General features: G+C 66.1%; 55 protein-coding genes (2 of these 55 only partly in view). 30 read left to right on the plus strand and 25 right to left on the minus strand.

What is annotated here, in order from left to right:
• Nucleotides 1-937: the 5' portion of an NADP-dependent oxidoreductase gene (locus M9952_05200; GenBank protein MCO5312318.1), read on the minus strand. The gene continues 80 nt to the left of window position 1, outside the view; the window shows 937 of its 1,017 coding nt (coding positions 1-937); its start codon is at nt 935-937; its stop codon lies beyond the left edge, outside the window.
• 63 nt (nt 938-1,000) lie between these two features.
• Nucleotides 1,001-2,062 (minus strand): endonuclease/exonuclease/phosphatase family protein, encoded by a 1,062-nt coding sequence (locus M9952_05205; GenBank protein MCO5312319.1) that lies wholly within the window; start codon nt 2,060-2,062, stop codon nt 1,001-1,003.
• 180 nt (nt 2,063-2,242) lie between these two features.
• On the opposite strand from M9952_05205, the gene M9952_05210 reads away from it, so the two are divergent.
• The 5 genes from M9952_05210 to M9952_05230 are packed head-to-tail and all read left to right on the plus strand — an operon-like array spanning nt 2,243 to nt 7,254.
• Complete coding sequence (locus M9952_05210) at nt 2,243-3,115, plus strand: acyl CoA--acetate/3-ketoacid CoA transferase subunit alpha (protein MCO5312320.1); 873 nt, start codon at nt 2,243-2,245, stop codon at nt 3,113-3,115.
• Complete coding sequence (locus M9952_05215) at nt 3,112-3,915, plus strand: CoA-transferase (GenBank protein ID MCO5312321.1); 804 nt, start codon at nt 3,112-3,114, stop codon at nt 3,913-3,915. The genes M9952_05210 and M9952_05215 overlap by 4 nt, the downstream gene beginning before the upstream one ends.
• Nucleotides 3,912-5,000, plus strand: a complete 1,089-nt coding sequence (locus M9952_05220) for a nitronate monooxygenase family protein (protein MCO5312322.1) — start codon at nt 3,912-3,914, stop codon at nt 4,998-5,000. Before M9952_05215 ends, M9952_05220 begins: the two co-directional genes overlap by 4 nt.
• A 34-nt stretch (nt 5,001-5,034) precedes the next feature.
• Nucleotides 5,035-6,237: an acyl-CoA dehydrogenase family protein gene (locus M9952_05225; GenBank protein MCO5312323.1), complete on the plus strand. Its 1,203-nt coding sequence runs from the start codon at nt 5,035-5,037 to the stop codon at nt 6,235-6,237.
• A 9-nt stretch (nt 6,238-6,246) separates the two neighbouring features.
• Entirely contained in the window at nt 6,247-7,254 is a 1,008-nt protein-coding gene (locus M9952_05230) for an acyl-CoA/acyl-ACP dehydrogenase (protein MCO5312324.1), read from the plus strand.
• Between the two features lie 159 nt (nt 7,255-7,413).
• On the opposite strand, the gene M9952_05235 is transcribed toward M9952_05230, so the two are convergent.
• Nucleotides 7,414-8,310 (minus strand): class I SAM-dependent methyltransferase, encoded by an 897-nt coding sequence (locus M9952_05235; protein MCO5312325.1) that lies wholly within the window; start codon nt 8,308-8,310, stop codon nt 7,414-7,416.
• Between the two features lie 103 nt (nt 8,311-8,413).
• Between M9952_05235 and M9952_05240 the strand changes: the two genes are divergently transcribed.
• From M9952_05240 to M9952_05250, 3 genes are all read left to right on the plus strand, one after another.
• A complete protein-coding gene (locus tag M9952_05240) occupies nt 8,414-9,562 on the plus strand; it encodes an acetyl-CoA C-acetyltransferase (protein ID MCO5312326.1) in 1,149 nt (382 codons plus the stop codon).
• Between the two features lie 19 nt (nt 9,563-9,581).
• Nucleotides 9,582-10,814: an acyl-CoA dehydrogenase family protein gene (locus M9952_05245; GenBank protein ID MCO5312327.1), complete on the plus strand. Its 1,233-nt coding sequence runs from the start codon at nt 9,582-9,584 to the stop codon at nt 10,812-10,814.
• Nucleotides 10,815-10,938: 124 nt separating this feature from the next.
• Nucleotides 10,939-12,882 carry an EAL domain-containing protein gene (locus tag M9952_05250; protein ID MCO5312328.1) on the plus strand — a complete coding sequence of 648 codons (1,944 nt, stop codon included), beginning with the start codon at nt 10,939-10,941 and terminating at the stop codon, nt 12,880-12,882.
• Between the two features lie 3 nt (nt 12,883-12,885).
• Here the strand turns inward: M9952_05250 and M9952_05255 are convergent, their stop codons facing one another.
• Nucleotides 12,886-13,719 carry a TIGR03619 family F420-dependent LLM class oxidoreductase gene (locus M9952_05255; GenBank protein ID MCO5312329.1) on the minus strand — a complete coding sequence of 278 codons (834 nt, stop codon included), beginning with the start codon at nt 13,717-13,719 and terminating at the stop codon, nt 12,886-12,888.
• Nucleotides 13,720-13,880: 161 nt separating this feature from the next.
• Here M9952_05255 and M9952_05260 point away from each other — a divergent pair, with 161 nt between their 5' ends.
• Genes M9952_05260 through M9952_05270 form a run of 3 tightly spaced genes read left to right on the plus strand, consistent with a single transcriptional unit; the run spans nt 13,881 to nt 16,457 of the window.
• On the plus strand, nt 13,881-14,789 hold the full coding sequence (locus M9952_05260; protein ID MCO5312330.1) for an SDR family oxidoreductase: 909 nt from the start codon (nt 13,881-13,883) through the stop codon (nt 14,787-14,789).
• A 59-nt stretch (nt 14,790-14,848) separates the two neighbouring features.
• On the plus strand, nt 14,849-15,814 hold the full coding sequence (locus tag M9952_05265) for a hypothetical protein (protein MCO5312331.1): 966 nt from the start codon (nt 14,849-14,851) through the stop codon (nt 15,812-15,814).
• A 7-nt stretch (nt 15,815-15,821) separates the two neighbouring features.
• Nucleotides 15,822-16,457, plus strand: a complete 636-nt coding sequence (locus M9952_05270; protein ID MCO5312332.1) for a hypothetical protein — start codon at nt 15,822-15,824, stop codon at nt 16,455-16,457.
• Between the two features lie 31 nt (nt 16,458-16,488).
• On the opposite strand, the gene M9952_05275 is transcribed toward M9952_05270, so the two are convergent.
• Nucleotides 16,489-17,637, minus strand: coding sequence for an acyl-CoA dehydrogenase family protein (locus M9952_05275; GenBank protein MCO5312333.1), 1,149 nt, complete (start codon nt 17,635-17,637; stop codon nt 16,489-16,491).
• A 157-nt stretch (nt 17,638-17,794) separates the two neighbouring features.
• Here M9952_05275 and M9952_05280 point away from each other — a divergent pair, with 157 nt between their 5' ends.
• Nucleotides 17,795-18,976, plus strand: coding sequence for an acyl-CoA dehydrogenase family protein (locus tag M9952_05280; protein ID MCO5312334.1), 1,182 nt, complete (start codon nt 17,795-17,797; stop codon nt 18,974-18,976).
• A gap of 46 nt (nt 18,977-19,022) precedes the next feature.
• Nucleotides 19,023-19,427, plus strand: a complete 405-nt coding sequence (locus M9952_05285; protein ID MCO5312335.1) for a DUF2237 domain-containing protein — start codon at nt 19,023-19,025, stop codon at nt 19,425-19,427.
• 34 nt (nt 19,428-19,461) lie between these two features.
• Here M9952_05285 and M9952_05290 read toward each other — a convergent pair whose 3' ends face one another.
• From M9952_05290 to M9952_05315, 6 genes are all read right to left on the minus strand, one after another.
• Nucleotides 19,462-20,640 carry an MFS transporter gene (locus tag M9952_05290; protein MCO5312336.1) on the minus strand — a complete coding sequence of 393 codons (1,179 nt, stop codon included), beginning with the start codon at nt 20,638-20,640 and terminating at the stop codon, nt 19,462-19,464.
• 104 nt (nt 20,641-20,744) lie between these two features.
• On the minus strand, nt 20,745-21,950 hold the full coding sequence (locus M9952_05295) for an acetyl-CoA C-acetyltransferase (protein MCO5312337.1): 1,206 nt from the start codon (nt 21,948-21,950) through the stop codon (nt 20,745-20,747).
• Nucleotides 21,951-22,068: 118 nt separating this feature from the next.
• Entirely contained in the window at nt 22,069-22,527 is a 459-nt protein-coding gene (locus tag M9952_05300; GenBank protein ID MCO5312338.1) for a MaoC family dehydratase, read from the minus strand.
• Nucleotides 22,524-22,913 carry a hypothetical protein gene (locus tag M9952_05305; protein ID MCO5312339.1) on the minus strand — a complete coding sequence of 130 codons (390 nt, stop codon included), beginning with the start codon at nt 22,911-22,913 and terminating at the stop codon, nt 22,524-22,526. The genes M9952_05300 and M9952_05305 overlap by 4 nt, the downstream gene beginning before the upstream one ends.
• 64 nt (nt 22,914-22,977) lie before the next feature.
• Entirely contained in the window at nt 22,978-23,760 is a 783-nt protein-coding gene (locus M9952_05310) for an SDR family oxidoreductase (GenBank protein MCO5312340.1), read from the minus strand.
• An 84-nt stretch (nt 23,761-23,844) separates the two neighbouring features.
• Nucleotides 23,845-25,029 (minus strand): acyl-CoA dehydrogenase family protein, encoded by a 1,185-nt coding sequence (locus tag M9952_05315; protein ID MCO5312341.1) that lies wholly within the window; start codon nt 25,027-25,029, stop codon nt 23,845-23,847.
• A gap of 83 nt (nt 25,030-25,112) precedes the next feature.
• On the opposite strand from M9952_05315, the gene M9952_05320 reads away from it, so the two are divergent.
• From M9952_05320 to M9952_05330, 3 genes are all read left to right on the plus strand, one after another.
• Nucleotides 25,113-26,165: an alpha/beta fold hydrolase gene (locus M9952_05320; GenBank protein ID MCO5312342.1), complete on the plus strand. Its 1,053-nt coding sequence runs from the start codon at nt 25,113-25,115 to the stop codon at nt 26,163-26,165.
• 43 nt (nt 26,166-26,208) lie between these two features.
• Nucleotides 26,209-27,141: an aldo/keto reductase gene (locus M9952_05325; protein ID MCO5312343.1), complete on the plus strand. Its 933-nt coding sequence runs from the start codon at nt 26,209-26,211 to the stop codon at nt 27,139-27,141.
• A 128-nt stretch (nt 27,142-27,269) separates the two neighbouring features.
• A complete protein-coding gene (locus M9952_05330; protein ID MCO5312344.1) occupies nt 27,270-28,775 on the plus strand; it encodes a diguanylate cyclase in 1,506 nt (501 codons plus the stop codon).
• Nucleotides 28,776-28,815: 40 nt separating this feature from the next.
• On the opposite strand, the gene M9952_05335 is transcribed toward M9952_05330, so the two are convergent.
• The gene (locus M9952_05335) at nt 28,816-30,099 is read right to left on the minus strand and encodes a M15 family metallopeptidase (GenBank protein ID MCO5312345.1); all 1,284 of its coding nucleotides are present in this window, start codon (nt 30,097-30,099) and stop codon (nt 28,816-28,818) included.
• A gap of 155 nt (nt 30,100-30,254) precedes the next feature.
• Nucleotides 30,255-31,124, minus strand: coding sequence for a bifunctional DNA-formamidopyrimidine glycosylase/DNA-(apurinic or apyrimidinic site) lyase (mutM, locus tag M9952_05340; GenBank protein ID MCO5312346.1), 870 nt, complete (start codon nt 31,122-31,124; stop codon nt 30,255-30,257).
• 107 nt (nt 31,125-31,231) lie between these two features.
• Here mutM and M9952_05345 point away from each other — a divergent pair, with 107 nt between their 5' ends.
• Nucleotides 31,232-32,221: a transglycosylase family protein gene (locus M9952_05345; protein ID MCO5312347.1), complete on the plus strand. Its 990-nt coding sequence runs from the start codon at nt 31,232-31,234 to the stop codon at nt 32,219-32,221.
• A 98-nt stretch (nt 32,222-32,319) separates the two neighbouring features.
• Nucleotides 32,320-34,473, plus strand: coding sequence for a hypothetical protein (locus M9952_05350; protein ID MCO5312348.1), 2,154 nt, complete (start codon nt 32,320-32,322; stop codon nt 34,471-34,473).
• Nucleotides 34,474-34,488: 15 nt separating this feature from the next.
• Here M9952_05350 and M9952_05355 read toward each other — a convergent pair whose 3' ends face one another.
• Nucleotides 34,489-35,196, minus strand: a complete 708-nt coding sequence (locus M9952_05355) for a crotonase/enoyl-CoA hydratase family protein (GenBank protein MCO5312349.1) — start codon at nt 35,194-35,196, stop codon at nt 34,489-34,491.
• 91 nt (nt 35,197-35,287) lie between these two features.
• Between M9952_05355 and M9952_05360 the strand changes: the two genes are divergently transcribed.
• The gene (locus tag M9952_05360) at nt 35,288-37,135 is read left to right on the plus strand and encodes a hypothetical protein (GenBank protein ID MCO5312350.1); all 1,848 of its coding nucleotides are present in this window, start codon (nt 35,288-35,290) and stop codon (nt 37,133-37,135) included.
• A gap of 163 nt (nt 37,136-37,298) precedes the next feature.
• Nucleotides 37,299-37,976, plus strand: coding sequence for a NifU family protein (locus M9952_05365; GenBank protein MCO5312351.1), 678 nt, complete (start codon nt 37,299-37,301; stop codon nt 37,974-37,976).
• 9 nt (nt 37,977-37,985) lie between these two features.
• On the opposite strand, the gene dxs is transcribed toward M9952_05365, so the two are convergent.
• Entirely contained in the window at nt 37,986-39,836 is a 1,851-nt protein-coding gene (gene dxs / locus M9952_05370) for a 1-deoxy-D-xylulose-5-phosphate synthase (GenBank protein ID MCO5312352.1), read from the minus strand.
• Between the two features lie 39 nt (nt 39,837-39,875).
• Nucleotides 39,876-40,955 (minus strand): flippase-like domain-containing protein, encoded by a 1,080-nt coding sequence (locus M9952_05375; protein MCO5312353.1) that lies wholly within the window; start codon nt 40,953-40,955, stop codon nt 39,876-39,878.
• A gap of 74 nt (nt 40,956-41,029) precedes the next feature.
• Here M9952_05375 and M9952_05380 point away from each other — a divergent pair, with 74 nt between their 5' ends.
• Nucleotides 41,030-41,887: an alpha/beta hydrolase gene (locus tag M9952_05380; protein MCO5312354.1), complete on the plus strand. Its 858-nt coding sequence runs from the start codon at nt 41,030-41,032 to the stop codon at nt 41,885-41,887.
• Between the two features lie 6 nt (nt 41,888-41,893).
• Here the strand turns inward: M9952_05380 and M9952_05385 are convergent, their stop codons facing one another.
• Nucleotides 41,894-42,214 (minus strand): hypothetical protein, encoded by a 321-nt coding sequence (locus M9952_05385; GenBank protein ID MCO5312355.1) that lies wholly within the window; start codon nt 42,212-42,214, stop codon nt 41,894-41,896.
• Nucleotides 42,215-42,349: 135 nt separating this feature from the next.
• On the minus strand, nt 42,350-42,727 hold the full coding sequence (locus M9952_05390; GenBank protein MCO5312356.1) for a thioesterase: 378 nt from the start codon (nt 42,725-42,727) through the stop codon (nt 42,350-42,352).
• 71 nt (nt 42,728-42,798) lie between these two features.
• Here M9952_05390 and M9952_05395 point away from each other — a divergent pair, with 71 nt between their 5' ends.
• Complete coding sequence (locus tag M9952_05395) at nt 42,799-44,190, plus strand: TldD/PmbA family protein (GenBank protein MCO5312357.1); 1,392 nt, start codon at nt 42,799-42,801, stop codon at nt 44,188-44,190.
• 86 nt (nt 44,191-44,276) lie between these two features.
• On the opposite strand, the gene M9952_05400 is transcribed toward M9952_05395, so the two are convergent.
• The gene (locus M9952_05400) at nt 44,277-45,080 is read right to left on the minus strand and encodes a YwiC-like family protein (protein MCO5312358.1); all 804 of its coding nucleotides are present in this window, start codon (nt 45,078-45,080) and stop codon (nt 44,277-44,279) included.
• Between the two features lie 5 nt (nt 45,081-45,085).
• The gene (locus M9952_05405; protein ID MCO5312359.1) at nt 45,086-45,406 is read right to left on the minus strand and encodes a ferredoxin; all 321 of its coding nucleotides are present in this window, start codon (nt 45,404-45,406) and stop codon (nt 45,086-45,088) included.
• 85 nt (nt 45,407-45,491) lie between these two features.
• Here M9952_05405 and M9952_05410 point away from each other — a divergent pair, with 85 nt between their 5' ends.
• The 5 genes from M9952_05410 to M9952_05430 all read left to right on the plus strand — a co-directional run bounded on the left by M9952_05410 (nt 45,492) and on the right by M9952_05430 (nt 49,402).
• Nucleotides 45,492-45,977, plus strand: coding sequence for a MarR family winged helix-turn-helix transcriptional regulator (locus tag M9952_05410; protein ID MCO5312360.1), 486 nt, complete (start codon nt 45,492-45,494; stop codon nt 45,975-45,977).
• Nucleotide 45,978: 1 nt separating this feature from the next.
• Nucleotides 45,979-46,305 carry a hypothetical protein gene (locus M9952_05415; protein ID MCO5312361.1) on the plus strand — a complete coding sequence of 109 codons (327 nt, stop codon included), beginning with the start codon at nt 45,979-45,981 and terminating at the stop codon, nt 46,303-46,305.
• A gap of 108 nt (nt 46,306-46,413) precedes the next feature.
• Nucleotides 46,414-47,646: an amidohydrolase gene (locus M9952_05420; protein ID MCO5312362.1), complete on the plus strand. Its 1,233-nt coding sequence runs from the start codon at nt 46,414-46,416 to the stop codon at nt 47,644-47,646.
• A 284-nt stretch (nt 47,647-47,930) separates the two neighbouring features.
• On the plus strand, nt 47,931-48,770 hold the full coding sequence (locus M9952_05425; GenBank protein MCO5312363.1) for an IS5 family transposase: 840 nt from the start codon (nt 47,931-47,933) through the stop codon (nt 48,768-48,770).
• A gap of 77 nt (nt 48,771-48,847) precedes the next feature.
• Complete coding sequence (locus tag M9952_05430; GenBank protein MCO5312364.1) at nt 48,848-49,402, plus strand: hypothetical protein; 555 nt, start codon at nt 48,848-48,850, stop codon at nt 49,400-49,402.
• 28 nt (nt 49,403-49,430) lie between these two features.
• On the opposite strand, the gene M9952_05435 is transcribed toward M9952_05430, so the two are convergent.
• Together M9952_05435 and M9952_05440 are read right to left on the minus strand one after the other, a co-directional pair.
• The gene (locus M9952_05435; protein ID MCO5312365.1) at nt 49,431-50,435 is read right to left on the minus strand and encodes a polysaccharide deacetylase family protein; all 1,005 of its coding nucleotides are present in this window, start codon (nt 50,433-50,435) and stop codon (nt 49,431-49,433) included.
• Nucleotides 50,432-51,421 (minus strand): LLM class flavin-dependent oxidoreductase, encoded by a 990-nt coding sequence (locus tag M9952_05440; GenBank protein ID MCO5312366.1) that lies wholly within the window; start codon nt 51,419-51,421, stop codon nt 50,432-50,434. The genes M9952_05435 and M9952_05440 overlap by 4 nt, the downstream gene beginning before the upstream one ends.
• Here M9952_05440 and M9952_05445 point away from each other — a divergent pair.
• Together M9952_05445 and M9952_05450 are read left to right on the plus strand one after the other, a co-directional pair.
• Nucleotides 51,420-52,811 (plus strand): TldD/PmbA family protein, encoded by a 1,392-nt coding sequence (locus tag M9952_05445; protein ID MCO5312367.1) that lies wholly within the window; start codon nt 51,420-51,422, stop codon nt 52,809-52,811. The genes M9952_05440 and M9952_05445 overlap by 2 nt on opposite strands.
• An 18-nt stretch (nt 52,812-52,829) precedes the next feature.
• The gene (locus M9952_05450; GenBank protein ID MCO5312368.1) at nt 52,830-54,182 is read left to right on the plus strand and encodes a TldD/PmbA family protein; all 1,353 of its coding nucleotides are present in this window, start codon (nt 52,830-52,832) and stop codon (nt 54,180-54,182) included.
• Between the two features lie 17 nt (nt 54,183-54,199).
• On the opposite strand, the gene M9952_05455 is transcribed toward M9952_05450, so the two are convergent.
• The 3 genes from M9952_05455 to M9952_05465 all read right to left on the minus strand — a co-directional run bounded on the left by M9952_05455 (nt 54,200) and on the right by M9952_05465 (nt 56,203).
• A complete protein-coding gene (locus tag M9952_05455) occupies nt 54,200-54,841 on the minus strand; it encodes a hypothetical protein (GenBank protein MCO5312369.1) in 642 nt (213 codons plus the stop codon).
• Between the two features lie 91 nt (nt 54,842-54,932).
• A complete protein-coding gene (gene map, locus M9952_05460) occupies nt 54,933-55,862 on the minus strand; it encodes a type I methionyl aminopeptidase (protein MCO5312370.1) in 930 nt (309 codons plus the stop codon).
• A gap of 26 nt (nt 55,863-55,888) precedes the next feature.
• Nucleotides 55,889-56,203, minus strand: a complete 315-nt coding sequence (locus tag M9952_05465; protein MCO5312371.1) for an FmdB family transcriptional regulator — start codon at nt 56,201-56,203, stop codon at nt 55,889-55,891.
• 319 nt (nt 56,204-56,522) lie between these two features.
• On the opposite strand from M9952_05465, the gene galU reads away from it, so the two are divergent.
• Nucleotides 56,523-56,804 carry the start of a UTP--glucose-1-phosphate uridylyltransferase GalU gene (galU, locus tag M9952_05470; GenBank protein ID MCO5312372.1) on the plus strand. It continues 609 nt past the right edge of the window, so only the first 282 of its 891 coding nucleotides appear in the window; its start codon is at nt 56,523-56,525; its stop codon lies off the right edge, out of view.

The following is a 56,804-nucleotide window of genomic DNA, read 5'->3' on the forward strand; positions in this document are numbered from 1 at the left end:
AATGCTCGAGACCGTCGAAGATCTGTGCTCGGTAGGTGAGCCGTCCGGCGGCGTGCAGGTCGTTGAGCGCGGCGAACGCCTCGTCGAAGCGATGCCACTGGTGCAGCGTGTTGAACCCCTGCATCGATGCCGTGCGCGACAGCAGGTTCGTGTAGTTCGCGGGTCCGGCGTGTTCGCCGGTCAGGTAGGACGAGATGACCCCGCACAGGGCGATGCGCCCGTTGTCGTTGATCCGCCCGAGCACGGCATCGAGGACCGGACCTCCAACGTTGTCGAAGAATCCGTCGACTCGGCCGGGGCACGCTTCGCGCAGCGCCGCTGCGAGGTCATCGCCGCGGTAGTCGACGCACTCGTCGAAGCCGAACTCGTCAACGACGACGCGGCACTTCTCCGGGCCTCCAGCGATGCCGACGACCCGCGCCCCGGAGGCCTTGGCGATCTGTCCGGCGAGCGAGCCGGTCGCGCCCGCCGCTGCGGACACGACGATCGTTTCACCGGGCTGGGGTTTCACGATGTCGGTCATGCCGAAGTAGGCGGTTGCCCCGGTCGACCCGAAGACCGCCAACATGGCGAGCTGGTCGACGACTCCGGGGATGACCGTGGTGTAGAGGTCGTCGCGGACCACGACGTAGTCCTGGAACCCCGACAGTGTCGTGACGACGTCGCCGACCTTGTAGGCGTCACATCGAGTGGCGACGACTTCGCCGACCCCGGCCGCCCGGATCGCCTCACCGATCTGCACCGGCGGCAGGTAGCCCGGGCGGTCGTCCAACCAGGTGCGCACCGCGGCGTCGATGCCGACATAGGTGGTTCGCGCGAGCGCCTCGCCGTCGGCGAGCTCGGGTGCCGGGGCGGTGATCAGCTCGGTGTCGTCGGGGCCGACCATGCCCACGGGGCGGCGGCGCAGCACGATCTGGCGGTTGTCGCGGGGTTCCATTCGGCCGACGCTATCGGCCGCGCCGAGTCCGAGGGGCGGCCTCGTGCGCGTGGGCGACAGTCGTCAGCGTGGGCGAATGTCGAGGGTCACCGACAGGCAAAGGTGGTCCGACAGCGATCCGGCGGGACCGCCCCGTGCGTCGCGTCCGCCGAAGGCCCAACGTCGTGGTCGTTCAGCGGTGATGACGGCGCCGGGCCGGGCTGAACCGGGCGGGGCGAACCACAGGTAGTCGATCCGTTCGCCGGCGGTCGGCGACCGGTCGCCGTCGAGGTCCAGGACGCGATCGCGATCCTCGGGGTCGGGCGGAAGACCTGACGGGTGGTCGAAGGTGCACGTGTGGCCCGGCCCGACGCCGGCGTTGGCCCAGAGGTCGCTCACGCCGAGCGGCTCCAGGATCTTGCACATGTCGACATAGCGCTCGGTCGGATCGCCGAGCCGGGGATCGCGGTCGTGCGCCGAGACGTTGAAGTCGCCGGCGAGCACGAGGGCGGCGTCGTCACGGCGGTGTTCGTCGATGAACTCGACCAGCTCGCGAAGCTGGCCGAGGCGAACCCGGTGGTGCCGGGCGGTGTTGTTGGCTCCCGGGATCGGGAACAGGTCGCCACCCGCGAACAGATGGGTCGACACGACGTCGATGGATGCCGAGATTTCGGTGGCCGACGTCGCGGCCGTGACGCCTTCGGGTGTGTCCCGAACGACGTCGAGTTGAACCATCAGCGCTCCCTTCGTCGCGAACGTGTCGGAGTCTCGAAGATCACCACCCGAGCGGTAGACGAGTTGGGAACTCCCAGCGACGCGCAGTCGGCGTTCGTCGACGAGCGTGGCGAGACCGCTGCCGGTGAAGCGACGCCGGGCCCGTCGCGGACCCGCCATGAGCCGCATCCCACCCAGCCGTGCGGCAACCGCCGCCTGTTCGCTGTCCTCGAACGCCTCGGCGAGTGCGATCACATCAAACCGGTCGCGCAGCGCCTCGCCGGTGAGCTCCGCACGCCGTTCGACGTCGGGAGCGAAGACCCGGTCGCTCCAGGGCAGGTGTGGTCCGCCGGGCCACACGCGAGGTGCCAACAGCCACGTGTTCCAGAAGGCCAGCCGCAGCTGCACAGAGGTCGTATGCGCTTGGGCCATCACGCAGCAGGGTACCGCTCGTGGCCGGCCGAGCAGCCGGCAACGCCCCACGTCGCCTCGCGTATCGACGCCAAGTGAGGAGGTGCCCTACGGTGGCGGGCGCTTGATGCGCTCGACGCGCTGGTTCGCGCGGGACACCATCGGGCGCCCGACCATGACCAACGATCCACGAGGATGCCAATGGCCATTCCCGACAAGCGCCTGACCGAGGCGGACGTGGTGAGCGAACTTCGAGATGGCATGACCATCGGTATCGGAGGATGGGGTTCGCGCCGCAAGCCGATGTCGCTCGTGCGCGAGATTCTGCGCAGCGACCTGAAGGACCTCACCGTCGTCTCCTACGGCGGACCCGATCTCGGCATGTTGTGCCGCGAGGGCAAGGTCGCCAAGGCGATCTACGGCTTCGTCTCGCTCGACTCCATTCCGCTCGAGCCACATTTCCGCAACGCCCGCCAGAACGGCACGGTCGAGGTGGAAGAGCTCGACGAGGGAATGCTGTTGCTGGGTCTGCAGGCGGCGGCGTGGCGGGTACCGTTCCTGCCCACCCGCGCGGGCATGGGGTCGGACCTTCCCCGCGTGATGCCGCGGTTCAAGACGGTGCGTTCGCCGTACCCCCAGGCCGATGGCAGCGAAGGCGAGGAGCTGTTGGCCATGCCGGCGCTCGAACTCGACGTCGCGCTGATCCACATGAACCGGGGCGATCAGGGCGGCAACGGCCAGTTCCTGAACCAGGACCTGTTCATGGACGACTGGATGGCGCTGGCAGCGGACAAGACCTTCATGTCGGTGGAACAGATCGTGCCGACCGAGGACTTCCCGAAGTACGGCTCGATCCACACCCAGCGAATCAACCGTCTCATGACGACCGGTGTCGTCGAGCGGGCCGGTGCAGCGCACTTCACCGAATGCCCGCCGGACTACGCGCGCGACGAGGCGTTCCAGAAGGAGTACGCGGCATCCGCCAAGTCCGATGAGGCGTGGGCCGACTTCAAGACCAAGTATCTGGATGTCTCCGAAGCGGAGTACCAGCAACTCGTGGGGGTGGCCCGATGAGCACGACGAGCACGACGACGAGTTCCGAGATTCTCGACGGCCCGCCCACCCGCGCCGAGGTCTGCGTGGTCGCGGTCGCCGAGGCGTTCCGTGGTGACGGCGAGCGGCTGTGCAACCCGATCGGCACCATTCCGATGGTGGGCGGGCGCCTCGCTCGCGAGACCTTCGAGCCCGACCTGGTCATGACCGATGGCTTCGGTGCGTTCGCCGCGAACCCGCTTCCGCCCGGGGCCGACCCGGCAGACGCGGTCGTCGAGGCGTACAACCCGTACGCCAACATGTTCACGGTGTTGTGGAACGGCAAGCGCCACGTGATGATGGGCGCGACGCAGGTCGACATCTGGGGCAACCAGAACATCGCCTGCATCGGCGATTGGCACAAGCCCCGCAATCAGCTCCTCGGGTTCCGAGGGGCGCCGGGCAACACGATTCATCACACGACGAGCTATTGGGTGCCGAACCACAATCCGAAGGTGTTCGTGCCTGCCGTCGACGTCGTGTGCGGCATCGGCTACGACCGAGCCCGCGAACTCGGTCCGGTGGCGTCCCGTTTCCACGAGATCCGCCGCGTCGTGTCGAACCTCGGCGTGTTCGACTTCGAGACCCCCGACAACCGCATGCGGCTGCGTTCCTTGCACCCCGGCGTCACCGTCGACGAGGTCGTGGCGGCCACGGGATTCGAGCTGGTCATTCCGGACGACGTCGCGGAGTCGCGCATGCCGACCGACGAGGAGATCCGCCTGATTCGCGAGGTCATCGACCCGCGCGGGCTTCGTGAGAAGGAAGTGCCGAACCCGTGAGCGAGCCGCAGGGTTCCGCTCGGCCGGCAGCGCTGTCGACCGCGGTCTGTGAGCTATTCGGGACGCGGTACCCGATCGTGCAGACCGGTATGGGCTGGGTGTCGGGCGCCAGGTTGACCGCAGCGACGTGCGCAGCGGGCGGGTTGGGCATCCTGGCCTCGGCCACGATGACGTTGCCCGAACTGCGCACCGCGATCGCGAAGGTCAAGGAGCGCACGTCGAACCCGTTCGGCGTGAACATGTTGCCGAACCAGTCCGATCTGTCCGAGCGCATCGACCTGCTCGTCGCCGAGGGCGCCCGGGTCGCGTCGTTCGCCGGCGCCCCCTCGGCCGATGTCGTGGCTCGGCTCAATGACGCCGGCATCGTGTCGATCGTGACGGTCGGGGCGAAGCGTCATGCCGAAAAGATGGTCAAGATCGGCGTCAGCGTGTTGATCGCACAGGGAGGCGAGGGCGGCGGACACACCGGCTCGACCCCGACGTCGCTGTTGTTGCCGGCCGTGGTCGACGCGACCGAGCGGTCCGGGGTTCCGGTGCTCGGCGCCGGCGGTTATTACGACGGCCGCGGCCTGGTGGCGGCGCTCGCCTATGGCGCCCAGGGCATCGCCATGGGAACCCGGTTCCTGTTGACCCGGGAATCGCATGTGCCCGACCACGTGAAGTCGATCTACGTCGACACCCCCGTGACCGGCACCGTGGTGACCGAGGCGATCGACGGTGCCCCGCAGCGGGTCATTCGCACCGAGATGATCGACCGCATCGAACGCAAGCCGGGCTTTGCTCAGTTCCCGGTGGCGGCGAAGAACGCGTTGGCGTTCGCCAAGCTGTCGGGAACGCCGCTGAAGGACCTGCTCAAGTCGGGCCTCGAGATGCGCAAGACGCAGGATCTGACGTGGGCTCAGATGGCGCTCGCCGCGAATGCGCCGATGATGACCCGCGCTGGAGTGGTCGACGGCAAGGTCGAGGCCGGTATCTTGCCGACCGGTCAGGTCGTCGGAGCGATCGACGAGTTGCCGAGTGTCGAGGAGTTGCTTGAGCGCATCATGGACGAGGCGGCGGCGACACTGCGTCGTCTAGGGGCCTGACTCCATTTCCTGACGATCCGTCAGAAATGTCATGATGGCGGGCGTGGATCTGACCTGGACTTCCGACGAGCAGGCCTTCCGGGACGAAGCCCGCGCCTGGCTCGAAGCAAACGTTCCCAACCCGCCGTTGCCGAGCGGCGATACCGCTGAGGGGTTCGCTCTCCATCTGGAATGGGAGACGAAGCTCTTCGAGAGCCGCTGGGCCGCGGTGTCGTGGCCGACCGAATACGGCGGGCGCGCGGCGAGCCTGTGGGAGTGGCTGATCTTCGAGGAGGAGTACTACCGCGTCGGAGCTCCCCAGCGGGTCACCCAGAACGGCATCTTCCTGCTGGCGCCCACCATCTTCGAGTTCGGCACCCAGGCCCAGCAGGACTATTACCTGCCGCGCATGGCAGCCGGGATCGACCTGTGGGCCCAGGGATGGTCCGAGCCCAACGCAGGTTCCGACCTCGCGGGTCTCACCTCCAAGGCGGTGCGCGACGAAGAGAACGGCGGCTGGCGGCTGTACGGCCAAAAGACCTGGACCACCCGCGGAGCATTCTGTAACTACCTGTTCGGGCTGTTCCGCACCGATCCCGACTCCGAGCGCCACAAGGGCCTCACCTACCTGCTCGTGCCGCTCGACGCCGAGGGTGTGACCGTGCGCGGGTTCGGCCGCCTCGACGGAGACGAAGGGTTCGCCGAGGTGTTCTTCGACGGTGCCTTCGTGCCCGACGGCGACTCCGATCCGGTCAACGGCGGGGTGCTCGGCGAGGTCGGCAACGGCTGGGGTGTTGCGATGGCGACCACCGGGTCCGAGCGAGGGTTGACCCTGCGTTCCCCGGGGCGGTTCACCGCTGCTGCGGCCCGGCTGGTGCAGCTCTACCGTGAGCGTGGTGGGACGGTCGACGACCCGGGCGTGCGCGACGCCGTCGTGCAGGCATGGATGGACGCCGAGGCCTATGCGCTGTACACGCTGAGCGATGTGACCGGCATCGTCGAGGGCAACGCACCGGGGGCGCGCAGTTCGCTCAACAAGATCTTCTGGTCCGAACTCGACGTGCGGTTGCACGAGGCGTCGCTTCGCCTGCTGGGCGGCGAGGCCGAACTCGAGGAGTGGGGCCCTGCGGGCGAGCAGGTCGAGAACCCCTGGTTGAAGGGGTATCAGTTCTCGCTGTCAGGTCCCATCTACGCCGGAACGAATGAGATCCAGCGCAACATCGTCGCCGAGCGTGTGCTCGGGCTGCCGCGGAAGTAGGTCGTCACCATGCAATTCGCCTTCACCCCCGAACAGATCGAATTCGCCGACGTCGTGGCAGATCTCCTCGCCAAGGAGTGCTCGCCCGAACAATTGCGTGTCGCCTGGGATAACGAGTCGGGGACGATCCCCGGCCTGTGGGATCGTCTCGTTGAGATGGGCGTGCCTGGGCTGTTGGCCCCCGAAGGTCTCGGCGGGTTCGGTCTCACCGAGCTCGACCTCGTGCGCATCAGCTACGAGGCGGGACGCGTTGCGTTGCCGGAGCCGTTGAGCGCGACCGCGGGCGTGGTCATTCCTGCGTTGCGCGATCATGCGCAAAGCGACGATGCCGAGCGCTGGATCGCAGCGATTCTCGGCGGCGAGGCACAGGTCGCGCTGGGCCTCGCTCGCAACCCGTTCGTCTTGAACGCATCGGCCGCGCAGACGTTCTTGCTCGAGGCCGACGATGGGCTGCATCTCGTCGACGCCGATGCGGTCGAGTTCGCGCCTGAAACCTCGGTGGATCACAGCCGTCGTCCGTTTCGTGTGGAGTGGACCCCCTCCGACGCGACCCGACTGGCCAACGCCGAGGTTGCGGCGGCAGAGGCGAACACCCGCTCGGCGTTGTTCAGCGCAGCCGAACTGTTGGGGCTCGCCGAGACGATGTTGTCGCTCACCACGGGATACGTCGCCGAGCGTAAGCAGTTCGGCGTGCCGATCGGGTCGTTCCAGGCGATCAAGCACCACTGCGCCAACGCGCTACTGAAGCTCGAGTTCGCGAAGCCGCTCGTGTGGCGCGCCGCCTACTCGTTGGCCACCGGTGACGCCGACGGGGCAGTCCACGTGTCGATGGCCAAGGCCGCCGCGTCGGACGCCGCAGATGTCGTGGGTCGCATCGCGATGCAGTGCCACGGCGGCATCGCCTACACGGTCGAGTACGACCTTCACCTGTACCTGAAGCGGTCGTGGGCACTGATCGCTCAGGACGGAAACGCTGCGGCGCATCGTCGCCGCGTCGCAGACGCCGTGCTGGGCTGACGACCTCGGTCTCGCCCTCGGTCTCGCACCGGTCCTGCCCACAGTTCAACTGTGGGCAACGCGGGTCACCTGTCGGCCGGTTCTGCCCACAGTTCAACTGTGGGCAGGGCGGCGGAACTGTGGGCAGGGCGGCCGAACTGTGGGCGGGGCGGTGGCGATCTACGCCTCACGCACGGCGCGCACGATGTGCGCGTTGGCGTGGAACTTCACCCCGTGCCCATCGAAGCGGGGGGCGAGTGCGTCGGAGAGCAACTGGCGTGCCTCCTCGCGCCGATCTGCCACCAGGGGGCTGAGCGACGATGCGCCCAAGACGAACTCGACGACCTCGGCGAGGCTGCCGGGCCCTCCCAGATACAGCGGGTCATCGACGACTTCGAAGGTGACGTCGCTCCAACCGGCGGCCTCGAGAATCGACTCGACGCGGTCCTGGTCTGCGAAGGAGAAGGGCCCGGGGGCATCGGCCGGAGACGGTTCCGGAAGCGGTGCGATCGGAGCCAACGCAACCGCAGGCACCGACATCCACTCGTTCGAACTCGCGGGTCCCCAACAGGCGAACCCGAGCCGGCCCCGGTCGCGAACCATCGCAGCGAGGTTGGCGAAGGCGGCGATCGGGTCGTCGAAGAACATGACACCAAAGCGGCTGACGACCACGTCGGCGAGTTCGGTCAGAGGCGTCATCGTCTGCACGTCGGCCTCAACGAATTCCACGTTGGTCAACCCGGTGCGCTCCTGTTCGTGGCGAGCGCGTTCCAACATCGGACCGGACACGTCGACGCCGATGACGTACCCGGTCGGCCCGACGGCACGAGCCGCTTCGAAGGTGGTGGCACCAGCGCCGCATCCGACGTCGATCGCCCGATCCCCCGGCAGCGGCGCCGCCGCACCAACAGCGAGCAACGAGTAACGCTCAAGTTGGAGGTCGTAGCGTTCGGCGCTGTCGGCCCAGGCTTTGCCGCGATCACCGCTCCAGAAGTCGATCTGTTCCTTGTTCGGGCTCGAGTCGTTCCCGGTCGGCGTGTTCGCAGAGGGATTATTCGCAGAGGGGTTGGTCGCCATACAGACAGCTTGGCAGACATCGGGTTGTGGTCGGCTTCGACCCCGCCGCGGCGAAGGCGTAACCTGACACAACGTCAGATATCGCGTTCGAGAAAGGCCCGAGATGGCTGAGGCATACATCATCGACACCCTGCGTACCCCGGTCGGAAAGCGTGGCGGCTCGCTGTCCCAGGTGCATCCGGCCGATCTCGGTGCGTTCACGCTGAAGACGCTCGTCGAACGCACGGGGATCGACCCGTCCGCCGTGGATGATGTGGTGATGGGGTGTCTCGACACCATCGGCCCGCAGGCCGGCGATATCGGCCGTACCGCGTGGCTCGCGGCGGGCCTCCCTGAGGCCGTTCCCGGGGTGACGATCGACCGTCAGTGCGGTTCGTCCCAGCAAGCCGTGCACTTCGCTGCACAGGGGGTCATGAGCGGCACCCAGGACCTGGTCGTCGCGGCGGGCGTGCAGAACATGTCGATGATTCCGATCAGCTCCGCCATGACCGTCGCCGAACCGATGGGCTTCACCGACCCGTTCAGTGGCTCGACCGGCTGGGTCGATCGCTACGGCACCCAGGAGGTGAGCCAGTTCCGCGGCGCCGAACTCATCGCCGAGAAGTGGGAGATCTCCCGCGAGGACATGGAGGGGTTCGCGATCGAGTCGCACACCCGGGCGATCCGGGCGCGCGAGGAGGGTCGCTTCGACGCAGAGATCGTCGAGTTCAACGGCCTTTCCCACGATGAGGGTCCTCGCGAGCCGAACGTCGACAAGATCCGCTCGCTGCAGACCCTGGTCGAAGGCGGACGCATCACCGCGGCGGTGGCCTCGCAGATTTCCGATGCTTCGGCCGCAATGTTGATCGCGTCGGAGCAGGCGGTGAAGGACCACAACCTCACCCCCCGCGCTCGGATCCACCATCTTTCGGTGCGTGCGGATGACCCGATCTTCATGCTGTCGGCCCCGATTCCCGCGACGCGCTATGCGCTCGACAAGGCGGGGATGTCGCTCGACGACATCGACCTCGTCGAGATCAACGAGGCGTTCGCGTCGGTGGTGTTGGCCTGGGCGAAGGAGCTCGACGCGGACCTGTCGAAGGTGAACGTCAACGGTGGAGCGATCGCGCTCGGGCACCCGCTCGGTGCCACCGGGGTGCGGCTCATGACCACAATGCTGAACGAACTCGAACGCACCGGCGGTCGTTACGGGCTGCAGACCATGTGTGAGGGCGGCGGACAGGCCAACGTCACCATCATCGAGCGCCTCTAGGCATCGCCGGAGACGACCCGTGAATTTCGACGACACCCCCGAGGAAGCGGCGTTTCGCGCCGAGGTGCAAGCGTTCCTCGCCGCGAACGCCAAGCCGAAGGCCGGGGACGAGACCGACTGGTCGCGCAACGGAGCCTCGACCGACCACGCCGTCGCCGAGGACTATCGGCGTCGGTGCCGCGAGTGGCAGCGCACGCTGTACGACAACGGTTGGGCGGGAATCGCCTGGCCGAAGGCGTTCGGTGGTCGGGGAGGCAACGCGTCCCAGCAGATCATCTTCAACCAGGAACTCGCGAAGTACGACGCGACGAGTGGCTTCATCGGTGCGGCCCAGGCGCTTGTGGGCCCGGCGATCATGGCCTTCGGCACCCCGGAGCAACAGCAGCGCTACCTGCCTCCGCTGCTGAGTGGCGAGGAGTCGTGGTGCCAGCTCTTCAGCGAGCCGGAGGCCGGTAGCGACCTGGCGACGCTGGGCGCGCGTGCCGTGCTCGACGGCGACGAGTGGGTCGTGAACGGCCAAAAGCTGTGGAACAGCTCCGCGCAACACGCGGATTTCGGCATCCTCATCTGCCGGACCAACCCCGACGTTCCCAAGCACGCGGGCATCACCTACTTCATCGTCGACATGCGCACCCCGGGCATCGAGGTGCGTCCGCTCATTCAGGCACAGGGCGTCGCGCACTTCAACGAGGTGTTCTTCAGCGACGTTCGCATTCCGGCGGCCAATGTCGTCGGGGCGGTGAACGACGGCTGGAAGGTCACCAAGGTGACGCTGCGCAGCGAGAGTTCGATGATCTCCGGCGGTGGTCAGGCCTCAACGTTCGTCAACGTGTTGGCGACGATCCGCCGAACCGGCAGGGACACCGATCCGCTGGTGCGACAGGAACTCGCCAAGGTGTGGTCGAATGAGCAGATCCTGCGGTACCTCTCGATGCGCATGCAGACGGCGGTGATGACGGGTCGCAAGGATCTGGCGCTGCACGGGTCGTTGCTGAAGAACTTCTTCACCCGCAGCTTCACCCATCGCGCCACCCTCGCCCTGGACTGCGAGGGGCCGGAGGGCATGTTGACCGGAGCCGATGCCGAGGGCGACGGATTCTGGCAATACCAGTGCATCAACCAGTTCGCCTCCAAGATCGGCGGCGGAACCGAGGAAGTTCATCGCAACAACCTCGCCGAGCAGGCACTCGGGTTGCCCCGCGAGGCGTCGGCCGATGTCGACACCCCGTGGAATCAACTCCGTCGAAGCTGACGACGTCGCGCACTGGCGGCGCTGGTATCTCGGTGACCTGAGGATCCCCGATCGCGCTCTGGGGCGTCACTAGCATTTCAACCCGTGAGTCGTCGGTGGTTCCTGGCGTTCGAGGTGCGCTGACATGGCGACGCTGTCCGACATTGTCGCGGTCGAGGCCGAATTCACGGCACTGCTCAACAATCCTCGTCGAAGCCTGTCGCGTTTCGCCGAGGTCAGCCTCGACTTCGGACAGATGTTGGCCGAACCCGACCCTCATCGGGCACTCGAGGCGCTGTCGCTAGCGATCGAGACGTTGCGCAATCCTCCGGCGGAGCCGGAGATTCCGGTCGCGCTGGGGCTGCTGAGGACGATGCGTTCGGTCGCGGCACGGCTCGGTGAAGCGGATCACGAACTCGATGCGATCGGCCGTGAAGGGCGGATCCTCGACGGCGGTCTCGTCGAAATCGCCCCCGGCGAACGCGAGGCGCTGTGGCAGCGGGCCGCTGCGGTCCGATTCGGCGAAGGCGACGTGGCCGCGGGATTTGGGGAGTTGATGGAGGGTTTGCGCTGGAGCGGCCCCGTCGGCATCGAGCCGCTCACAACCGACTTGTTGATCGCGGTTCGGCGCACACAGCTTCCGGCGGAACTGCTCAACGATCTCATCGAGTTGTGGTTTGAGATTCGCCGCGAACGAGCCGGAGATGCCTACGGGCCGTGGTGCCTCGTCGCGCTCGGTGCGCTGCAGCTCACGGCGGGGGACACGATCACCGCACAGATGTACATGCGCCAGGCCGACAAGATGTTCGGAAACGAACAGCGCCCGGCGCTCGCCGCATTGGTCGGCGGTTGGGTTGCGTTGTCTGCAGACGATGCCCCGACGGCGCTGAACCGGTTCGTGAGTGCGTCCCAGGCGCCCGGTGGCGATGCTCGAATTCGACTGTTGGCCGCGGCCGGACTGGGTGAGGCGTTGGTTGCGCTCGGGCGCGTCGACGAGGCCCGCAAGCCGCTCAACGAGGCGATCGCGTATGACGTCGGCGATCCGAACACCGTCGCCCGGAGCCACGAACTGCTGTCGGAGATCGCTGCTGGTGAGGGGAGATACGAGGACGCGTACCAGCACCTGACCGTGGCCCGTCGTCTCGAACAGCCGATGGTGGTGCATTCCACACCGCAGCGTGTGCACGGGGTGCCGACCGAGCTCGACTTGCGTGACCGTTCGGAACCGATCGTGTTGCCGTCGTCGCCGCTGCGCACCGCGAGCGAGGAGATCGCGGCGCACGCCCGCTCGGTCGAGCGTGCGGCGCGCGAGGCCTCCGCTGCCGCAGGGTTGGACGCGACGTTGGAGATGCACCTGTCGCCAATCCTGGAGAACGCGTCGGGCGACGTGCGGGCGGCCTTGGCGGTGATGTGGCTGGTGCACCCCGACGGTGCAGCGATTCCCGCGGCGACCTTGTCCGAACGCGAGGAGCTTCGTCGGCAGCTGGCGCTGCACACGCTGCGGCGTGGGTGCCGCTCTCTCGCGACGTGGGCATCCGACCTCATGATGGTCATCGATCTGTCCGAGATCTCGGTGACCTCGGAACTTGTCGAGGCGGTCGAAACACAGTTGCGCGAGTCCGGGGCCGACGCTTCGCGTCTCGTGGTGCTGTTGTCCGGGCTGCGGCTGCTTCGTTCGTCTGAACGTTCGGCGGTCGTCGACGGCCTTCGCGACCTTGGGGTGAGGCTCGGGATCACGGGGCTCGGCTCGTCATTCGACTCGACCGAGGAGTTGTTGTCGTGGGGGGTCGACCTGGTGGTGATCGACGACGAGGTGTTGTCGCTCGCCGACCGTGGGCGCGCCCAGCGCGTGGTGGCCACCGTCTCGGCACTGGCGAATGGGTTCGGATTCGATCTGCTCGCTACGGGCGTCGGTAATGAGGAATCGTTCGCCCGCCAGGTTGGTGCCGGGTGCCACGCTGCGGTCGGGCCTCACGTCGGCCCGGCACTGTCGGAGGCGGCCTTTCGTCACCAGCACCTCATCGACACGGCCATCGATTCCGCGATCGGATCCGTGGCTGGCGCGGTTGCGGGGTCGGCGCTGCCCTGAGCGCTAACCGGCGATCAGCGCGGCCTGCTCGTCGAGGGTGACGAGTACCTCATCGCGGCCGGCCGACGGAACTCGAAAGACACATTCGGTCACCCCGATGTGTTCGAAATGGTCGAGTTTTTCGGGGCTGGGAATCGAACCGAAGGGCACGATCTCCATGTCGTCGGGATTGCGTCCGGCCTCGGTCATCGCCTGGCGGAACGTGGCGATGTTCTCGGTGAGCCCGGCGCCGCCGATCGGGATCCAGCCGTCGCCGTACTCGGCGATGTGCGCAAACAGTTTCGGCCCGGCGCCGCCGCCCAACAGCACGGGCACCTCGGTCTGGGGCTTGGGCCAGGCCCAGCTTTCGGCGAGGTGGGAGTAGGTGCCCTCATAGGCGGCCACCTCGTCGCGCCACAGCGAACGCATCGTCAACATGTGGTCGCGCATGTGTGCCCGACGGGTCCGGTAGTCGACTCCGTGGCTGTTCATCTCGTCTTCGTTCCAGCCGAAGCCCACGCCGAAACAGAATCGTCCGTTCGACAGGTTCTGCAGGGTGGCGATCGCCTTGGCGGTGACGATCGGTTCGCGCTGGGCCGGCAGCATCACGCCGGTGCCGAGGCGAATCGTTGTGGTCAACGCCGCGGCTGCCGCTAGGGCGACGAGTGGATCGAGCGTGCGTTTGTACTCCTCCTTGAGTTCCGCATCTCCCGTCGGCGGAGCCGTCTTGCGGCTGACCGGAATGTGGGTGTGTTCGGGGATGTAGATCGAGTCGAACCCGCGGACCTCAGCCTCGACCGCCAACTCGTGCACCGGCATCGAACGGTCGGTTGCGAACATGGTCACCCCGTAGCGCATGGTCGCAGGCTACCGAAAACTGGACAGGTGTCCAACTCTGTTCACGGGAGCGGTGTTCGGTGATCAGAAAATGTGACGGATCGTCAGAAACCGGCGAAACTGGACCGCACCACGCTGGAAGAACCGCAGCGGTCGTGCATCGAGGAGAGACAGGGACACACATGAGCGGCATCGTCGAAGGAAGAATCGTCATCGTCACCGGCGCGGGGCGCGGACTTGGCCGGGCCCACGCCCTGGCCTTCGCCGCGGAGGGCGCCAAGGTTGTCGTCAACGACATCGGTGCCGAACAAGACGGCAGCGGTGGTTCGCTCTCGCCGGCACAGGAGGTCGTCGACACGATCGCTGCGGCGGGTGGTGAGGCGGTGGTGAACGGCGATGACGTGTCCTCCGACGAGGGAGCGCAGCGACTCATCGACTCCACGATCGAGCGCTTCGGCGGACTCGATGTCGTGTTGAACAATGCTGGCATCGTGCGTGACCGGATGTTCACCAATGCCACCGTGGACGAGTGGGACGCGGTGATGGCGGTGCACCTTCGCGGCCACTTCCTGCCTTCGAAGTATGCGTCGCTCTACTGGAAGAACGAGGCGAAGGAAGGCCGCCAGCGTGCGGCGCGCATCATCAACACCAGCTCCGGCGCCGGGCTGATGGGGTCGATCGCCCAGGCCGCCTACTCGGCGGCCAAGGGTGGCATCGCCTCGCTCACGCTTGTGCAGGCCGCCGAGCTTGGCCGCTACGGCATCACCGCCAACGCGTTGGCGCCGTCGGCTCGCACGCGGATGACCGAGCAGGCCTTCGCCGACATGATGGCCGAGGTCGCCGAGGGTGAATTCGACGCGATGGACCCGGCGAACGTGTCGCCGGCACTCGTGTGGTTGGGATCGGAACAGTCGAGCCACGTCACCGGTCGGATGTTCGAGCTCGAGGGTGGCAAGATCGGCATCGCCCAGGGCTGGATGCACGGCCCGACCATCGATAAGGGCGCGAAGTGGGATCCGGCCGAGGTTGGCGATGCGGTCGACAAGCTGCTCGCTGAGGCGGTCGCTCCGACTCCCGTCTACGGGGCTTGAGCTCGTCCACCTCCACACATTGTGAGCCGCCGGCGAGCCCTGTGCGCCATGATGGGCCGATGAGGTCGACCAGACCATCCCGACGTCGCACCGAATCCGTCGTCGTGTTGGCGCTGGCCGCCTCGTTGTCGCTCGCAGCGTGCAGTGCTGGCGATGACGCGTCAACCGCCGCCGTGTCGGCCGATGGCGCATCGGGCGCATCGGGCGCGTCCGGTGAATCCACCGAGCGTTATGGCGGGCTCGCGATGGTGTACGAGGCTGATGGAGGCGTGCCGCAGTTGTGTGCGTTCGTCAGCGCCGACACACCTCAGCCGTGCACGGGGATCGACCTGATCGACTGGTCGTGGGATCTCGTCGACGACGAACAATCCGACGGCGACCAGACCTGGGGAACCGCTGTCGTCGTCGGCACCTTCGAGGGTGCCGCGCTTCGCGTGAGTAACGCCGGACCTCCGGAATGGGGCTGGAGGTTGCCCTCCACCGGCTCGTCTGCGGTCGGTGCCGATGCCGGTGTCGATGCACGACAGCGGTGTGAGCCGCCGGCCGGAGGGTGGGCGGTCGTCGACTCGGCCAAGGCCTCGACGCTGGCGTGGGAGGCCGCACACGCGTATGTCGAAGCGGCCCCGGACTTCGCCTACTCGTGGACTGAGCCGGCAGCGGTGTCGGCGCCCTTGGACTTCTACGGCTATGAGGCGACCGCAGGTGTGTGGCACATCACGTTCACCGACAACGTGGCGGGGTACGAGACGGTGTTGCGTTCCATGTGGGGTGGCCCCATCTGCGTCACCCGAGCCGACTACTCCAAGGTCGAGTTGGAAACGCTGAGCGAGTCGATCGCGTCCGACGTTCCGGACGCATTCTCCGTGGTCGCCGATGGCGTGTCCGGGACGGTCATCGTGCAGACCTGGTTCGATCGCGGACTGGGTGATGAACTGCGCGGCAAGCACGGCGATGCGATCGTGGTGGACCCGGTGATGGTCCCGCTCGCTACGGACTTCGTCGTGCCCGACGACTTCTACAGGTAGGGATGCCGTGCGGGTCTACGAAAAGCGGCCATCCGGGTTGGCGGTCGGCGACCTTCGCTCGTACGCGGCGACCCATCCGGGCGAGGCGGTATTCGCCGTCGTTCGAACCTTTGTGGGGCTGGCCATGTTCGCGTTCTTCAACACGAGGCTGGGAGTCGTACTGTTCTTTGTCGGCCTGGCGTTGTTGGCATCGACGGTGCCCTTTGTTCGGCGAGTCGCCGACGCGGCGATGATCCGTCCGTGTCTGGTGCTGTCGAACCGGCCGAAATGGGACGGAGTCTCGCGTCGCGTGTGGGAGTTGGATGCCGGTGATGTGGACCTCGTGGCGGTGGCGGGTGCGCTCAGCTCGGCGCTCGACGGTGAACTCGGCGAGTCCATCGCAGCGTTCGAAGAACTCGGAGAGTTCCGCGGCGATGTCCGCAACGCCGTGCTGTCGGCCGAGGCCCACGCGCCGGGTCAGGTCGCGTGGGCCGTCAGCGGCGCCGTCTCGATCATCCCCGGTCGCGAGTCCGACGGCGTGTGGCTTCGCCTCGAACGTGTCGACCACGACAACGACGCCTCAAAGCTGAAGGTCACCGTGGTGTCGAACGAAGGACCGGCGACCGCCGCACTGGCCACAGCCGCGGTCAAAGTCGCCGCTTAACGAGACGAATCCTCCCGCGCCGACCCGGCGCTCAGATACCGAGCGACTTGCCGATGATCTCCTTCATGATCTCGGTCGTGCCACCGTAAATCGTCGTGATCCGTGCATCGAGGTACGAGCGGGCGATCGGGTATTCGAGCATGTAGCCGTATCCACCGTGCAACTGCAGGCAGGTATCCATCGTCCGCTTCTGCAACTCGGTGGTCCACCATTTGGCCTTGGCGGCGTCGACCCCGTCGAGTTCGCCCCTGCTGAGGTCCTCGATGCAACGATCGACGAAGCACTGGGCGATATCGATCTCGGTGCGCAGTTCGGCGAGCTTGAACCGGCTGTTCTGGAAGGTGCCGATCGGCTTGCCGAACGCCGTGCGTTCCTTGACGTAGTCGAGCGTCCATCCGAGCGCTGCCTCCGATGAGGCCAACGCGTAGATCGCGATGTTCATCCGCTCCTGAGCGAGCTTGTCGACCAGATGCAGGAAGCCGTGGCCTTCGATGCCCAGCAGGTTCTCCGCCGGAACCCGCACGTCGTTGAAGAACAACTCGGCGGTGTCTTGCGAGTGCAGACCGATCTTGTCGAGGTTGCGACCGCGTTCGAACCCTTCCATCCCGCGCTCGATCACGAGCAGCGACATGCCCTTGTGTTTCTGGGTCGGGTCGGTCTTGACGGCAGTGATGATGAGATCGGCGTTGATCCCGTTGGTGATGAAGGTCTTCGATCCGTTGACGATGTAGGAGTCGCCGTCGCGAATGGCGGTGGTGGACATCGATGCCAGGTCCGACCCGATGCCCGGTTCGGTCATCGCGATTGCCGTGATGAATTCACCCGAGCAGATGCCAGGCAACCAGCGCTGCTTCTGCTCCTCGGTGCCGAGGGTGCGGAAATACGGCACACAGATGTCGTTGTGCAACGTCAGGCCGATTCCCGAACCATTGAACCCGGCGTAGGCCAGTTCCTCGCCGAGGGCCATGTTGTAGAGGAAGTCGGTCGCCCCGCCGCCGCCGTACTCCTCTTCGACGTCCATGCCCAAGAAGCCGTTCGCGCCCGCCTTGGTGAACAGCTCTCGAGGGGTGATGCCGGCAAGCTCCCATTCTTCGTAGTAAGGGGCGATCTCGCGCTCGGCGAACTGGCGAATCGCCTCGCGGAACAGGTCGTGTTCTTCGGTGAAGAGTGTTCGGCGCACGAGGTGGCTCCAGGGGGTCGTGGCGATCCTTCGGGATCGTGGTTCTCGCGTACTGCGGCACAGATTCTTCTCCGTGGCTGTCGAAATTGCGAAGTCGAAGGCTCCCTCATCTCTGACGCTGGCAAACTGGATCGCCGACCGAGCGCCAGGAGACCATGTGCCCGATCTCAAACCGACCACTCCGGAAGCGCTGCTCAGCGAGGTCGAACGCTTCATCGCGGACGAGGTCGTTCCGCTCGAAGTTCAAGAGGGTGGCAATCTGCACCACGCCTCGGAGGAGTTCCGGCGCAGTCTCCAAGCGGCGGCGCGCGCACGCGGCCTGCTGGCCCCCCACGTGTCGAGGGAATTCGGCGGTCATGGCCTCGGACTCGTCGAGCGGGCACCGGTGTTCGAGGCGGCCGGCTACTCGTTGTTCGGGCCGTTGGCCATCAACATCGCGGCCCCCGACGAGGGCAACATGCACCTGTTGGAAATGGTCGCGACCGAGGAGCAGAAGCAGGTCTATCTTGTGCCGCTGGCCGCCGGAGAAATCCGCTCGGCGTTTGCGATGACCGAACCTGCGCCGGGTGCCGGCTCGGACCCGTCGATGCTGCGTACCTCGGCAGTCCCGGTGAACGGTGGATGGCGCATCGACGGGCACAAGTGGTTCATCACCGGCGCGACCGGCGCATCGTTCTTCATCTGCATGGCGCGCACGGGTGATTCGGGATCGGCCGCCACGATGTTCCTCGTCGACGCGGACCATCCAGGCGTGCGGGTCAAGCGCAGCATCGACACCCTCGACGAAGGGATGATCGGCGGTCACGGCGAGGTGGTCTTCGACAACTGCGTCGTCGGCGAGGCGGCCGTATTGGGGGAGGTGGACGCCGGCTTTCGCTATGCGCAGGTTCGACTGGGGCCGGCGCGGCTCACCCACTGCATGCGTTGGCTGGGAATCGCCACTCGAAGTCACCACATCGCGCTCGACCGGGCGCTCGACCGCATGGCGTTCGGCAAACATCTGTCCGAACTCGGGATGATTCAGCAGATGATCGCCGACAACGAGATCGACATCGCCGCCACACGGGCGATCACGAAAATGGCGAGCGAGGTGATCGATACCGGGGCGAAGGGCTCGGCCGAGACGTCGATGGCCAAGACGTTCAGCGCGGAAGCGATCAATCGGGTGGTCGATCGAAGCCTGCAGATCTGTGGGTCCCTCGGAGTGTCGCGGGACGTCTTGTTGAGCCGTTACTACCAGGAGGTGCGGCCGTTTCGAATCTACGACGGACCTTCGGAAACCCACCGGTGGTCGATCGCCAAGCGGGCGTTTCGCGCCGCTGAGGCGCGACGATCGTAGAGCTGCGCCGCCGGAACCAACGCAGCGAACAAGACAAGGAGCGAACGTGGAAGTCGAACGGCCTCAGGAGCGCAACGTGATGGGTGGAGTGCTCGAACCGTGCGGAACCGACCCCGTCACGGGGTTTTACCGCGACGGATGTTGCAGCACCGGGCCCGAGGATCTGGGAAGCCACACGCTGTGCGCGGTGATGACCGAGGAGTTTCTGATGCACCAGCGAAGCATCGGCAACGACCTGTCGACCCCGATGCCGCAGTATCGCTTTCCCGGGCTCAAGCCCGGCGATCGCTGGTGCGTGACCGCGCGCAACTGGTTGCGAGCGCATCTCGACGGCAAAGCCGCTCCGATCGTGTTGGCTTCCACCCACGAACGAGCGCTCGACATCGTGCCGCTCGAGGTGCTGGTGACGTATCGAATCGATGTGCCCGACACCCTCGAAGGGTTCGACTGACGGCGCGGTTCCTGAGCCCTCGACCCTACGGCTGTCAGGCGACGCCAACGAGCGATTCGCCGCGTGAATACAACGAGAACGCGATGGTGGCCAGAACTGCGCACATGACGCCGACGATGCCGAACAGCCAGCCGGACCCAAGCTCGGCGTAGACCCACGGTGCAACCGAACTGAGCAGTCCCGCTCCGGCGAGACCGAATGCGGAGGTCAGGCCTTGACCGTTGCCGATCCGATCGGGAGGACACGCCTGCACCATCGCCTTCTGCGCCGAGGGGTTGGCCGTGGCCTGCACCACCGATTCGACCATGGCGACGAGGGCGACCGCCCAGTACGACCCGACGAGGCCGTACAGGATCACGATCGGCACGAGCATCGCGAGGGTCCGCTTCGCGACGGGGATCGCCCCGTCGCGGTCGACGAGGCGCCCGCCGAACCCCGCGAGGAGCGCGAGCGGCACGCCGTAGAGCGTCAGCGATGCTCCGACGAAGGTGGTCGACGCCCCCAGGTCGGTGAGGTAGCGCGACCAAAGGGCCTCGTACACGCCGACGGGGAGATACATGGCGAGGCCCAGCAGCGCCGCGCCGAGGACCTTGGGCCGAGACAGCAGATCGAGGCCGCTGAGCTTCCACATTGGCAACGGGGTAGGACGGGTTTTCGCCTCAACGTCGGCGTGCCGGGTCAAGAGAAACACCAGCGCAAGACCTTGTATCGCCGCGAGTACGAAGAAGGGCGTCGAGAGGCTGCCCAGCTTGAACAACAACACGGCGATGGTCGGGCCGAAGACGAACCCGGTCGTCTCCGCCGCCACCATCATGCCGAGGTTCTGCCCGGCGCGGGTGGTCGACAGCCGGGCGACACTCGACCGGCCGGCGGCCAGGAACATGCCGACGCCGAGTCCGCACAGCCCCCGGGCGGCGATGAACTGCCACAGCTCGGTGGCGACGCCGAACCAGGCGGTCGATATCGCGCCGATCGCGAGGCCCACGATCATCATCCGGCGCGCGTGGCCTTTGTCGGCGTAATGGGCGAGGCCGAGCGCACTGAACAGCGAGGTGGCGAACAGCGCCGATGAGATCAGGCCGAGTTGACCGGTCGAGATGCCGTGGGTGTCCTGGATCTCGGCGATGAGCCCGAAGATCGTTCCATTGCCGGCCTGCATGGCCACGGTCACGGCGAGCACGATCCACAGGGTTGTTCGTTGCTCGGTGTCCACGGCGGGCAACGCTACCCCGAGACGCGAGGCGGCCCTCCCGAATAACCCGGGAGGGCCGCGTCGGATGGGCAGCGAGGCCGAGGCGTCGCTGCGCTACGGCTGTGTCAGGAGAGGCGCTCGACGATCATGGCCATGCCTTGACCGCCACCGACACACATCGACTCCATGCCGAACTGCTTGTCGGACACCTGAAGGTTGTGGATGAGGGTGCCCATGATGCGGGCGCCGGTCATGCCGAAGGGGTGGCCGATGGCGATGGCGCCGCCGCGGGTGTTGAGCTTGTCCCAGCTGATGCCGAGGTGCTTCGCGGAGGGAACCACCTGTGCGGCGAACGCCTCGTTGATCTCGACGAGGTCGATGTCGTCGATGGTCATGTTGGCGCGGCCGAGGGCCTGACGGCAGGCCTCGATCGGGCCGAGGCCCATGATCTCCGGGTTGAGCCCCGACACACCGGAGCTCACGATGCGGGCGAGCGGGGTGAGGCCGAGTTCCTTGGCCTTGGTGTCGCTCATGACGAGCACCGCTGCTGCACCGTCGTTGAGCGGGCAGGCGTTGCCGGCGGTGACCGAACCACCCGGGCGAAACACCGGGTTGAGCCCCGCGAGCTTCTCGACGGTGGTGCCGGGCCGGATTCCGTCGTCCTGGCTGACGACGGTGCCGTCGGCGAGGGTGACCGGGGAGATCTCGTCGGCCCAGTAGCCGTTCTCGAGCGATTCGGTGGCACGTTGTTGTGAGAGTGCGGCGAACTCGTCCTGGTCCTGGCGGGACACGTTTTCGTATTCAGCGACGTTCTCGGCGGTCTCGCCCATGGCGAGGTAGACGTCGGGGAGGCCGACGGGTGCGGTCCAGGCGCCCTGGTCGCCAGCGGTGCGGGCCTGGGTGCGGTCCATGGCGGCGTCGAACAACGGGTTCTTCGGGCCGCCGTCGGCCATTCCGCTCATGAACTGCGAGACGGTCTCGACGCCGGCGGCGAGGAAGATGTCGCCCTCGCCTGCCTTGATGGCGTGGCCGGCGTTGCGGATCGCCTGCAGCGACGACGAGCAGTAGCGGTTGATGGTCACGCCGGGCACGTCGGGCATGTCGGCGAGGATGGCGACGACGCGGGCGAGGTTGTAACCGGACATGCCGGCGGGCTGACCACATCCGAGGAGGAGATCCTCGACCTGGTTGCGGTCGACCGAGGGAACCTTGTCGAACAGTGCGTTGATGACCCCTGCGGTGAGGTCGTCGGGGCGCACCGTGTTGAGCGATCCCTTGGCGGCCCGACCGATGGGGGTACGAGCGGTGGCGACGATGACTGCTTCTGGCATGAACGTGATCTCCCGTGGGAACCGTGTGATGGTGGAAAAAGGTTACTCGTCGGTAACTTCAGCGGCGAACCCTGAGGGCCGCCGTGCGGCGTGGTCGGATTCGCGAAGCGCTCGCAGCTCAGGGGAAGAAACGGCTGACGGTGTCGACGATGCACGAGGGTTTCGCTGCACCGTCGACGCTGATCGTGATGCGCACGACCACCTGGATTCCCTCGCCGATCTGTTCCGCCGACAGGATCTCGCCGGTCGCCGAGATCGTCGCCCCGGCCGGCACGGGTGCAGGGAACCGCACCTTGTCGACCCCGACGTTGACCCCCATGGAGAAGTTCTCGACCGTGAGCAACTCGGGCAGGAAGAGGTTGGCGAGCGACAGCGTGAGATAGCCGTGGGCGATCGGGCCGCCGAAGGGGCTCTCGGCGTTCGCCCGTTCGACGTCCACGTGGATCCACTGATGGTCCCCGGTCGCCTCGGCGAACTGGTTGATGCGGTCCTGCTCGACGCTCACCGCGTCGGTCGGGCCGAGTTGGTCGCCGACGTGATCGAGCAGGTCGGCAGGGGTGGCGAGTCGAAGCGTCATTGCGAGGAATCCTTGGACACGAGTTGGTTGGTCGATTCTTGGAGTTCGGTCACGCACTCTGCGCTCAATTGATCGGCGCGCGAGCGGAGTTGGCCCGAATTATCGGAGCTTCCGGTGGTCGCGGTGCTGAACGACGGGTCGCGATACATCTGGCGAAGCAATTCGGAATCGTCCTTCACCGCGTCGTAGGTGCAGCCGAGGAACTCGTCGACCACGGTGCGCAGATCGTCGGGGTCGACGTCGTCGAGGCTCGCTCCCTCGGCCAGGTCGGAACCGAGGGTGGTGCGCATCTCCGCGATGAACGCGTCGCGCGACGGTTCCGATGAGCCGCACCCGCTCGCAGCACCGACAGCGACGAGCGCGGCGAACGCGGACACCGCGAGCATGCGGCGAGCCGTTCGACGGCTCTCGGATCGGGGTCGAGGGGGGAGGTGGATCACGACCGTCAGGCTAGGCGTGCTGGGACGATACGGCGACGACCTCGCCGGTCATGTAGGTCGTGTAGTCGCTGGCCAACATGACCATGACGTTCGCGATTTCCCAGGGCTCTGCGGCCCGGCCGAAGGCCTCGCGGGCTTCGAGTTCCTCGAGCAGACCGTCGGGAGTGACCTTGGCGAGAAACGGGTGCATGGCGAGCGACGGCGACACGGCGTTGACCCGCACGTTGTGCTTGGCGGCTTCCATCGCCGAACAGCGGGTCAGTGCCATCACACCGGCCTTGGCCGCGGCGTAGTGGGCCTGCAGTTCTTGCGCTCGCCAGCCCAGTACCGACGCGTTGTTCACCACGACACCGGCGTTGCGTTCGTACATGTGGGGCAGCACGGCGCGCATGCACCGAAACGTGCCGGTGAGGGTGACGTCGAGGACGACGTTCCACTGATCGTCGGTCATCTCGACGAGCGGGGCGTTACCACCCAAACCTGCGTTGTTCATCCACACGTCGATGTGGCCGAGTTGTTCGATACCCGCAGCGACGAGCGCTTGCACCTGTTCCTCGTCGGTCACGTTGCAGAGTTGGGTGAACGGACGGCGACCGGTTTCGACCTCGATGCGATCGGCGGCCTCGGCGAGGCGCCGTTCGTGCAGGTCGCTGATGAGGACCGTCGCGCCTTCCTCGGTGCAGCGCTTCGCGAGGGAGAACCCGATGCCGGTGCCGGCGGCCGCGGTGACCACCACGGTCTTGTCGGTGAGGAGGCCTCGTGCGGGTGGGTAATCGGGAACGGGTGCGGCCATGGGGATTCCTCCGGCGGGTGCGGTTGTGTGGCGGGTCGTGAGACGGTCGAGAACGGAAGCGGACTGTGCGCAGACGTCGTGCGTTTAGCGGGGTTCGCGCGGTAGGCCCAACGCCCGCTCGCCGATGACGTTGCGCTGTACCTGGTTCGAGCCGCCGTAGATCGTGTCGGATCGCGTGAACATGAACAGGCGATGCAGCGCCTCGAGGGGTTCGTGGCTGTCGTAGCTGTCGTTGATGATCATGGCCTCGGAGCCCATCGCGTCCATCGCCACCTCGCCCATGTCTCGGTGCAGCGAGGCCCAGAACAACTTGGTGATCATCGCCTCGCGGCCCAGTTGGCTTTCGGCGAGCGACAACGTGCGCACGGCGTTCGCTCGCATGATGCGGACCCGGATCCACAGCGAGGTGATCGCATCGCGCAGATTGGGGTCCTCGAGGCGGCCGTTGGCCTTCGCTGCGTCGATGATCTCGGTGAGCTCGCGCTGGAAGGCCATCTGCTGGCCGAGCGTGAGCACGCCGCGCTCAAACGCCAGGGTGCCCATTGCCACCTTCCAGCCGTCGCCGATGCCGCCGACGATGTTGGAGGCATCGGTGCGAACGTCGTCGAAGAACACCTCGTTGAATTCGGCGGTGCCGGTGATCTGGCGGATCGGGCGGACCTCGATGCCCTCGGCGGTCATCGGCACCAGGAGATAGACGAGCCCGGCATGGCGCTGGCTACCCTCCTCGGAGCGGGCGATGACAAAACACCAGTCCGACCACTGGGCGAGTGAGGTCCACACCTTTTGGCCGTTGATGACCCACTGGCCGTCGACGAGGCGAGCGGTCGTCTTGATGTTGGCGAGGTCGCTTCCGGCGTTGGGTTCGGAGTAGCCCTGGCACCAGTACTCGGTGCCGCCGACGATGCCGGGGAGGAACTGCGCCTTTTGTTCCTCGCTTGCGAAGTGGATGAGCGTCGGGCCGAGGAGGCCCTCGCCGATGAGCCCGGCGCGCCCCGGTCCTCCCGCTCGTGCGTATTCCTCGTGGAAAATGACTTCCTGGCTGATCGGGAGCCCGCGGCCGCCGTACTGGGTTGGCCACCCGACACAGGTCCAACGGGCCGAGGCGAGGTGGCGTTCCCACTCCATCCGCTCCTGGACAAACATGTGCTCATCGCCGGGGCCGCCCCGGAACCGGAGCTTGGCGAAGTCGCCGGTCAGGTTCTCGTGCATCCAGGTGCGGATCTCGTCACGGAACTCGGAGTCTGCTGTCGAATCGCCAACCAACATGGGTCGAATCGTATCTGACGAGGTGTCAGATCTTCCCATCCGCGAGCCGGCAGCCGCAGTCGCAGCCTCTACGCTCGCAGGCCGTGAATCCGTTCTCCGTCAACCCCAACCCGGGCTCGTCGCCGCCGCCCCCACCGCAGGGACCGCGGCGGCCGTTCGCGTCGGGATCGCGGACGGCGATCTGGGTGGGCGTCGGCGCTGCGTCGGTGGTCGCGGTGCTCGCACTGGTGATTGCGTTGACGAACGGTCAGCAAGCGGCTGCACCGGCGGCGACCTCAACGACGCAGGTGGAAACGACGCTGGCCCCCACGCCGACGTCCACGCCGGTGACCGAACCGCCGACGACTCGGCCGGTGTCGACGGAACTGCACCGGGAGTCATGCGTGTTGCACGAACTCGTCGCACGCGGTTGCGACCTGATGGTGGCCCAGGACGCCGTCGGCACCGGGCCGTTGCCGGTGGTGATCCTGCTGCACGGCCTCGCCGGATCGGAATCGGCGGTGCGAAGTGCGGGCGCATGGCCCGACGCGGTCGCATCCCATCGCTTCATGCTCGTCACCCCCGCCGGGGTCGCCGGCAGCTGGAACGCGCAGGGGTGCTGTGGGGTCGCGAGCGCGGTGCAGATCGACGACGTGGGCTTTCTTCGCGGGCTCATCGAGCGACTCACCGCACGTGACGACGTCGACGCGTCGCGGATCTACCTTGTCGGACACTCCAACGGCGGGATGATGGCGTATCGCTACCTCTGTTCCGATGCCGAACGCATCGCCGGGATGGTGAGCGTTTCCGGAACCCGTGTCAGCGGGTGCTTCCCGTCGGCGCCGACCGATGTCTTGCAGATCCACGGCACGGGCGACACGACCGTGCCCTACGACGGGGGACAGGGCCTGGTCGCGGCGATCCTCGGCGTGACGTTCTCCTCGGTCCCTTCGACGATGCAACAGATGGCCGAGGCCCAGCAGTGTGCGCTCGATCCTCAGGTCGTCGAGAGCGACCCGGTCACCGAACAGTCGTGGACCGGCTGCAGCGGTGGTGCGCATGTCGACCTGTGGAGTGTCCGTGGGTTGAACCACGACTGGATGCGCAAGCCGGTGAACCTGACCGATCGCATCCTCGACTATTTCGGCATCGACTGAGCCGAGCGCCAGCGGTCGCGTGCTCGCGCGGTACCGTACCTCGATGGATGCCCGGACCGACTCAACCGCTGAAGACGACGCCGTCGAGCTGAGCGCCCTCGGGCTGAGCACCTCCCGGATCTACGAACTCGACGTGAGCGCAGCCGCCGAGTTGCTGAATGCTGCCGTTGAGTCGGGGTGCACGGTGATCGACTGCGCCGACGTGTGGGGGTTCGACCCGGCGGCACTTGCGGACCCGTCTCAGCGTCCCGGATTCGGGTCGGCCGAGGAGCGGATCGGCGAAGTGCTCGCTACATCACCGGGGCTTCGCGACGAGCTGTTCATCACCACCAAGGGCGGTGCGTTTCCTCCGATTCCGCTGGAGTGCTCAGCCGACTACCTGGTGCAGGCGTGCGACGCGTCGTTGTACCGCTTGGGGGTTGAGCAGATCGATCTCTATCAGATTCATCAACCCGACCTGCTCACCCACCCCGCTGAGGTGGCCTCCGCACTCGACTCACTCGTCGCTGCCGGCAAGGTGGCCCAGGTGGGGGTGTGTCAACACAACCCCTCCCAGGTCGACACGTTGCAGGCGTTTCTCGACGTGCAGATCGCCTCGGTCGCCATGCCGTTCAACCTCCTGGCGCTCGGAGCGTTGATCGACGGCCGGCTCGACCAGGCGGTGACCCTGGGCCTCGTTCCCTTCGCGACCCAGCCGCTGTGCGGCGGTCGGCTTTTCGGAGAACTGACGGGCAAGACCGCAGCGGCGGTCGAGGTGTGCCGCCGGATTGCCGACGAGCAGGGTGTCGAACTCGCTGCAGTCTTGCTGGCGTTCGCCATGCATCACCCCTCGACGATGGTGCCGCTGGTGTCGACGATTTCCGTGGACCACCTGCGGCAAGCCGCTGCGGCGGAGGACGTCGGTTTGTCGCGCCAGCAGTGGTACGAGATCTACCAAGCGGCGCGAGGTTCCCAAATTCTCCATGGCATGCCGTGACGAAATGTTGCAAGGTACCTGGGCCGCACCGAGATTCCCTCTCGGCTGAGGTACGATGACACGCTTGTAATTTCCACTGTCGATCGGCCGGTTGTGGCGTTCGAGCGACAGGGGCACGGAAGACCGACATGTTTGATGCGATCGAGGACGGAATGGGTGAGCGGCGCCCGACATCCGAGCCACTGTCCGCAAGGGCGGACCGCCAACCGCAACGCCGTTGGTCGCTTCATGCCAAGCTCGGCCTGATTGCGGCAGTCGGCCTCTGCGCCGCGCTCGGCGCGGCGGGGGCGGCGTTTGTCAGCCCTATCGCAGCGCTGGTCGTCGCCCTCATCGGGTCGGTCATCACGGTCGTCGTCGCTCGAGCGGTGGCGGAGTCGATCGGTCGCTCGCTGCTCGATGTGGGCCGCCAGATGCGCCGCTTCGGCGACGGCGACGTGTCGGTACGCATGGCTCCGGCAACCGACGAACTCGGCACGGTGGCCCGGTCGTTCAACGTGATGGCCGACGCGACCAGCGAGCGAATCGTGTCGCTCGCCGATTCCGCCCGAGACGCGATCCACCTGCGTTCAGTGGCCGACGCGCTCGAGATGGCCCGCGACGAGGACGACGTCTACCGCATCGTCGAACAATCCGTTGCGTTGCTGACTCCCCACAACCCGGCCCAGCTTCTCGTCGCCGATTCGCCGACGCGATTTCGGTCGGCAGCGCAACACCCGAGTGCCGGCTCGCCGGGGTGCCCGGTGTCGAACGTCGACGACTGCCCCGCAATGCGCCGTGCGCAGACGATGACGTTCCAGGGGCCATCAGAGCTGAACTCCTGTCCGCTGCTGGCGGAACATGAAGAGGTCTGCTCCGCCGTGTGCGTTCCGGTTGGTGTGAACGGACACCTCCTCGGGGTGCTGCACGTCGCCGGGCGCGAAGGCGACCCGCCGAAGCCGACGACGGTGGATCAACTCGTCTCGCTGGCGGGCGTGGTCGGGTCGCGGATCGGATCCATCCGCCTGCTCGAGTCCTCGCGCTTGGAAGCGAGCACCGATGGGCTCACCGGGCTGGCCAATCGACGCAAATTCGAGCGGGCAGCCGGCGACCTGCTGCGAGACCGCGTCCCCTTCTCGTTGGTGATGGCCGATATCGATCATTTCAAGCGGCTGAACGACAACTTTGGTCATGAGACCGGCGACCGTGCGCTTCAACTGTTCGCTGGCGTGTTGCAGGACAATGTGCGTGGCCATGACATTGTGGCGCGAACCGGCGGGGAGGAGTTCGTCCTCGTGTATCCGAATCTGGCGCCGAAGCGCACGATCGAGGTGCTTCGGCGGATCCAGATAGCGCTCGCGGCCGCGTTGGATCGGGCTGGATTGCCCAAGTTCACCGCCAGTTTCGGGGTGACCGACTCTTCAGTCGCGGAGACGTTGGACGACATCGTTCGGATCGCGGACGCCGGACTCATCGTGGCCAAGCAGTCCGGCCGCAACCGCATCGAACTCGCCGACAACGGGTTGGCGTCGTCGGTGTTTTCTCGCGAGGCCAACGATGCCCCGGGCGAGCCGCTGATCGACTTGTCGACCTCCCCGACCCGTTCTCCGATAACGAGTGGTCGTGATCACGACCACTCGTTATCGGAGAACGGGTGAATGGTTGGGGAAAGCCGCCAAAACTCGCTGAAACTTGGGGTCAGTTACCGTTGGTCGACCAGTGCCAGGGTTCCGACGGGAGGTTGTAGAAGCCGTAGTTGGCGGCGTTGGCCTTGAGCCAGCTGAACGCTGAGCTCCCTCGGTTCAACACCCTGCCGTTCTGGCTGAAATCGATCGCGAGGCCACGCTCGTGCATGGAACTTCCGGGTCGGGCGGTCGGGGGGCGACACGAGGAGGACGGCATCTCGTAGATGGCGTAGTTGCTCGTGCCGCAGTTGTTTCGACGCGTGGCGATCTGCCCGGCGGAGTCGCGGTACCCGCCACCGGAGAGATGGATCCCGTCGGCGGCGGCGGCGTTCAGCAACGCTGCGAGACTATCGGCGATGTCGCGGTGGACGCGGATGCCGCCGACGGCCACGATGCTGCCCTCGCCGACCGGGGAGACCGAGCCGCCGGAACCCGAGGGCCGGCCACTCGTCGTGCGAGCGCCGGCGGCTCGCGCCCGCGCTGCTGCGGCCTCGCGCTCGGAGGCAAGGGCCGAGTCGAGCGCCTGCTGTTGGCCTTTGATCTGTTCGGCGAGCGCCGGTTCGAGCGCTTCGAGTCCGGCGGCCTCCGCGTAGGCGTTGGCGATACGGTCCGCCACCTGGTCCGCATAGGCCTCCTGGGCCGCCTGAGCGTCCTGCAGTTTGGCCAACCGTGTTTCGACCTCCGCACGTTTGGCGGTGGCCTCGGCCGAGGCGGCTGCAGCGGCCTCCCTCGCGATACGGAGGTCGTTCTGAATCGTCCGGTAATGCTCCGCCGCGTCGGCTCCACTCGTGGCATTCGCGTTCCGGAAGACCCGCTTGCGGGACGCTTCGGTGAGCGAGTCCTCCGCGAGATACTCGATCGGGTCGTCGGGCACCGACGACCCGGCGATGAACGCCAGACGGACCTGTTCCTTGATGTCGGCGTTGAGCTGTTCGAGTTCGGCAGCCGCGGTCGCCTCCTGGGCGAGGGCCTCCTGTTCTCTCGCCTCGGCCGCGGTTACCGCGCGACGCGAATCCTCGAGGAGGGACGCTTCGCTTTCGACGTTGGCGCGCAGGGAGGCCAACGACGCTTGGACGTCGGCCTCGGTCGCCTGCAGCGCATTGACGTTGGAGGCGCTCTTCGACTTCTCGGCTCGCAGCTTCTCCTGTGCCGACTGAAGCTCTTTGAGTTTCTGACGCGCTGATCCGGAGTCGGCGGCGGCGGAGGGACCGGCGATCGACAGCGGTGTGAGGCTCAGCGAAAGGGCGAGACTCACCGCCAGAATTCGGGCTGCAGTGCGGGGGGTACGGCGATTCATGTCAGGGTTGGACGCGAAGGTCGCGGCGAGCAACGCGTCATGAAACGGTAACACCACCGTGTCGGACGACGCCGGTCGGCCAACCGTCGAATCTGTGAGTCGTCACCGTGGCGAGCAGGAACCCAGGTCGACGGATCGGCGGATCGGCGGCACCGCTAGCGCCGACGTGGTTGGCACGACGGGCAAAACGTCGTCGTGCGTGCGTCGAGGACGGTTCGTCGTAGCGTTGCTCCGCAACGCTCGCACGGCTCGTCGTAGCGGCCGTAGCAAGCGAGATGGTGTTGGTGGCTGCCGGTCGCGCCCTGCGCGTCGACGTAGTCGCGAAGGGTCGTTCCGCCGTGTTCGATTCCTTCGGCGAGTACGGCGCGTAGCGCGTCGAGCAAGTCGTAGGCCTTCGACCGGGTGATCGTGCGATCGGCCGGGTGGACCCCGGCGCGCCACAGCGCCTCGTCCGCGTAGATGTTGCCGACCCCGGCGATCGGCCGCTGCGACAGCAGGTCGGTCTTGATGTGGCGTCTCGTCGAACGCAGCGATCGCCAGAACCGTTCGTCGTCGAGGGTCGGATCGAACGGTTCAGGGCCGAGGTGGTGCAGGGTCGTCAGGGCCCGATGATCGTCGCGCGTGGTCACGGCGATGCGTCCGAACCGTCGAACGTCGTCAAAGGAGAGGATCCGGTCGTCGTCGACCCGCCAGCGCGCTCGCGAATACGGGTCGTGGGGGTCGCCCGCCGGTGCGACCCGGACCTTGCCGGTCATGCCGAGATGGATGATCAGGTCGACGTCGCTCGAGAGCCGGGAAATCAGGTACTTCCCGCGACGGTCGAGCGCCTCGACCTCCTGGTCCTCAACCAGCATCGCGTCGAGGAACTTGGGGCTGTCGAAGGCCCAGGTGCCACTCAACCGGGCCCCGACCAGCTGTGGCTCGAGCTGGCGGCGGATGGTTTCGACCTCGGGGAGTTCGGGCATGCCATATGGTGCCAGCAGGCATCGCTCGGCCGAACGCGCGGTTGCATATATTGCGATCATGTGACAAAGCTCTGATCGTGATGGGATGGTCCGAGCGAGGCTCGAGCGCTTCTCGGCGATCGCTCGGCGTACGAGGGGTCGCTGCTGGTGCCGTCGCCTGCGTGGTGATGGGTGCTGGTTGCCCCGTCGGGTGGGCGGAGCCAGCATCGACGCCGACGCTGAGCGAGGCTCGCGACGTACTCACGGCGCGTCGTGACGCCCGGTTGGCCGCCGAAACGCGGTTGGGCGAACTCGTCTCCGATCTGGCGAACCTCGACCGTTCGATCGCCTCGGCATCAGACGCCTCGGCACAGCTCAGCGCATCGATCGAGTCCGCCCGAGCCGAGTTGCGTGCTGCGGCCACCAACGCGTTTGTCGACGGGGGCGACACCGACCCGATGCTCGCGTACCTCTCCGACTGGGATCTGCTGGTCACTTCGAGGCGGTTGACCTTCCTGGAGCACCGTGCCGGCGACCTGGCCGACGCCTCGTCGCAGTTCGAGGCCATGAAACGAGACAACGACCCCAAGCTGGTCGCGATGGCCGAAGCGCGTGAATCGCTCACCGCCCGCGTGACCGTTGCCGAGAATGCGCTCGCCCAGGCCAACGCGACGGAAGCCGACGCCGAGCGAGCTCTGACCGCTGCCGAGGCGAAGGCGACGGCCGATGCCGCTGAGCGTGCGGCACGGGCCGCCCGGGCACAGCCGGCGGGGGGCGCGGGTGCCGCGACGTCCGCCGCTTCGTCACCCCGACCGGCGCCTGCAGCCCCGAACCGCAACGATCCCCAGCCGGCAGCGATCCCCACGACGACGACACCGCGAGCGGTGGTCGCGACCGATGCCCCGTCCGCACCGCTTCCCGACCTCCCCGAAGGCGGCCCGACCCCGGAACAATGGGCGGCGCTTCGCCAGTGTGAATCGAGTGGCAATTATCGGGCGGTCTCGGCAAGCGGTCGCTACCGCGGCGCCTACCAGATGGATGCCGGTACGTGGGCATCGTTGGGTGGGCTCGGCGACCCCGCGGCTGCGCCTCCGATCGAACAGGACGCTCGGGCGAGGCTGCTGCACCTGCGCCGCGGCTGGAAGCCGTGGCCCCACTGTGGGCGGCATCTCCAGTAGCAGCCGCGCTCCTGCGTAGTGTGGTCGGGGGCGACGGGGGGATTCCGCGTCCAAGGCCGATCGACACCGGTGCGACCGGCCGCAGGAGAGGAGTCGACATGGTCCACAGACTTGGGGTCCGGCGTGGGGCCGCTGCGGTTCTGCTGACGTCAGCGATGGTTATCTCCGCGTGCAGCGGCGGCGACGGGGCCGATTCGACCTCGACGACCTCGACGACTTCGGCCGTGCCGACGGCGACCCCGATGGGTGCCGCCGACCTCGAAGTGCTGCGTGAACTCGTCGGCGACGGCGCCTGCGACGAACTCGACCCAACGCACTGTCTGTTGCCCTTCCCGTCCAACAGGTTTGTGGTCGACGACCCGTCGAGCGACACCGGAAAGCGGGTATCGCTGCCCGAGGGGCAGTTGGCGAACACTGCTGGCGCCACCCTGGATCCGATGGAGTGGAATCGCAACGACGGATTCAGCCCCAACACGCCGATCCTGTTCTTCGCTCCCGACGTCGACCTCGACGCCTCCGGCGTCGCCACCATCGGTGACATCGGTGACTCGATGCAGGACGGCTCTCCGGTAGCGGTCGTCGATCTCGACTCGGGCGAACGGATCCCTCATTGGGTCGAGATCGACTCCCACGGGGCCGAGGACCAGCGGGTCGTCATCATCCGACCGGCCGTCGCGCTCGACGAGGGCGCGCACGTCGGCGTGATCATCGGCCAACTCGTCGACCATTCGGGGCAGCCGATCGAAGCGTCGCTGGCGACCCGGGCGTATCGCGACAATCTGACGACCGACATCGACGCGGTCGAGGATCGTCGTGGTGAGATCGACAAGGTCTACGCTGCGGCCGATCGGTTGGGATACGACCGGGCCACCATGTTCGCGGCGTGGGACTTCACCGTGGCCTCACAACGCAGCCTGTCGGAGCGCATGTTGCACATTCGAGACGACGGCTTCGAACGACTCGGTGACGCGGCGCCGAATTTCGAGGTGACCAACGTGGTGACGACGGACTTGAAACCCGGGATCGGTCGCGTCGTCGAGGGCACCTTCGATGTTCCCCTCTACCTCGACGGTGATGGCGCTGCCGGATCCCGTTTCACCGCAAGAGAGGGCGACGAGCTTCCGGAGTACGCGGGAAGCGACTATCGCGCCGAGTTCGCCTGCCAGATTCCCGAGGCCGCCATCGCCGGGAGTGGGGCGACGACACGCCCCGTCGTCTACGGCCACGGCCTCCTCGGTTCTCTGAGCGAGGTCAAGGGGTCGCAGGTCGCCAAGAACGCGTCGATGAACAACATGATGTACTGCGCGACCAACTGGATCGGCATGAGCAGCGACGATGTCGGCAATGCCGTCGAGATCCTCGGCAACATCTCCAAGTTCGCGAGCCTGGCCGACCGGTCGCAACAGGGCATCTTGAACACGTTGTTCCTGGCTCGGGTGATGGGTCACGCGGGCGGGTTCAGCTCCGACGCGGCGTTCGCCAACACTGCGGGAGCCTCGGTGATCGACACCTCCGAGGTGTACTTCGACGGCAACAGCCAGGGCGGCATCATGGGCGGCGCAGCAACGGCGGTGTCCACCGAATGGGCCAAGGCGGTGCTCGGTGTGCCGGGCATGAACTACTCGTTGCTGCTCAGCCGAAGCGTTGACTTCGACACCTACTTCGCCGTGTTGCGCGGTGCCTATCCGAACGAACTCGACCAGGCGATCCTCTATCCGGTCCTGCAGATGCTGTGGGACCGCGCCGAGTCGGCCGGCTATGCGCAACACATGACCGATGATCCCTACGAGGGCACGCCCGAACACCAGGTGTTGTTGCACGTCGGCTTCGGCGATCATCAGGTCGCCCAGGTGGCCGCGGAAGTGATGGCGCGCACGATCGGCGCCGGAGTCCGCGAGCCGGCGCTCGCGGAGGGACGCCACCCCGACGCCATGCCGTTCTTCGGCCTCGACATGATTCCCGACGCGGCGACCGAGCGGTCGCTGCTGGTGTACTGGGACAGCGGAACCCTGCCGCCGCCCGCAGCGAACATCACGCCGGTGAGTTCGGACCTGTGGCAGTCGACCTGTGGCGCGATGGCGGAGGAGGAATGGGAACACGACGCGCGCTGCGCCGATTCCCATGAGGACCCGCGACGGGCGCCCGCGGCGATTCAGCAGAAGGATGCGTTCTTCCGGCCCGACGGCAAGATCACCGACACGTGCGACGGCCGGCCGTGCGTCGCCCCGAACCGGTTCTCGCTCGACTACTGATCGGTCTGGTCGACGTCAGGTCTCGACGGTGAACAGGGCAAGATCCTCGGCCAGCCCGGCGCGGATCTGCTCGATCATTGCGCCACGCATGAATCGTCGGGTGAGGGCGAACGCTCGGGGATTGAGGGTGGCGGCGAGGTGGGCCGCCACCTCGACCGCGCGCGATTCGACCTGCGCGAGTTCGACCACCTCGTCGAGAAACCCGGCGGCCACGGCGGGGTCGGGGGCGAAGGTCTCGGCGTGCTGGAGCGCCCGGGTGAAATGCGAGGACTGCAACCGTGCACGGCACAGTTCGACGGCGAACTTCGGCACCGGCATGCCGATGGCGACCTCGTTGAGCCCGAGCTTGAACGGACCCTCGCCTCCGACCCGATAGTCGGCGGTAACGGTCATGATGCCCCCCATCGCCAACGCATGGCCCGTCACGCCGAGGACGAGCGGGATGGGGAACTCGGCCATGCGGATGCCCAACTCGGCGCCCCTGCCAAGCATCTCGCGGGCGGACTCGGGTTCTCCGGTCATGACCTTGAGGTCGAAACCAGCGGAGAACTTGCCCTCGCGGCCGATGAAGGCCACGGCCTTGGAGGTTTCGAGCGCGGAATCGAGCGCGGCGTTGATCTGGTCGAGCGCAGCGAACGAAATGGCGTTCGCCTTGCCGTCGTCGAGGGTGACGACGGCGACATCGCCGTCGATTCGGGTGGTGACAATCGCGGTGTCAGACATGGGTCCAACCCTACAAGGGTCGCGGTGAGCGGCATCGGAAGCGAAACAGCGCCTTGTGCCGGTCGGCGTGGGCCTCGTACAGTGCGCCGACATGGGGGAACACAAGCATCTGGTTCGTCGTCGCAGCATCGCAGGCATCGCGATCGCAGTTTCGCTCGCGGTTGCGGTCAGTTGCATTCCGCCGGAGCTGGCGCTGCTGGCACGCGCCGCGTGGCCCGTCGCGGCCGAGTGTGGCGTCGCCGACTCGTTCTCGTGCAACCTCCCCTACCCGAGCGATCGCTGGCTGGTCGAGGACGCGTCGACCGCCACGGGCGTGCGGTTGGAAATCCCGACGGATGTGGTCCCCGAGAACGTGCGTTCGGCGTTCGGCGACTACGACGTGTTGGCCGACGCGATGGTGAACGCCGACGGATTCTCCCCCGTCACCCCGATGGCTTGGCAACTGCCCGAAGGGCTCGCGAGGGATGCCGTTCCGGCCGACGGCGGCGAACTCATCCAGGTGTGGGACGCGACGACCGGCGAGCGGGTGCGGGTCAACGTTGAGGTATCGAACCTCCAAACCGACGAGCGCGGCGTGCACAACATCATCGTCGCCTACCCCGCCACCCGATTCGAACCGGGGCATCGCATTTTCGGTGGCGTTGTGACGGGGGTTGCCGCCGTCACCGGAGGGCTCGCGAGCGCATCCGGTTCGAAAGCGTGGGCGTCGGACGCTACCCGAAACGCCGCGGCACAGGTCACCCCGGGAATTCCTTGGGATCAGTACCTGGCAGCGACGTCGTTCACCGTACGGTCTGACGAATCGTTCACTACCGATGTCGACCGGATGGTCGGCCTCATCGAAGCGGCCGACCATCCGATGCGCAACATCTCGGTGGCGCCGCCGGTGCTCGGCGGGGCACTGCTGGTTTCGGGTCAGATCCGTTCCCTGGACTTCCGTGGCGAGTACGGAGCCATCCCTCGGGATGGGTCGGCGGTCGGCAAGGAGCGTTGGCTCGATTTCCTGTTGGTGTTGCCGCAACGGCCGGCGACGGCGCAGGGCGCCCCGGTCATCGTCTACAGCCACGGACTCATCGCTTCGAAAGAGACGATGCTGGTGGTCGCGGATCAGAACGCTCGAAAGGGGTTCGCGACCATCGCCATCGACAAGCCGAACCACGGGTCCCGGCTGCAGGGTGGGCCGATTTACGATCTGATCTGGCCGAGAAATCTCCCCCGGGTGCAATCGTTGCTGCTCCAGGCGGTGCTCGACGACGTGTCGCTCATCCAAGCGGTCAAACAACACGGTGCGGAACTCGATCAATACCCGGCGAACCCTGTGCGGGGCAACGGCGACGGCACCCCCGACCTCAACCCGGATCACCTCTACTTCGCCGGCACCTCGCTCGGCGGCGTCCTTGGCGCCGCGGCCGTCGGGTTGGCCCCGGATGTCGACGGTGCGTACTTCCAGGTTCCCGGCTCGGGGATTATCGACACCCTGTTCCACTCCTTGGCGTGGGATCTGTTCCACACCCTCGTTCCGTCGGCTGCCGATTACGGCGATGCCCATGTGCTGACCTTCTTTGCCCAGACGCTTCTGGACCGTGCCGACAACACCCATTACCTGGGCCGGATTCGCGAACGCGGCATCCCGATGTTCTTGAGCTATGCGATCGACGACGGTCTGGTGCGCAACCAGTCGACCGAGCGAATGGCGGAGATTCTCGGCCTGCCGATGGTCGGCGACCAGCGAGGGCCGATCCCCGAGCGCCTGACGCAGGGCGCGCTCGCAACGATGCCGGCCGACGGGCGCGGGTTCGGCCAGATTCCCACCCAGCAGATTCCAGACACTCTGCTGAAGCGACTGCTGACCCACGTGCAGTTCATCGACCCGATTTCGGTGTCGATGCTTGACGACTGGCTCGACGGTCGACTCGCCGAGATCCGTTCCGAGGGTTGATCCGAGGCTGCGGAACCGCCGGAGATGACGTCGCCGCGCTGTGCTGCGGCGACGTCGCCGCGAGGCGACGGGGAATGTTCGCGGGCCGACGCGGGTTCTGACGGTTGGCAGGCCGGAAGCTACCCTTGTCGGGTGCCCTTGGACGGCGCCAAAGGAGAACGCAGTGTCCACTGAGACCACCACAGCCGAGGAACGTGCCTCTGGAATCTCACCCAAGGTGAGTCCGTTCGCTGTCGAAGCACCCGTCATCGAGATCAGCGAGGCCGCGCTTGTGGAGGTGCTGCGCATCCGCAACTCGGAGCCCGACCCCGAATCGTTGGCCCTCCACGTCGAGATCACCGGCGCGAGCGGCACCGAGTATCAGTATTCGTTGTGTTTCGACGAACTCTCCGCAGCGACCGATGACGACACGATCGTCGAAACCGGCGAGATCTCGGTCATCGTGCCGAACAGCTCGGTCGACAACCTGCGAGGCTCGGTGCTCGATCTGCCGCGCACCGCGGGTCAGGGTGGGCTGGTTATTCGCAACCCGAACCGGCCCAATCCGCTGGCCGGCGTCGAACTCAACCTCGATGGCACCATTGCCGAACAGGTCGAGGAGCTACTCGAAAAGGCCATCAACCCCAGCCTCGCGGCCCACGGTGGGTTCGCGAAACTCGTCGGCGTCGACGACGAGAACAAGGTGTACATCACCATGGGTGGGGGTTGCCAAGGGTGTGCCGCGTCGCAAATGACGCTCACCCAGGGCATCCTGCGCCAAATCAAGGAGTACATCCCCGACGTGGTCGACGTGGTCGACGCGACCGACCACGCAGCAGGAGAGAATCCCTTCTACCACTGACGCCGAGGCTCAGTGGTCGGCGCTGGCGCGCTGCCATGCAGCGATTTCGCTCAGAATGCCTTCCGAGGTCAGGCCGAGATTCGCCAGCAGCGAGTCGGGCTTGTCGTGAGGGAGATAGGCGGAGGGGACGCCGAGGACTCGAACCGATGGGCCGCCGGTGGGGGCAAGATCGCGTAGGGCATCCGCGATTGCGGATCCCACACCGCCGTCGCGCAATCCGTCTTCGATCGTGATGACGAGACGGTGGCGTGCGGCGTCGGTCAACATGTCGGCGTCGAGCGGCTTGACGACACGGGGGTCCCAGACGGTGACCTCATGGCCGTCGCGGGCGAGCAGATCGGCAGCCTCGACGCTTCGAGACAACATTTTGCCGACCCCGATGATGCAGATCTCGTCACCGGAACGGACACGGCGAGCGTTCAGACCGCTTCCGACCGCCACGTCCTCGCCTTCGGGGGGCATCGTCTTGGGGAAACGAATCGCGGCCGGGCCGTCGGTGCACAATTCGAATGCGTCTTCGAGCATCCGGCCGACCTCGGCGGCGGAGGACGGAGCGAACACCGTCATGTTGGGCACCTTGGTGAGCAGCACCATGTCCAACACACCGTGGTGACTCGCGCCGTCGTCTCCGGTGATGCCGGCGCGGTCGAGAACGAACACCACGGGTTGACCGTGGAGGCCGACGTCTAGATTCACCTGATCGAAGGCTCTGGTGAGAAACGTCGAGTACACGGCGAACACCGGCCGCAGCCCGCCCATCGCCATGCCGGCAGCAGCGGTCACCGCGTGCTGTTCGGCGATGCCGACGTCGATGAGGCGTTCGGGGAACTTCTCGCCGAAGGGCAACAGGCCGGTCGAGTCAGGCATCGCCGCGGTGATGGCGACGAGTTCGGGACGCTTCGCGCCCTGCTCCAACATCGCGTCGCGAAATGCAGCCGTATAGGAGCCGTCTTTCACCGCGCCCATATCGTGCATGTGCTTGATCGTGTCGTTCTCGGCCGGGGCGTAACCGCGCCCTTTCTGGGTGCGCACGTGCAACACGACGGGGCCGTCGATTTCGGTGGCGTTGGCGAACGCCTTTTCGAGACCAGCGATGTCGTGGCCGTCGAAGGGCCCGAGGTACTTGACCCCGAGGTCCTCGAAGAACGCCGGCGGTTCGAGCATTTCGCGGACGGCCGCCTTGGCGCCGCCGACGCCCTTTTCGATGTATCCGCCGACCATGGGGAGATCGCCGAGCATCCGCTCAACCCGGGCCTGCTGGCGCCGGTACACGGGGTTCGATCGGAGCCGCGACAGCGACTCGCCGAGGCGTGACACGGTCGGCGCGTAGCTGCGCCCGTTGTCGTTGAGCACGATGATGACCTTGCGGCCCGAATGCCCGAGATTGTTCAAGCCCTCATAGGCCATACCGCCGGTCATCGAGCCATCGCCGATGACCGCGACGATGTGTCGCATCGGGTCGCCGGAGAGGTGTTGTGCCGTCGCCAGTCCGTGGGCGTAGGACAACACCGTCGACGCGTGGGAGTTCTCGATCCAGTCGTGTGGCGACTCGGCTCGCGACGGGTATCCGGAGATTCCGCCGGGTTGACGAATGTTCGCAAACTCGGCCCGTCGGCCGGTCACGATCTTGTGGACGTACGCCTGATGGCCGGTATCCCACAACAAGATGTCGTTCGGGAAGTCGAAGGCTCGGTGTAGGGCAATGGTCAACTCGACGGCTCCGAGGTTGGAGCCGAGGTGCCCGCCGACCCGGGTCGCCGTCTCGACGACGAGTTCCCGGATTTCGGAACAGAGTGTGGCGAGTGACGCAGCATCGAGACGGCGAAGATCGGCCGGCCCGTCGATCGTGTCGAGAAGCATCAGGAGAGGAATCCTCCGCGTTGAGGCAGTGGAATCAATCTAGGTCCCGGCCTGAGGCGGTGCGACATCGTGGCGGTGTGAATGATGTGAATGATGCGAGAGCACCTCGGCCTCCGCCTCGGCGAGCGCCTCGTCGTCGTCGCCCACCCGGTGGCCCATCGCGAACGACGGGGCGCCGAGGGAACTGGTGACGATGGTGATGAGGTAGAAGGTCAGCCCCAGGGTGATGCACAACGCCGGTTCGGCTCCGACCGCACCGAAGAACGACACGAACATCGACTCCCGGATTCCGAGACCGCCGAGGCCGATCGGCAGATTCTGTGCGATCGCGACGGCGGGGAAGAACACCAGCACCACGCCGAATTCGATCTCCTTGATTCCGATGCCGTGGCCGGCGAACCACAACGCCAGGCATTGGAGGAACTGAAACGCCAGACCGATGGCGATGACCTCGATCGCCTCTGCTGGCCGGCGTCGAAGGGCGTCGATGCCGACGTGGATGGCGATCAGGAACCGTCGCCATCCGACGGCGTCGTCGGCGAACTTCGCGAACCGTCGGTTGGAAGCGATCAACAGGACCGCGCTGAGCGCGACCAGGGTGCCCACGGCGATGGCCACCGCGACCGTCGTCTGGTGCCCGAGGTCGCGTAACTCCCGCTGATACGAAAGTGCCACCAGGGTGATGATGGGCAACACGAACCAACCGGTCAGGCGGTCGATGGTGACCGAAGCGAACGCCGTCGGTCGGTCTTCGAGCCGCTTGCCGAGCCGCGCCACTCGGATCACGTCGCCGCCGAATGCCGACGGCAAGACGTTGGAGACGAACTGTCCGGCGAGGAAAATATTGAGCATCCGCTTGTACGACGGTGGTGTCGTCATCGCTGCGAGCACCCGTTGCCAGCGAAGTGTCGACAACGCGAACGCGCTCAACATCGCCAGCCCGGCACCCGCCATCCACAGCGGCGAAGCGCGGGTCCATCGCGGCCCGAGGTCCCCCCACTTCACATCGGGAAGACGCCAGATGAGCACGGCGATCATGACCGCGCTGAGCAGGATTCGAAGCGGGACGCTGTGAAGTATCGACCGCCGTGGGGGAGTGAGCTCAGGTTCGATCCGCACAGTATTTCATCTGGGTCGACGCTTCGGGGTGTACCGCGGTGCGGACTCGGCGACCGGCGGTACCGTGTGCGGTCATGGAACAGCGACAGGTGAGCCTGCAAGCGGGGGAGTTCGTGTTTCTGGAGGCAGGTGCCGGTGGGCGCCCGTTGATGTTGGTGCACGGATTCACCGGCTCCAAGGAAGACTTCGCCGACGAACTCGATCGGCTGGCCGCCGACGGGTTTCACGCGATCGCCCCCGAACTCCGCGGCCACGGTGACAGCGTCTGGTTCGACGACGAGTCGGCGTACTCGCTCGAGGCGTATACGGCGGACATGTGGGAGCTCGTCGACCGTCTCGGATGGCAACGGTTCTCGCTGCTCGGCCATTCGATGGGCGGCATGATCGCGCAGATGATGGCCATCTCCGCGCCCGAACGTCTTGAGGCGCTCGTGTTGATGGACACACACCACGGGAGCATCACCGGCATCGATGAGGAGTTGCTCGATGCTGCGCTCGACGTGGTGCGTCATCAGGGGCTGGGCGTGCTCCACGAACTGCTCAAGTTCGGCGCCGACCCGGCCCAGAACCCGGCGTTCGAACGGACCTGCGCCGAGAGACCGGGCTATCGGGAGTGGGCCGAGAACAAGATGTTGAATACGTCGCCTGCGATGTACGCGGCGATGATTCGGCAACTACCGACGGTGGTGGATCGGCTCGATGAACTCGAGGGGTTGTTCGTCCCGACCCTGGTCATGGTCGGCGAACTCGACGTCGGGTTTGTGGAACCGTCGAAGCGACTCTCCGAGCGAATCCCGAACGCGCGCCTCGATGTGTTGGCCGACGGCGGTCATTGCCCACAATTCGAGGCGACCGAGGCGTGGCGCGCTTCGTTGTCGGAGTTCCTGACAGCGGTGGTGAGCGGAACGGACGCCGTTGTCGTCGATCTGTGAGCGAGCCTACGAGCGAACGGCGGGTAGCGCCGGGGTGTCGCGCCAAGCCACGACTTTGATCCGCTCGGGAGGGGTTGGGAGGTGCGGGTTGGCATCGACCGAAACCGGGCACGGACCCGTTGAGCGGGCACGATAGGGCGAAAGCCCCACCCACGTTGCCTCTGGCGAGGATGGTCGGCTGGCCGGGGTGCACACCGCCAGGCCTGCCACCGCAGCGACGATACCGATCGTCGTCGCGATCCAGCCGTGCCCGCCGCCGAGTCCGGCCGACTCGATCACCATCGCACCGATACCGATTGTCAGGCAGATGGCACCGGCCAGTGTCATGCACCACGCGGCCACCTCGACTGCCGAGCGGGTTCCGGTGGGGTGAGTCGTATGGCGAGTGGGGGAGTTCACCTGCCGGGTATCGACGTGGTCCGTTGTCCACCTGAGAAATCTCCGGCGAACGTCAACCCGTCGCTACCGGCACTTCTCCATGAAATGGTCGACTTCGACGACCACCCGGGTGATCCGTCCTGCGGCGATCAGGCCCCGGGAATCCTTCGCAGCGACGCTGAAATGCAGACGTCGTCCGTCGATCTTGTCGAGGTGTGCTTCGGCGGCGATCGTATCGCCGACTCCAACCGGTCGAAGGTGGTCGACCTGCACCGAAAGCCCGACGGTGGTGCTGCCGGCATCGACCCGGTCGCCGAGCGCGGCCACGCAAGTCTGTTCGAAAAGCGCGATCAGTCGTGGGGTGGCGAGGACCTCGACGCTGCCCGAGCGCATCGCGACAGCGGTGTCCGCGTCGGAAATCACCAGTTCGATGGTGGCCTCGAGGCCGGTGTCCAAACTCACGCTCGATACCATAAGGAGTCGAACGGCGAAGGGCCAAGTGCCTGCCTCGAAATGCTCGAACGGAGAGGTCGATGATCGACGAGACAACCCTGCAGCGTGTGCTCGCAGTCGCTGCAAGCGGAGGTGCTGATTTCGCGGAGGTGTTCGCCGAAGACAAGCGATCCTCGAGCGCGGTGCTCGACGACGGCAAGGTTGAGGAGCTGACCTCAGGGCGCGACCGAGGGGCGGGAATCCGGGTGGTGGTGGGCGAATCAACCGGCTTTGCCCACACCGCGGACCTGTCGGAGGCGTCGCTGTTGGAAACCGCGAGAATCGCCGCCGCAGCGGCACGGGGGTCCGGCGGCGGGACAACGGTGGCCGAGTTGGCCCGGGTCGACGTGGCGCGACCCAATGTCGTGGCGATACTGCCCGGCGATGTGGCCAAGGCGCGAAAGGTCGAGTTGCTGACCCGGGCGAACGAGGCAGCGCGTTCGCAGGGCGCTGCGATCACGCAGGTGATGGCGCGGTACTCGGATTCGCGACGTCGAATCCTGGTGGCCAACACCGACGGCGTCCTCGGCGAGGACGATCAGGTGAAGACCGTGTTCACCGTCGGTACCGTCGCGTCTGGGGACACCGGGATGCAGACCGGTCGCCAGACCGTGGGCCACACGGTCGGCTTCGAACTGTTCGATCAGATCGATGTTGAGGAGATGGGGCGTCTAGCGGCCCTACAGGCGATTACCAAACTCGCCGCCCGCCCGGCGCCGAGTGGTCAGATGACCGTCGTGATCGGTTCGGGCGGCGGAGGCGTGATGTTCCACGAGGCCTGTGGCCACGGACTCGAGGCCGACCTGGTCGCAAAGGGTGCGTCGGTGTTCGCCGGTCGAGTCGGTGAACAGGTCGCGTCGCCGTTGGTCACGCTGGTCGACGATGCCACGATGGGGGGCGAATGGGGGTGCTTCGCCATCGACGATGAAGGTCGCCCTGCCCAACGCAACGTGCTCATCAAAGACGGCGTGCTCGTCGACTACATGTGGGACGGACTCCGGGCCCGTCAGGCCGGACGTGCAAGTTCCGGCAACGGCCGGCGCCAGAGCTACCAACACCTGCCGATGGTGCGGATGACCAACACCTACCTGATCGGTGGAACCGACGACAAGGCTTCGATCGTCGCCGACACCGAGTCCGGGGTGTACATCGCTCACCTCGGAGGCGGACAGGTGAACACGGCGACCGGGGACTTTGTCTTCGGCATGACCGAGGCGTACCTCATTGAAAATGGCGAGATCACCGAACCGTTGCGCGAAGGCAGCCTCATCGGCAACGGTCCCGAAGTCCTGCGCAATATCGACGCGGTGGCCAACGACTTCGAGATGGGGCCGCCAGGCACATGCGGTAAGGACGGTCAGGGCGTTCCGGTGGGCGACGGGGTTCCGACGATGCGGGTGCACGGCCTCACCATCGGAGGCACCGCCGCCTGACCCCCGGCCCGTTCTCCGATAACCAGTGGTCGTGATCACGACCACTGGTTATCGGAGAACGAGCAGACGGGGTGCGGTTGCCGGTTTCAGCCGGCGATGATGACGCCGGCCGCCGTTGCGAACACGACTCCGAAACCGAACACCATCTGGAAAATGCCGGTGATCTTCGGCGGACGGGGAGTTGCGCCGCTTGCCAGGATTCGCTGTACAACGATCACCACCGCCACCGCGACCGCTCCGGCGCTCAACGCGGTATCGACGACGACGGCGATCGCGGCGAGCGCGAGCGCAGTGACGTCTCCGATGAGGACGGATCGGGCAGCGTCCCCGCGGCCGTGAAGCCGGGCGATCTGTGCCCGAACCGACGGGATCGAGGTCGCGGTCCGGGCGACGAGAACCAGCCACGCCCCGATGGCGATGGTCGCCGACCCGCCGTCGGCCAACACGATCATCGCGACGACGGAGCACACTGCGGCCGCGCCCGCTAGTTCGGGCACCATGCGTCGACCGCGGGATCGGATGTCGTAGTACAACTCGATGCCGGCGAGTGGCGCGGCGACCAGACCGGGCCACCAGAACCACGGTTCGGCGAGGGCGACGGCCGCGATCGCGAGCAGGGCGAGAGCGGTGAGTTCGGCGATCGCGACCTGCCAAGCCCGTCGGGTTCGGGCAAGCATGCGGTTGCGCCGACGATCGACGAGGGCCAGTTTGAGGGGGGTGCGGGCCAAGAAGGCGAGCACCGCTGCGAGGGCGAGGCACAACCCCGAGAGGCTCGGGGCGATCATCAGCCCGAGAATGCCCGGTTCGACGGTGATTCCCCAACCGCCGTGTTCGGTCGGCATGGCGACGGAACGCAGCGCGCTGCGTTGCTGAGGTGCGGCGGTATCCACGGTGCTCACGGTACCGACCCGTGGTGATGGCTGTGGTCGTGGCTGTGGCCAGCGGAGTTGCGTCGCTCTACCCAGTAGCGCTCGGGTTCGCCGATCACGGTGATGGCCCGCTCCGGGCATGCTGATGCGCCTCGCCAAGCCTGCTCGGCGAGTTCGGGCGGAACCCCCAAGCGATGCACCGCGATGTATCCCTCGTCATCGAGCAGGTACACGTCGGGGGCAAATCGTTGGCAGTTGCCATAGCCCATGCACAGACCAGGGTGGGTTTTCACCCGCACGCCTTCGCCGGGGTCGATTTGGTCGTCACCTGTTACCTCAAGTCCCATACTGAGCGACTATACGATTCCGGTCCTCTGTGCGCAACGTCGCTCGGGCGCACTCATCGTAGATATATCGTGCTACGATCATATCGTGACCCGATATGAAACCCTGGCATCGCACCTGCGCGGCGACGAACTCGAGGACGGTGATTTCGAATCGCTGCTGGCCTTTCGGGACGGGCTCCGTCAGTTCCTGAACTGGAGCGAGCAGCAGGCCAAGGGTGCCGGAATCACCGCTGCGCAGCACCAGCTGTTGTTGGCGGTGCGCGGGCATCGCGGGGCGGCGAGCGTGTCGGACATCGCGGGCCACCTGTTGTTACGCCACCACAGCGTGGTGGAACTGCTCGACCGGGCGACGGCTGCCGACCTGGTCGAACGGGTCGACGACCTGCACGACCAGCGAGTGGTGCGGGTGCGGTTGACTCCGAACGGGGAGGCGGTGCTTCGCAGACTCACGGCCGCGCATTTCGAAGAACTGTCGCGAATCGGTGACCAACTCACGAGCTTGTGGAGCCGCCTCCCGTCCATGTCGCCGAGTCGGGACGGCGACCGAGAACCTAACGAAAGCAGGAACTGACATGACGACCCTTCAGCACGGAAGCGACGACGGCTTCGATGACCCATCGCTGCGTGAGATCACGTGGAACCCCGACGCCGGCGTTGAACATCGCATCAGCCACAACGCGATCGTCGGGGTGATCTCAGGATTCGTGTTTGTGTTCGTTCTCGTCGGCGTGGGAAGCCTCGCGGTGGGTCTGAAAACTCAGGCGGCGCTCAGCCTCGGGCTGTTCAGCGGATTCTGGTCCGGCACGATGCTCGGGGCGATGGTGACGGCGAACGCCGTGTATCAGCGGGCCTCATCGGAACTTCACCATCGCGAGTCCGGCGACCCGACCCGATATTGAGCCGCGCGTCGGCGGTCGACTAGGCGGTGGCGTCGTTGTCGGCTACCCTGAAATCCAAATCTGACGGTCCGTCAGATTTTGCCCATCCGAACGTAGAGGGGTAGCGGCATGACCACCACGGAATCACGTCCCGTCGAGGCGGACGGTCAAAAGACCATCCCACGAATCATCAGTGTCGACGACCACGTCGTCGAACCACCCCACGTCTGGGAGACCTGGCTGCCGGCGAAGTATCGCGACCGCGGTCCGAAGGTCGAACGACGTGGCATCGGCACGATGAAACACATCGGTGGCGGTGCCTACGAACAGACCTTCGACCCCGACGGTCCTCCGGCCGATTGCTGGGTTTTTGAAGACCTCGTCTACATCCACAAGCGTCACGTCGCCGCGGTCGGCTACTCGCGCGACGAGATGACGATGACGCCGATGACCTATGACGAGATGCGGCCGGGGTGCTACGACCCCGTCGCACGCATCGCGGACAACGACATGAACCATGTCGATGCGTCGCTGTGCTTTCCCAGTTTCCCCCGCTTTTGCGGTCAGGCCTTCACCGAAGCGAAGGATCGCGAACTCGGCGAGGCGTGCGTGTACGCCTACAACGACTGGATGGTCGAGGAGTGGTGCGGCGACTCCGACGGCAAGTTGATCCCGTTGATCATCGTGCCGCTGTGGGATGCCGACTTGGCGGCAGCCGAGGTGCGCCGGAACGCGGCCCGCGGCGTGCACGCGGTGGCATTTTCCGAGATCCCTCCGCACCTCGGTCTCCCGTCGATCCACTCCGGGTTCTGGGATCCGTTCTTCCGTGCGTGCGAAGAGACCAAGACCACGATCAACATGCACATCGGTTCGTCGTCGCGCATGCCGGCGACATCGCCCGACGCTCCGGTCGCGGTGGCGGCGTCGCTGAGTTTCAACAACTCGATGGCGTCGCTGTGCGACTTCTTGTTCTCCGGAACCTTCGTGCGCTTCCCGGACCTGAAGATCGCCTACTCCGAGGGGCAGATCGGATGGCTCCCCTACATCCTCGAGCGTGTCGATGACGTGTGGAGTGAGCACCGTGCGTGGGGCGGTGTTGCGGACATCCTTCCGAATCCGCCGTCGAGCTACTACTACAGCAACGTGTTCGGCTGTTTCTTCCGGGACAACCACGGCCTGGAAAGCCTGCATCGGATCGGGGTCGACAACGTGACCTTCGAGACCGACTACCCCCACACCGACACGACGTGGCCGAATACCCTCGAAGTGGCCACGAAGATGATGGGCCACCTGCCGGAGGACGTTCAGTACAAGATCCTTCGTGGTAACGCGATTCGGATGCTGCACCTCGATATCGACTGACAACCCGGCCCAAGGCCGAGTGCCGAAGCCTCAACCGAACAACCATGACCGACGTCTCGCAACCGCGGGACGTCGGTCCCTTTTTGCAGAGCGATCTGTTTCCTAGCGTGAGATCGAGCGAGATTCGCTCCATTGGATTTGTAAGAGGTCGCGCGGATAGATCGGGGTGTGCGCTGCGAAGCGCCGTGTCTCGCCCGACAGTGTTGGTGGTCCACCGGTTGGAAGGTTGCCCGTGATGAAATCGCGGGTGCACCAACCCAACCAAACCGGAGGACCCCACCAGTATGCGCGCTCTGGACCGCGAAGTCATCGATGCCGTCTGGAAGAGTTTCGAACCGCTCCTTCCCGAACACGTCGACAACCATCCCAAAGGCGGCCACCGGCCCCGCACCCCAGACCGAATCGTGTTCCACCTGATCCTGGTCCGCCTCGTTTGTGGCTGCTCATGGGTCGACGCCGAAGCGCTTTGCGGCTGGCAAGTTTCCGACACCACCGCCCGAGCACGGTTCAAACTATGGGTCTGCCACGACGTGTTCCGACGAGCGTTCGAACACGCCCTCGACGCCTATGACCGCATCATCGGCTTGGACCTCAGCGAAGTAGCTGTTGACGGCTCCCTCCACAAAGCCCCCCAAGGCGGCGACGGCACCGGCCCCAACCCCACCGACCGGGGACGCTCCGGCTGGAAATGGTCCATCGGTACCGACCGCAACGGGATACCGGTCGGCTGGGCGACCGACGGCGCCAACCGTCACGACATTCCACTATTGGCCCCCACGTTGGACTCGATCGCTGGCCGACACCTCCTCGCCGACATCGACACGATCCACCTTGACCGCGGTTATGACGCCAACACCGTTCGAGCGACCCTGGCCGGCTACGGGCTTGACGACGCGGTCATCGCGAAACGACGCAAACCAGGCGACCCGCCCCACACCAAAGTCGGTCTCGGCCTGCGTTGGCCTGTCGAACGCACCAACTCCTGGCTGGTCAACTACGGCCAACTCCGCCGAAACACCGACCGCAAACGCGCCCACCGCGAAGCCCAACTCGCGTTAGCGATCGTGTTCATCCTCGCCGCCAAACTGATCGACTGGCGCAACCGCTGGGACCCACCAACCTGATCTACCCGCGCATCCTCTAAGGAGACACGATGTCTGGCGAACCAGAGATCCGACTGACCCGACGGACCATCGATCGCTTGTTGATCGGGGTGGGTGCACTCTTGACGGTGGTGCTGATCGTCGCCGGCGCGTTGCTGACGTGGGGCGCCAATTTCTCGAATGACTACGTTCGTGATGAACTCGCTTCACAAAACGTCTTCTTTCCCGATGCGGATGCATTGAAGGCGGAAGGACGTGACGACCTGCTGGAGTTCGCTGGCCTGCAGGTCACCACCGGTTCTCACGCCGAGCGCTACGCCAGCTATATCCAGGGCCACCTTGACGGTATGGCCGATGGCAAGACCTACAGCCAGATCGAGGACCGCGCGGCAAGGGCTGCGGTGCAAGAAGCGATCGAGAACGGCGAGGACGAGGCGGTGATTGACGAATTGCAGGCCGAGGCCGACCGTCTGACGTCACTGCGCGACAGCTTGTTCAAGGGCGAGACGCTTCGTGGCCTGTTGTTGACGAGTTACGCGTGGGCGACGATCGGTCAGATCGCGGCGATCGCGGCCTGGGTTGCCTTTGGTGCAGCGTTGCTGATGGCGGTGCTCGTGATCGCCGGCCTCGCGCACATCCGCAAAGCCGAGTGAATCGGACAGAACCAAGCACGCGTTCGCTTCATCCGACCCCGGACTCAAGCGCTGTCTCCTCGGCAGCGACGGGTTCGGGGTCGGCCGCGTTCAACGGTGAGTCGACGTCGTCGGAACCGTCGTCCCAATCGATGACCGAGTCCTCTCCATCGACGATCTGAGGCTCGTCGAGTGAGGTGATCTCCGACTCGTATGGGTTCGTCGCTTCGAAGCCCAACAGCTCAGTGACCGTCGCGAACGAATAGCCGCGGTCGATGACCGCTTCGATGATTGCAGGGAGGGCCTCGATCTCGGCGTTGCGGCGCGCCTTCAGTTCCCGGGCGAAGCGCTGCTCTCGGGCGAACGTTCCGCGACCGATCCCATCGTGAAAGCACACGATGGCTCCGGGGTGAAGGGCATCGATGACCAATTTGGTCAGCTTCGCGGTCGTCGTGGGGGCACGGAGCGAACCGCTGATCGACCACAACAACGCGTCGCTGTTGAGCTCGGCGAGAACCCGGCTCGCCCGTCCGACGAGTCGACCGCGCGGCGGACGGAAGTAACGCACGGGAGAGCCGGTCGCTTCCACGACGGCTTGGTGTCCGAGCGCGATCTCGTCGTGAAGCTCGCGAGGCGACAGTCGCGTTTGATCGAGATGGGTCAGGGAATGATTGGCGACCTCGTGGCCGTGGGACACGACGGATTGTGCGAGCGACCGATGTTCGAGCGCGTTGTGTCCCATCATGCAAAACGTCGCACCGACGTCGTAGCGATCGAGCACGGTCAGGACGTGTTCTGTGAACTCCGGATCGGGACCATCGTCGAAGGTGAGCGAGAGGACGTTGGCGTCGGTGCGTGCCGAAAAGATCGTGCGAAACCCTCCGATCGGCAAGCCCATCTCGGTGCTCGGACCTGACGACGCTAGGGCTAAGGCCGCCTCGCGTGCCCGGCTGTGCCCTCGGCGCCGACCGACTTCGTAGGCTCCGTTGAGCCCGCCGAGCGCGATCGCCGAAGCACTCGCCCGCTTGAGAAATGTTCGTCGTTCGATCCTCATTCGGGCTTGGCGGCATCGAAGTCGAGGACGTCGCGTTCGAACATTCGAAGATGTTCCCAGCCCCGTTTCGGCGGGATCCCGCCGACCATCGGGTGGAGGAGGGCCAGCGAAAACGGCCCGGCCGCCTCCAATTCGTCGCGCCACTGATCCGGTGTCAGCACCCGGTACTGGCCAAGGTCCTGAAGGTCCTCCACCGTTTCCACCGGGCGATAGGACGTCGCGACATCGTCGGGTTCGCGCCACTGGCCATAGGCGTTCGTCTCATGGAGAAAGTAGGGGGCGAGTTCCCGCCAGCCGGCGCTGACATCGTCGGCGAGGATGACCACGCTCGTGTCTGCTCCAGAGACGAACGGGCCGGGATCGCGCAGCCCGAGCTGGAGGAGTTCATCACGATAGAACTCCCACAGCGCAGGCTCGGAGGGGATGAACCCGACGCCGAGGCGTGCTGCCCGACGTGCCGCAGCCTCGCTGCTGCCTCCCATCGTGAGACCAGGCCCTCGCTTCGACTCCGGCGTTGGGGTGACACGCACGGTGCGACCTCGGAACTCGAACGGCTCGCCACTCCAGGCCTGTCGAAGGGCGGTGACGGTTTCGGTCATGAGACTGGGGCGCCGGTTCATCGCGACCCCGAACATCTCGAACTCGCCTCGCACGTAGCCCGCGCCGACCGTGAGGTCGAAACGGCCGCCACTGAGGTTGTCGAGCACCGCGCATTGTTCGGCGAGGTGAATCGGATGGTGTAGCGGTGCCGCGATGGCGTTCACCCAAATGCGGGTGGTTCGAGTGCGGGCGATCATCGCCGCCGCCATTGTCAGAGCCGAAGGGAGATAGCCGTCGGGCGAACTGTGATGTTCGGACACACAGATGAACGCCGCCCCACGTTCGTCGGCCCACTGCGCCATCTCGAGCGCCGCCTCATAACGTTCGGTCATCGTCGTATTGGCGAACGCCGGGTTGCGGAGGTCGAAACGGAGGCCGAAGAGCATGTCACAGGGTACCCAGCCCGCCTGTGGCAATCTGTCCGCCATGACTCCCGACGACCTCTTTCAGGTGGCCGACAGCGTGCTCGATGCAGCTCGCGGTGGCGAACAGATCGAAGTGGTGGTCAGCCACGCCCGCGAGACCGAGGTGCGCGCCTACGATGGGGACGTCGAAGCGTTCACCTCGTCGGAGTCTCGCGGTGTCGGTATCCGGGTGGTGCACGACGGGCGACAGGGCTTCGCCTATGCGGGATCGATCGAAGCGGACGTTGTGTTTGAAACGTTGGCCGAGGCGCGCGACAACGCGATGTTTTCGACCGGTGACGAGTTCGTCGGACTCGTGAGCCCCGACGGGGTTGAGGTCGTCGAGATGGATCTTTACGACCCTCGCGTGGCGGCGATGTCCCCGGAGGAGAAGATCGCCTTGGCGATCGAACTCGAACAGCGGGTGCTCGAAGGAGATCCGCGCATCCTCGGCGTCGAGATGGCCGAATACAGCGATTCGATCGACACCGCGGTACTGGCATCCACGACCGGCATTCGAAGCGCCAGTTCGGAGACCGCCAACGCGTTGATCGTCTACAGCCTCGCCGGCGACGACGACGAGGTGACAACGGGGTTCGGGTTTTCGGTGGGTCGTGGGCCCGACGCGCTCGACGCCGAGGCGGCGGCACACCAGGCCGTCGATCGGGCATTGCGGCTGTTGGGGGCCTCGCGGGTCGCGTCTCAGCGGCTCACCGTGGTGTTTGACCCATGGGTCACCGCCCAGTTCCTCGGGGTGATCGGCGAGTCGTTCTCCGGCATCGAGGTGTTTCGCGGCCGGTCGTTTCTGGGCGGTCGGATCGGCGAGAGGATCGCCTCGCCGATGGTCACCCTCGTCGACGACCCAACCGATCGTCGGTGGCCGACGGCGTCGCCGATCGACGATGAGGGGTTGGCGACGCGGCGAAACGTGCTCATCGACGGCGGCGTGTTGAACGGCTTCGTCCACGACGGGTACTCGGCGCGGGCCAACGGGGTCGCGTCGACCGGCTCGGCCGTGCGGGCCGGGTTCAAGTCGACGCCGGCCGCCGGGGTGCAGGCGTTGTCGCTGTTGCCGGGCCCGAGGAGCCGCGAGGACTTGATCGCCTCGGTGGGAGACGGGCTGTACGTCTTCGAGGTTTCCGGCCTGCACTCTGGCGTGAACCCGATTTCAGGCGATTTCTCGACTGGTGTCGAGGGGGTGATGATCCGGGGTGGCGAGTTCGCCGAGCCGGTCAAGGAGGTGACGATCGCCTCGACCCTTCAGCGGATGCTCGGCGATGTGACCGACGTTGCCGATGATGTCACCGCCATGCCCCTCGAGGCGACGGGCGTGACCATCGCGATCGGCGACGTGTCGGTATCGGGCGACTGAGCCTGCGAAGCTGTCCTCATGAGTGTCGCCCCCCATGACCTGCTCGCCATCGCCCGGTCGGTAGCCGAGTCCGCCACCGGTTCCGAACAGATCGACGTCATGGTTGCCCATGGCCGTTCGACGTCGGTGCGGGGGTATGGCGGCGAGATCGAGTCGTTCACCTCCGCCGAGTCCTACGGTGTCGGAATTCGCGTGATCGACGGAGGCCGTCAGGGCTTCGCGGCCGCCGGTTCGCTCGATCGTGAGGTCATTGCGGAGACCCTCGCCGAGGCCCGAGACAACGTGCCCTTCGGTGAGGTCGACGAGTTCTACGGGTTGGCCGAACCCGATGGAGTCGAGGCGACCCACCACGACCAGTGGAATCCCGACATCTTGTCGATCACGGCGGAGACCAAGATCGACATGGTCCTACGCCTCGAACGGGAGGTGCGTGAACGCGACCCGCGTATCAGCGGAGTTCGGGTTGCTGCGTGGGGTGATTCGGCGGGAGAGGTGGCCTACGCAGCCTCGAACGGGGTCGCAGTGGTCGATCGTGGGACGTCGTGTTCTGTGGGGGTTCAGGCGCTGAGTAGCGACGACGGCGAGACCCAGACCGGCCATGGGGGCGACGCGGCCCGGTCGCTGGAGGGCCTCGATCTCGATCGGGTCATCGACGACGCGGTGACACGCGCAACCCGCCTGCTCGGCGCGACGAAACCTCAGAGCGCCAAGCTCACCGTCGTGCTCGAGCCTCGACTGGCCCTCACCCTGTTGGGAATTGTCGCCGACATGTTCGACGGCGAATCGGTGCTCAAGGGGCGTTCGCCCTTTGCGGATCGCCTGGGGGACGTTGTGGCGTCGCCGCTGTTGACGCTCCTCGACGACCCGACCGATGCCCGCTCGATCGCTGCGACGGCCTACGACGGCGAAGGATTGGCATGTCGTCGCAACGTGTTGATCGGCGGCGGTGTGCTCGAGACCTTCCTGCACAACTCCTGCACCGCGAGAAGGGCCGGAACCGTCTCGACCGGTTCGGCGTTGCGCGGTGCCCGGTCGCTGCCCGGAGTCGGTGCGCAGGTCCTGGTGATGGAGCCAGGCCAGCGCAGTTTCGAGGACCTGATCGCGTCGATCGATCACGGTCTCTACGTCAACAGCTTCCAGGGGTTGCACTCCGGGGTGAACCCGGTCTCGGGTGATTTCTCGGTCGGCACCGACGGGCTGATGATCCGCCACGGCGCACTCGCAGAGCCGATCCGCGAAGCGACCATCGCGTCGACCCTGCAGCGCCTGCTGCTCGATATCGTCGAGGTCGGCGCAGACCTGACCTGGACACCGGGTGGTGATGCGGCGGCATCGTTGGTCATCGCGGACGTGTCGCTCGGCGGGCGGTGACGGCGGGACCGGAGGCCCTATTGCCCGGACAGCGCGACGGTGAGAACGCCGCCGAGTTGTGCCGAAATGATCTCGGGGACCCGGACATTGGGCACCGCTGCGACGAGGTGTCGCGGTGAGGTCGACACGATGGCAACCGATCGTGCGACGTTGCGGATGGACCCGCCGGTATCCACCGAATACAGGTCGACGACGTCGTTGACCGTGATCGGCAGGGCCTCGTTGTCGTGGTCGATCGAAACCGCGGTGCGCCCGTCGCCGACTATCGCGGCGAGTTCGGATTCGGCACGGCTCAGGTGGCGTTGGGTGACGATGTCCCCGCGATGAAGGCCGACCCCGACGCGGATGGGGGATCCGGGTGTGGAACCATCTGGGTAGTCGTCGAGGGCGTCGTCGGGCACCGCGGCCTCGGCAACGGCGACGACGGCGATGTCGGCGGGAGACAACGTGTCTCCGGGGTCGACCGCGGCGGTCGCGATGATCACCTGTCGAGTCGCTCGATCGCCGGGGGTGTTCCCAGTCGCAGCGAGGTAGGTGACGATGCCGAGCGCAGCTACTGCCAACCAGTAGAAGACCGCCGATCGGCCGAGTCGGTGGCGTAGCACCGACCAGTTGAAGCGCAGCGAGTCGCGGCGCCGGTGGGCGAACGACCTGGGCATGGAATCCTCCGGGTGTGTCTGGTGGGGAGGACACCGAAGCGGGTGTCGAACGCAGTTGGTCGACCTCGGCGGTCGGACCGGAGGCCGTCGGTCAGACGGCGAACTGTTCCTCGGCGGGCGGTTGATCGGCGGGCACGGTGAGCAGTTCGACCCCATTCGCGGTCACGACCATGGTGTGTTCGAACTGGGCACAGCGCTGACCGGAGATCGTGGCAGCGGTCCAGTCGTCGTCCCACACGTAGAGCGCGGGGTTGCCGAGGGTGATCATCGGCTCGATCGTGAAGGTCATTCCCTCCTCGAGCGCGGTGCGGTAATGCGAGGAGTAGTAGTGGGGAATCTGCAGTGAGGTGTGGAACTGATCTCCGATGCCGTGGCCGATGAACTCCCTCACGACGCCGTAGGGGCCACCGCGAACCGAGGCTTCGATCGCTCGGCCGATTTCGTTGATCCGTGCTCCGGGCTTCACGACGTCGATGCCGGCGTGCATCGCCTTGCGCGTCGCCCGGATGAGTTCGAGGGATGCGTCGTCGACGTCGCCGACGGTGAACGTGCAGTTCGTGTCGCCGTGGACCCCTTCGATGAAACACGTCACGTCGATGTTCACGATGTCGCCGTCGACAAGCTTGCGACTATCGGGGATGCCGTGGCAGATGATCTCGTTCACCGAAGAGCACAACGACTTGGGGAACCCGCGGTAGTTGAGCGGGCTCGGGTAGGCGCCGCGGGCGATCGACGCTTCGTGGCCGATCCGGTCGAGCTCGTCGGTGGTCACCCCCGGCTTCACGGCGTGGCCGACTTCGATGAGCACTTCGGCGGCGACACGGCCAGCGACCCGCATCGCCTCGATCTCCTCGGGGGTTCGCACTGCCCGGCCTTCGCGCGAGTTCGGCTCGCCGGTGAGCGCGTACTCGGGCCGTGGGATCGACGCGGGCACGCTGCGACGTGGGCTCTGCAATCCAGGGGTCACCGGGGGTGACGGTGGAGGCGGCAGGGTGAGGGTGCGGTTCTTGCGGCGTGCCATGGCAGTGAAGAGGCTAGGTCACCGACTCAGTCGGAGGACGACGCGGTACTTCCGCTGCTCGACGACGCAGCGGAAGCGGTTGTCGAAGAGGCGGAGGAATCGCTCGAGGAGGACGAGTCGCTGGTCGAGGAGGACGACGAGCCGGAGCCTGAGCTTGACGAGCCGGAGCGGCTGTCGTTCTTGTAGAACCCCGAGCCCTTGAACGAAATCGACACGTTGGAAAAGACCTTGCGGAGTTCACCCTCGCACTCAGGACATTGCGTGAGCGGGTCGTCTTTGAACGACTGGTGGATTTCGAACTCTTGGCCGCAGGCTCGGCAGCGGTAGTCGTAGGTGGGCATCGGAGGTACTCCTGGACCGCGTTGGCACTCGATTGGGTCGAGTGCCAACGATACCGGTCGCAGCGTGTCACGTCACAACGCCCGACGGTCTGGCGGTCGCGGGTGTGCGCGTATTGGGTCCGATGACTCAGTTGACTCATGCGGCCCGACCCGTACCGTGGGTCCTGTTGTCATTTGACCGACGCTCGTGGCGGGGTCATCTCCGATGACAGCGATGGAGATTGACCTGGTCGCCGGTACGGGTTCTGTGGCCCTGTCGACGGTCCAACGAGCTCGGGGCCTAACCTGGGATCGCACCTTTCGAGGAGTTGAGGGAACCATGAACACCGACAAAGCAGTTCGCAAGGCGGTCATTCCTGCAGCGGGGCTCGGCACCCGGTTCCTGCCGGCCACGAAGGCCCAGCCCAAAGAGATGTTGCCGGTCGTGGACCGACCGTCGATCCAGTACGTGGTGGAAGAAGCGGTCAACGCCGGTATCGACGACATCTTGATCATCACCGGCCGCAACAAGCGCTCGCTCGAGGATCACTTCGACCGCAACTTCGAGTTGGAATACCACCTCCGCGAGAAGGGCAAGGAGAACGAGCTCTCCGAGGTGATC

The organism is Microthrixaceae bacterium, assembly GCA_023957975.1.
GTDB lineage: Bacteria > Actinomycetota > Acidimicrobiia > Acidimicrobiales > Microtrichaceae > JAMLGM01.

Excerpts from the sequence above, each read along its gene's own strand:
- M9952_05425 (MCO5312363.1), top strand. The coding sequence starts at position 47,931 with ATGCGCGCTCTGGACCGCGAAGTCATCGATGCCGTCTGGAAGAGTTTC.
- M9952_05385 (MCO5312355.1), bottom strand. The coding sequence starts at position 42,214 with ATGACACTGGCCGGTGCCATCTGCCTGACAATCGGTATCGGTGCGATG.
- M9952_05230 (MCO5312324.1), top strand. The coding sequence starts at position 6,247 with ATGCAATTCGCCTTCACCCCCGAACAGATCGAATTCGCCGACGTCGTG.
- M9952_05420 (MCO5312362.1), top strand. The coding sequence starts at position 46,414 with ATGACCACCACGGAATCACGTCCCGTCGAGGCGGACGGTCAAAAGACC.
- M9952_05335 (MCO5312345.1), bottom strand. The coding sequence starts at position 30,099 with ATGAATCGCCGTACCCCCCGCACTGCAGCCCGAATTCTGGCGGTGAGT.
- M9952_05395 (MCO5312357.1), top strand. The coding sequence starts at position 42,799 with ATGATCGACGAGACAACCCTGCAGCGTGTGCTCGCAGTCGCTGCAAGC.
- M9952_05235 (MCO5312325.1), bottom strand. The coding sequence starts at position 8,310 with ATGGCGACCAACCCCTCTGCGAATAATCCCTCTGCGAACACGCCGACC.
- M9952_05300 (MCO5312338.1), bottom strand. The coding sequence starts at position 22,527 with ATGACGCTTCGACTCGCCACCCCTGCCGACCTGCTCGATCACGTCGGC.
- M9952_05310 (MCO5312340.1), bottom strand. The coding sequence starts at position 23,760 with ATGGCCGCACCCGTTCCCGATTACCCACCCGCACGAGGCCTCCTCACC.
- M9952_05250 (MCO5312328.1), top strand. The coding sequence starts at position 10,939 with ATGGCGACGCTGTCCGACATTGTCGCGGTCGAGGCCGAATTCACGGCA.
- M9952_05225 (MCO5312323.1), top strand. The coding sequence starts at position 5,035 with ATGGCGGGCGTGGATCTGACCTGGACTTCCGACGAGCAGGCCTTCCGG.
- M9952_05350 (MCO5312348.1), top strand. The coding sequence starts at position 32,320 with ATGGTCCACAGACTTGGGGTCCGGCGTGGGGCCGCTGCGGTTCTGCTG.
- M9952_05405 (MCO5312359.1), bottom strand. The coding sequence starts at position 45,406 with ATGGGACTTGAGGTAACAGGTGACGACCAAATCGACCCCGGCGAAGGC.
- M9952_05255 (MCO5312329.1), bottom strand. The coding sequence starts at position 13,719 with ATGCGCTACGGGGTGACCATGTTCGCAACCGACCGTTCGATGCCGGTG.
- M9952_05325 (MCO5312343.1), top strand. The coding sequence starts at position 26,209 with ATGGATGCCCGGACCGACTCAACCGCTGAAGACGACGCCGTCGAGCTG.
- M9952_05240 (MCO5312326.1), top strand. The coding sequence starts at position 8,414 with ATGGCTGAGGCATACATCATCGACACCCTGCGTACCCCGGTCGGAAAG.
- M9952_05360 (MCO5312350.1), top strand. The coding sequence starts at position 35,288 with ATGGGGGAACACAAGCATCTGGTTCGTCGTCGCAGCATCGCAGGCATC.
- M9952_05260 (MCO5312330.1), top strand. The coding sequence starts at position 13,881 with ATGAGCGGCATCGTCGAAGGAAGAATCGTCATCGTCACCGGCGCGGGG.
- M9952_05380 (MCO5312354.1), top strand. The coding sequence starts at position 41,030 with ATGGAACAGCGACAGGTGAGCCTGCAAGCGGGGGAGTTCGTGTTTCTG.
- dxs (MCO5312352.1), bottom strand. The coding sequence starts at position 39,836 with ATGCTTCTCGACACGATCGACGGGCCGGCCGATCTTCGCCGTCTCGAT.
- M9952_05435 (MCO5312365.1), bottom strand. The coding sequence starts at position 50,435 with ATGAGGATCGAACGACGAACATTTCTCAAGCGGGCGAGTGCTTCGGCG.
- M9952_05455 (MCO5312369.1), bottom strand. The coding sequence starts at position 54,841 with ATGCCCAGGTCGTTCGCCCACCGGCGCCGCGACTCGCTGCGCTTCAAC.
- M9952_05205 (MCO5312319.1), bottom strand. The coding sequence starts at position 2,062 with ATGGCCCAAGCGCATACGACCTCTGTGCAGCTGCGGCTGGCCTTCTGG.
- M9952_05210 (MCO5312320.1), top strand. The coding sequence starts at position 2,243 with ATGGCCATTCCCGACAAGCGCCTGACCGAGGCGGACGTGGTGAGCGAA.
- M9952_05440 (MCO5312366.1), bottom strand. The coding sequence starts at position 51,421 with ATGCTCTTCGGCCTCCGTTTCGACCTCCGCAACCCGGCGTTCGCCAAT.
- M9952_05215 (MCO5312321.1), top strand. The coding sequence starts at position 3,112 with ATGAGCACGACGAGCACGACGACGAGTTCCGAGATTCTCGACGGCCCG.
- mutM (MCO5312346.1), bottom strand. The coding sequence starts at position 31,124 with ATGATCGCAATATATGCAACCGCGCGTTCGGCCGAGCGATGCCTGCTG.
- M9952_05295 (MCO5312337.1), bottom strand. The coding sequence starts at position 21,950 with ATGCCAGAAGCAGTCATCGTCGCCACCGCTCGTACCCCCATCGGTCGG.
- M9952_05355 (MCO5312349.1), bottom strand. The coding sequence starts at position 35,196 with ATGTCTGACACCGCGATTGTCACCACCCGAATCGACGGCGATGTCGCC.
- M9952_05445 (MCO5312367.1), top strand. The coding sequence starts at position 51,420 with ATGTCACAGGGTACCCAGCCCGCCTGTGGCAATCTGTCCGCCATGACT.
- map (MCO5312370.1), bottom strand. The coding sequence starts at position 55,862 with ATGGCACGCCGCAAGAACCGCACCCTCACCCTGCCGCCTCCACCGTCA.
- M9952_05345 (MCO5312347.1), top strand. The coding sequence starts at position 31,232 with ATGGGTGCTGGTTGCCCCGTCGGGTGGGCGGAGCCAGCATCGACGCCG.
- M9952_05415 (MCO5312361.1), top strand. The coding sequence starts at position 45,979 with ATGACGACCCTTCAGCACGGAAGCGACGACGGCTTCGATGACCCATCG.
- M9952_05315 (MCO5312341.1), bottom strand. The coding sequence starts at position 25,029 with ATGTTGGTTGGCGATTCGACAGCAGACTCCGAGTTCCGTGACGAGATC.
- M9952_05465 (MCO5312371.1), bottom strand. The coding sequence starts at position 56,203 with ATGCCCACCTACGACTACCGCTGCCGAGCCTGCGGCCAAGAGTTCGAA.
- M9952_05305 (MCO5312339.1), bottom strand. The coding sequence starts at position 22,913 with ATGCTCGCGGTGTCCGCGTTCGCCGCGCTCGTCGCTGTCGGTGCTGCG.
- M9952_05265 (MCO5312331.1), top strand. The coding sequence starts at position 14,849 with ATGAGGTCGACCAGACCATCCCGACGTCGCACCGAATCCGTCGTCGTG.
- M9952_05330 (MCO5312344.1), top strand. The coding sequence starts at position 27,270 with ATGTTTGATGCGATCGAGGACGGAATGGGTGAGCGGCGCCCGACATCC.
- M9952_05450 (MCO5312368.1), top strand. The coding sequence starts at position 52,830 with ATGAGTGTCGCCCCCCATGACCTGCTCGCCATCGCCCGGTCGGTAGCC.